59 protein-coding genes and 5 tRNA genes (2 of these 64 only partly in view) are annotated in these 57671 nt (G+C 36.4%); 19 read left to right on the forward strand and 45 right to left on the reverse strand.

The window, feature by feature from the left end:
* Nucleotides 1-1375 carry the 3' portion of a methyl-accepting chemotaxis protein gene (locus tag CLO1100_RS17550; protein WP_014315115.1) on the forward strand. It extends 110 nt beyond the left edge of the window, so only the last 1375 of its 1485 coding nucleotides appear in the window; its start codon lies off the left edge, out of view; its stop codon occupies nt 1373-1375.
* A gap of 78 nt (nt 1376-1453) precedes the next feature.
* Here CLO1100_RS17550 and CLO1100_RS17555 read toward each other — a convergent pair whose 3' ends face one another.
* Nucleotides 1454-2452 carry a ketoacyl-ACP synthase III gene (locus CLO1100_RS17555; RefSeq protein ID WP_014315116.1) on the reverse strand — a complete coding sequence of 333 codons (999 nt, stop codon included), beginning with the start codon at nt 2450-2452 and terminating at the stop codon, nt 1454-1456.
* 342 nt (nt 2453-2794) lie between these two features.
* Between CLO1100_RS17555 and CLO1100_RS17560 the strand changes: the two genes are divergently transcribed.
* The gene (locus tag CLO1100_RS17560; protein WP_014315117.1) at nt 2795-4282 is read left to right on the forward strand and encodes a methyl-accepting chemotaxis protein; all 1488 of its coding nucleotides are present in this window, start codon (nt 2795-2797) and stop codon (nt 4280-4282) included.
* Between the two features lie 65 nt (nt 4283-4347).
* Here the strand turns inward: CLO1100_RS17560 and CLO1100_RS17565 are convergent, their stop codons facing one another.
* The 4 genes from CLO1100_RS17565 to CLO1100_RS17580 form a co-directional block, all read right to left on the reverse strand.
* Entirely contained in the window at nt 4348-5139 is a 792-nt protein-coding gene (locus CLO1100_RS17565; RefSeq protein ID WP_014315118.1) for an N-acetylmuramoyl-L-alanine amidase, read from the reverse strand.
* A 278-nt stretch (nt 5140-5417) separates the two neighbouring features.
* On the reverse strand, nt 5418-6281 hold the full coding sequence (locus tag CLO1100_RS17570) for a hypothetical protein (protein ID WP_014315119.1): 864 nt from the start codon (nt 6279-6281) through the stop codon (nt 5418-5420).
* Complete coding sequence (locus CLO1100_RS17575) at nt 6282-6818, reverse strand: hypothetical protein (RefSeq protein ID WP_014315120.1); 537 nt, start codon at nt 6816-6818, stop codon at nt 6282-6284.
* A gap of 76 nt (nt 6819-6894) precedes the next feature.
* The gene (locus tag CLO1100_RS17580) at nt 6895-8658 is read right to left on the reverse strand and encodes a leucine-rich repeat domain-containing protein (protein WP_014315121.1); all 1764 of its coding nucleotides are present in this window, start codon (nt 8656-8658) and stop codon (nt 6895-6897) included.
* Between the two features lie 155 nt (nt 8659-8813).
* Between CLO1100_RS17580 and CLO1100_RS17585 the strand changes: the two genes are divergently transcribed.
* A complete protein-coding gene (locus tag CLO1100_RS17585; RefSeq protein WP_014315122.1) occupies nt 8814-9146 on the forward strand; it encodes a YlbF family regulator in 333 nt (110 codons plus the stop codon).
* A gap of 64 nt (nt 9147-9210) precedes the next feature.
* Here the strand turns inward: CLO1100_RS17585 and CLO1100_RS17590 are convergent, their stop codons facing one another.
* The 16 genes from CLO1100_RS17590 to CLO1100_RS17665 all read right to left on the reverse strand — a co-directional run bounded on the left by CLO1100_RS17590 (nt 9211) and on the right by CLO1100_RS17665 (nt 21387).
* Nucleotides 9211-9660: a hypothetical protein gene (locus CLO1100_RS17590; protein WP_014315123.1), complete on the reverse strand. Its 450-nt coding sequence runs from the start codon at nt 9658-9660 to the stop codon at nt 9211-9213.
* Nucleotides 9661-9836: 176 nt separating this feature from the next.
* Nucleotides 9837-10337, reverse strand: a complete 501-nt coding sequence (locus CLO1100_RS17595; protein ID WP_014315124.1) for a hypothetical protein — start codon at nt 10335-10337, stop codon at nt 9837-9839.
* 62 nt (nt 10338-10399) lie between these two features.
* Nucleotides 10400-10729, reverse strand: a complete 330-nt coding sequence (locus tag CLO1100_RS21325) for a hypothetical protein (protein WP_014315125.1) — start codon at nt 10727-10729, stop codon at nt 10400-10402.
* A gap of 69 nt (nt 10730-10798) precedes the next feature.
* Nucleotides 10799-11224, reverse strand: coding sequence for a hypothetical protein (locus CLO1100_RS17605; RefSeq protein WP_014315126.1), 426 nt, complete (start codon nt 11222-11224; stop codon nt 10799-10801).
* Between the two features lie 77 nt (nt 11225-11301).
* Nucleotides 11302-11673: a hypothetical protein gene (locus CLO1100_RS17610; protein ID WP_014315127.1), complete on the reverse strand. Its 372-nt coding sequence runs from the start codon at nt 11671-11673 to the stop codon at nt 11302-11304.
* Between the two features lie 137 nt (nt 11674-11810).
* Nucleotides 11811-12218: a hemerythrin domain-containing protein gene (locus CLO1100_RS17615; RefSeq protein WP_014315128.1), complete on the reverse strand. Its 408-nt coding sequence runs from the start codon at nt 12216-12218 to the stop codon at nt 11811-11813.
* A 145-nt stretch (nt 12219-12363) separates the two neighbouring features.
* Entirely contained in the window at nt 12364-12921 is a 558-nt protein-coding gene (locus CLO1100_RS17620; RefSeq protein ID WP_014315129.1) for a DUF2812 domain-containing protein, read from the reverse strand.
* A complete protein-coding gene (locus CLO1100_RS17625) occupies nt 12921-13247 on the reverse strand; it encodes a PadR family transcriptional regulator (RefSeq protein ID WP_014315130.1) in 327 nt (108 codons plus the stop codon). Before CLO1100_RS17625 ends, CLO1100_RS17620 begins: the two co-directional genes overlap by 1 nt.
* Before the next feature lie 198 nt (nt 13248-13445).
* Nucleotides 13446-13931 (reverse strand): DinB family protein, encoded by a 486-nt coding sequence (locus tag CLO1100_RS17630; RefSeq protein ID WP_014315131.1) that lies wholly within the window; start codon nt 13929-13931, stop codon nt 13446-13448.
* A 352-nt stretch (nt 13932-14283) separates the two neighbouring features.
* A complete protein-coding gene (locus tag CLO1100_RS17635; protein ID WP_014315132.1) occupies nt 14284-15282 on the reverse strand; it encodes an ATP-binding cassette domain-containing protein in 999 nt (332 codons plus the stop codon).
* A gap of 23 nt (nt 15283-15305) precedes the next feature.
* Nucleotides 15306-16373: a hypothetical protein gene (locus CLO1100_RS17640; protein ID WP_014315133.1), complete on the reverse strand. Its 1068-nt coding sequence runs from the start codon at nt 16371-16373 to the stop codon at nt 15306-15308.
* Between the two features lie 44 nt (nt 16374-16417).
* Nucleotides 16418-17218: an ABC-2 family transporter protein gene (locus CLO1100_RS17645; protein ID WP_014315134.1), complete on the reverse strand. Its 801-nt coding sequence runs from the start codon at nt 17216-17218 to the stop codon at nt 16418-16420.
* 1 nt (nt 17219) lies between these two features.
* Nucleotides 17220-17978: an ABC-2 family transporter protein gene (locus CLO1100_RS17650; RefSeq protein ID WP_014315135.1), complete on the reverse strand. Its 759-nt coding sequence runs from the start codon at nt 17976-17978 to the stop codon at nt 17220-17222.
* A gap of 22 nt (nt 17979-18000) precedes the next feature.
* On the reverse strand, nt 18001-19539 hold the full coding sequence (locus CLO1100_RS17655) for an amino acid adenylation domain-containing protein (protein WP_014315136.1): 1539 nt from the start codon (nt 19537-19539) through the stop codon (nt 18001-18003).
* A 42-nt stretch (nt 19540-19581) separates the two neighbouring features.
* The gene (locus CLO1100_RS17660; RefSeq protein ID WP_014315137.1) at nt 19582-21015 is read right to left on the reverse strand and encodes a PhpK family radical SAM P-methyltransferase; all 1434 of its coding nucleotides are present in this window, start codon (nt 21013-21015) and stop codon (nt 19582-19584) included.
* Nucleotides 21016-21114: 99 nt separating this feature from the next.
* A complete protein-coding gene (locus CLO1100_RS17665; protein WP_014315138.1) occupies nt 21115-21387 on the reverse strand; it encodes a phosphopantetheine-binding protein in 273 nt (90 codons plus the stop codon).
* A gap of 541 nt (nt 21388-21928) precedes the next feature.
* Here CLO1100_RS17665 and CLO1100_RS17670 point away from each other — a divergent pair.
* A complete protein-coding gene (locus CLO1100_RS17670; protein WP_148265086.1) occupies nt 21929-23038 on the forward strand; it encodes a hypothetical protein in 1110 nt (369 codons plus the stop codon).
* A gap of 131 nt (nt 23039-23169) precedes the next feature.
* Here CLO1100_RS17670 and hcp read toward each other — a convergent pair whose 3' ends face one another.
* The 16 genes from hcp to CLO1100_RS17750 form a co-directional block, all read right to left on the reverse strand.
* Entirely contained in the window at nt 23170-24873 is a 1704-nt protein-coding gene (gene hcp, locus CLO1100_RS17675) for a hydroxylamine reductase (protein WP_014315140.1), read from the reverse strand.
* Nucleotides 24874-25138: 265 nt separating this feature from the next.
* A tRNA-Cys gene (locus CLO1100_RS17680) sits at nt 25139-25213 on the reverse strand.
* Between the two features lie 44 nt (nt 25214-25257).
* Nucleotides 25258-25332: transfer RNA gene (locus CLO1100_RS17685), tRNA-Gly, on the reverse strand.
* 39 nt (nt 25333-25371) lie between these two features.
* Nucleotides 25372-25447 (reverse strand) — tRNA-Phe (locus CLO1100_RS17690).
* Between the two features lie 4 nt (nt 25448-25451).
* Nucleotides 25452-25528, reverse strand: a tRNA-Asp gene (locus tag CLO1100_RS17695).
* A gap of 22 nt (nt 25529-25550) precedes the next feature.
* Nucleotides 25551-25626 (reverse strand) — tRNA-Val (locus CLO1100_RS17700).
* A 148-nt stretch (nt 25627-25774) separates the two neighbouring features.
* Nucleotides 25775-26650, reverse strand: a complete 876-nt coding sequence (hslO, locus tag CLO1100_RS17705; RefSeq protein WP_014315141.1) for an Hsp33 family molecular chaperone HslO — start codon at nt 26648-26650, stop codon at nt 25775-25777.
* 148 nt (nt 26651-26798) lie between these two features.
* Nucleotides 26799-26999, reverse strand: coding sequence for a cold-shock protein (locus tag CLO1100_RS17710; RefSeq protein ID WP_014315142.1), 201 nt, complete (start codon nt 26997-26999; stop codon nt 26799-26801).
* 256 nt (nt 27000-27255) lie between these two features.
* Nucleotides 27256-28050 carry a class I SAM-dependent methyltransferase gene (locus CLO1100_RS17715; protein ID WP_083826398.1) on the reverse strand — a complete coding sequence of 265 codons (795 nt, stop codon included), beginning with the start codon at nt 28048-28050 and terminating at the stop codon, nt 27256-27258.
* A gap of 19 nt (nt 28051-28069) precedes the next feature.
* The gene (locus CLO1100_RS17720; RefSeq protein WP_014315144.1) at nt 28070-28237 is read right to left on the reverse strand and encodes a small, acid-soluble spore protein, alpha/beta type; all 168 of its coding nucleotides are present in this window, start codon (nt 28235-28237) and stop codon (nt 28070-28072) included.
* A gap of 61 nt (nt 28238-28298) precedes the next feature.
* Entirely contained in the window at nt 28299-29534 is a 1236-nt protein-coding gene (locus CLO1100_RS17725) for a S41 family peptidase (RefSeq protein WP_014315145.1), read from the reverse strand.
* A gap of 139 nt (nt 29535-29673) precedes the next feature.
* Nucleotides 29674-30801, reverse strand: coding sequence for a peptidoglycan DD-metalloendopeptidase family protein (locus CLO1100_RS17730; RefSeq protein ID WP_014315146.1), 1128 nt, complete (start codon nt 30799-30801; stop codon nt 29674-29676).
* A gap of 53 nt (nt 30802-30854) precedes the next feature.
* The gene (gene ftsX, locus CLO1100_RS17735; protein WP_014315147.1) at nt 30855-31769 is read right to left on the reverse strand and encodes a permease-like cell division protein FtsX; all 915 of its coding nucleotides are present in this window, start codon (nt 31767-31769) and stop codon (nt 30855-30857) included.
* Nucleotides 31738-32445: a cell division ATP-binding protein FtsE gene (gene ftsE / locus CLO1100_RS17740; protein WP_014315148.1), complete on the reverse strand. Its 708-nt coding sequence runs from the start codon at nt 32443-32445 to the stop codon at nt 31738-31740. The genes ftsX and ftsE overlap by 32 nt, the downstream gene beginning before the upstream one ends.
* Nucleotides 32446-32496: 51 nt before the next feature.
* Nucleotides 32497-33576 carry a PucR family transcriptional regulator gene (locus CLO1100_RS17745; protein WP_014315149.1) on the reverse strand — a complete coding sequence of 360 codons (1080 nt, stop codon included), beginning with the start codon at nt 33574-33576 and terminating at the stop codon, nt 32497-32499.
* Nucleotides 33577-33711: 135 nt separating this feature from the next.
* Nucleotides 33712-34959, reverse strand: coding sequence for an MFS transporter (locus CLO1100_RS17750; protein ID WP_014315150.1), 1248 nt, complete (start codon nt 34957-34959; stop codon nt 33712-33714).
* 284 nt (nt 34960-35243) lie between these two features.
* On the opposite strand from CLO1100_RS17750, the gene CLO1100_RS17755 reads away from it, so the two are divergent.
* The 5 genes from CLO1100_RS17755 (at nt 35244) to CLO1100_RS21185 (ending at nt 37603) form a co-directional block, all read left to right on the forward strand.
* Nucleotides 35244-35720: a GyrI-like domain-containing protein gene (locus tag CLO1100_RS17755; protein ID WP_014315151.1), complete on the forward strand. Its 477-nt coding sequence runs from the start codon at nt 35244-35246 to the stop codon at nt 35718-35720.
* A gap of 38 nt (nt 35721-35758) precedes the next feature.
* On the forward strand, nt 35759-36259 hold the full coding sequence (locus CLO1100_RS17760) for a DUF2589 domain-containing protein (protein ID WP_014315152.1): 501 nt from the start codon (nt 35759-35761) through the stop codon (nt 36257-36259).
* Nucleotides 36260-36331: 72 nt separating this feature from the next.
* Nucleotides 36332-36886 (forward strand): DUF2589 domain-containing protein, encoded by a 555-nt coding sequence (locus tag CLO1100_RS17765; protein WP_014315153.1) that lies wholly within the window; start codon nt 36332-36334, stop codon nt 36884-36886.
* A 122-nt stretch (nt 36887-37008) separates the two neighbouring features.
* Entirely contained in the window at nt 37009-37344 is a 336-nt protein-coding gene (locus CLO1100_RS21180) for a hypothetical protein (RefSeq protein ID WP_014315154.1), read from the forward strand.
* Nucleotides 37334-37603: a hypothetical protein gene (locus CLO1100_RS21185; RefSeq protein WP_242836618.1), complete on the forward strand. Its 270-nt coding sequence runs from the start codon at nt 37334-37336 to the stop codon at nt 37601-37603. Before CLO1100_RS21180 ends, CLO1100_RS21185 begins: the two co-directional genes overlap by 11 nt.
* Nucleotides 37604-37728: 125 nt before the next feature.
* On the opposite strand, the gene ugpC is transcribed toward CLO1100_RS21185, so the two are convergent.
* Nucleotides 37729-38847, reverse strand: coding sequence for a sn-glycerol-3-phosphate ABC transporter ATP-binding protein UgpC (gene ugpC, locus CLO1100_RS17775; RefSeq protein ID WP_014315155.1), 1119 nt, complete (start codon nt 38845-38847; stop codon nt 37729-37731).
* Nucleotides 38848-39184: 337 nt separating this feature from the next.
* Here ugpC and argC point away from each other — a divergent pair, with 337 nt between their 5' ends.
* The 7 genes from argC to CLO1100_RS17810 all read left to right on the forward strand — a co-directional run bounded on the left by argC (nt 39185) and on the right by CLO1100_RS17810 (nt 48311).
* Nucleotides 39185-40126 carry an N-acetyl-gamma-glutamyl-phosphate reductase gene (gene argC, locus CLO1100_RS17780; RefSeq protein ID WP_014315156.1) on the forward strand — a complete coding sequence of 314 codons (942 nt, stop codon included), beginning with the start codon at nt 39185-39187 and terminating at the stop codon, nt 40124-40126.
* A 51-nt stretch (nt 40127-40177) separates the two neighbouring features.
* The gene (argB, locus tag CLO1100_RS17785; RefSeq protein ID WP_014315157.1) at nt 40178-41089 is read left to right on the forward strand and encodes an acetylglutamate kinase; all 912 of its coding nucleotides are present in this window, start codon (nt 40178-40180) and stop codon (nt 41087-41089) included.
* A 196-nt stretch (nt 41090-41285) separates the two neighbouring features.
* Nucleotides 41286-42488 carry an aspartate aminotransferase family protein gene (locus CLO1100_RS17790; protein WP_014315158.1) on the forward strand — a complete coding sequence of 401 codons (1203 nt, stop codon included), beginning with the start codon at nt 41286-41288 and terminating at the stop codon, nt 42486-42488.
* Between the two features lie 44 nt (nt 42489-42532).
* Nucleotides 42533-43588 (forward strand): glutamine-hydrolyzing carbamoyl-phosphate synthase small subunit, encoded by a 1056-nt coding sequence (gene carA, locus CLO1100_RS17795; protein ID WP_014315159.1) that lies wholly within the window; start codon nt 42533-42535, stop codon nt 43586-43588.
* Nucleotides 43589-43656: 68 nt separating this feature from the next.
* Complete coding sequence (gene carB, locus CLO1100_RS17800) at nt 43657-46869, forward strand: carbamoyl-phosphate synthase (glutamine-hydrolyzing) large subunit (RefSeq protein WP_014315160.1); 3213 nt, start codon at nt 43657-43659, stop codon at nt 46867-46869.
* Between the two features lie 27 nt (nt 46870-46896).
* Nucleotides 46897-47814, forward strand: a complete 918-nt coding sequence (gene argF / locus CLO1100_RS17805) for an ornithine carbamoyltransferase (protein WP_014315161.1) — start codon at nt 46897-46899, stop codon at nt 47812-47814.
* A gap of 20 nt (nt 47815-47834) precedes the next feature.
* Nucleotides 47835-48311: a GNAT family N-acetyltransferase gene (locus CLO1100_RS17810; protein ID WP_014315162.1), complete on the forward strand. Its 477-nt coding sequence runs from the start codon at nt 47835-47837 to the stop codon at nt 48309-48311.
* Nucleotides 48312-48398: 87 nt separating this feature from the next.
* Here CLO1100_RS17810 and CLO1100_RS17815 read toward each other — a convergent pair whose 3' ends face one another.
* Nucleotides 48399-49001: a DUF3794 domain-containing protein gene (locus CLO1100_RS17815; protein WP_014315163.1), complete on the reverse strand. Its 603-nt coding sequence runs from the start codon at nt 48999-49001 to the stop codon at nt 48399-48401.
* A gap of 190 nt (nt 49002-49191) precedes the next feature.
* Between CLO1100_RS17815 and cooS the strand changes: the two genes are divergently transcribed.
* Together cooS and CLO1100_RS17825 are read left to right on the forward strand one after the other, a co-directional pair.
* Nucleotides 49192-51324, forward strand: a complete 2133-nt coding sequence (gene cooS / locus CLO1100_RS17820; RefSeq protein ID WP_014315164.1) for an anaerobic carbon-monoxide dehydrogenase catalytic subunit — start codon at nt 49192-49194, stop codon at nt 51322-51324.
* Nucleotides 51325-51356: 32 nt separating this feature from the next.
* Nucleotides 51357-51701 (forward strand): cupin domain-containing protein, encoded by a 345-nt coding sequence (locus CLO1100_RS17825; RefSeq protein WP_014315165.1) that lies wholly within the window; start codon nt 51357-51359, stop codon nt 51699-51701.
* Nucleotides 51702-51764: 63 nt separating this feature from the next.
* Here the strand turns inward: CLO1100_RS17825 and CLO1100_RS17830 are convergent, their stop codons facing one another.
* Nucleotides 51765-52667: a YitT family protein gene (locus CLO1100_RS17830; RefSeq protein WP_041700516.1), complete on the reverse strand. Its 903-nt coding sequence runs from the start codon at nt 52665-52667 to the stop codon at nt 51765-51767.
* Nucleotides 52668-52874: 207 nt separating this feature from the next.
* On the opposite strand from CLO1100_RS17830, the gene CLO1100_RS17835 reads away from it, so the two are divergent.
* On the forward strand, nt 52875-53618 hold the full coding sequence (locus CLO1100_RS17835; protein ID WP_014315167.1) for a WecB/TagA/CpsF family glycosyltransferase: 744 nt from the start codon (nt 52875-52877) through the stop codon (nt 53616-53618).
* A 289-nt stretch (nt 53619-53907) separates the two neighbouring features.
* On the opposite strand, the gene CLO1100_RS17840 is transcribed toward CLO1100_RS17835, so the two are convergent.
* The 5 genes from CLO1100_RS17840 to alr all read right to left on the reverse strand — a co-directional run.
* Nucleotides 53908-55785, reverse strand: a complete 1878-nt coding sequence (locus CLO1100_RS17840) for an FAD-dependent oxidoreductase (RefSeq protein WP_014315168.1) — start codon at nt 55783-55785, stop codon at nt 53908-53910.
* A gap of 140 nt (nt 55786-55925) precedes the next feature.
* Nucleotides 55926-56456, reverse strand: coding sequence for a hypothetical protein (locus CLO1100_RS17845; protein WP_014315169.1), 531 nt, complete (start codon nt 56454-56456; stop codon nt 55926-55928).
* Nucleotides 56457-56484: 28 nt separating this feature from the next.
* Entirely contained in the window at nt 56485-56835 is a 351-nt protein-coding gene (locus tag CLO1100_RS17850; RefSeq protein ID WP_004621433.1) for a type II toxin-antitoxin system PemK/MazF family toxin, read from the reverse strand.
* The gene (locus tag CLO1100_RS17855; RefSeq protein WP_014315170.1) at nt 56829-57113 is read right to left on the reverse strand and encodes a ribbon-helix-helix protein, CopG family; all 285 of its coding nucleotides are present in this window, start codon (nt 57111-57113) and stop codon (nt 56829-56831) included. Before CLO1100_RS17855 ends, CLO1100_RS17850 begins: the two co-directional genes overlap by 7 nt.
* A gap of 152 nt (nt 57114-57265) precedes the next feature.
* A protein-coding gene (gene alr / locus CLO1100_RS17860) for an alanine racemase (protein WP_014315171.1) crosses the window boundary here: on the reverse strand, nt 57266-57671 show its 3' end. 764 nt of this gene lie beyond the right edge of the window; the window shows 406 of its 1170 coding nt (coding positions 765-1170); the start codon falls outside the window, past its right edge; its stop codon occupies nt 57266-57268.

Raw genomic sequence — 57671 nt, forward strand, 5'->3', positions numbered from 1 at the left:
TAAAATGCCTCTTGATGATATCCTGATTTTAGCCATTGTAGGATATGCCTTATGTGCAATTGGCGCTGTGTTCTCGTTTAAGAAGTTATATCCGAAAGCAATTATGTATTACTTTACAATTACTATGGGAACCATCAGTTTTATCATGATCAGCAATAATCCAAGTCTTACTACATACCTTACAGTTTTTCTAGCCATTGTCATCGTAAGTATTTATAGCGATATCAGGCCTGTTCTCGTTTGTTCCGTAATCGGTTGTTTTCTTACTACTTATTCCTTCTATAACTATAAGCCGGAAATATTTGCAAAAAACACATTTATCGATATGATCTTTTTTAATTTATACATATTTGTATCAGCATTTGTTCTATTTTTCCTGAGTTATCTTACAAAGAAATTATATATTCAGTTGGAGAATACTGCCGTAAACGCAATTTCTTCCAAGGAGAAGGCCGAAGGTCTGTATAACGAGATAAAAGCGGCCAGCCAAAGTCTAGCCGTGATAAGTGGGGACATAAAGGACAGTATAATTTCCACACAGGAAATATCTGATGGTATTGGTCAGGCTATCACCGTTGTAGCGGAAGAAGCCCAAATGGAAGTAACAAGTATCCATAAAATAAAAGAATTATTTGAAAGCGGTAAAAACAAAATGGTTGTCTCCATGGAAGCGTCCAATGACATGGATTCTGCAGTGAAAAGTGCTGTATCTAACATTGAGAGCGGCAGTGATTATGTAGATAATTTATCAAAAGAAATGAAAGAAGCTTTAAATACAATGACCTTGGTAGAAAAGCTTGCTACAGACTTAATCGGAAAAAATAAAATTATAAATAATATATTAACCTCTGTTAATAATATTTCAAAGCAAACAAACCTGCTTTCGCTAAATGCTTCTATAGAGGCGGCCAGAGCCGGTGATGCCGGAAAAGGTTTTTCAATTGTAGCTCAGGACGTTAGGAAGCTGGCTGAAGAATCAAATATTCTGACCCATAGAATAGAAAGCATCTTGAAAGAAATGGAAGAAAATGCACTTAATGTATCGAAAGAGATTGTTAAGGAAAAAAATTACATTGATAACAGTAACTCCATTACTGAGGCAACAAAAGAAATCTTTAACAAAATCAAAGATGAAATCCACTGCATAGAGGAAAAAACCAATAATATTAAAGTGACTTCGTTAAATTTGTACCAGTCCTTTGAATCAACTGACGATGAGGTAAATGCAATAAGCGATAATACCGAGAAAAATGCTGCCACAGCAGAAGAAGTTACAGCATGTATCAGCGAACAGAATAGCCGTATGAATATTATTGAGGAAAACTATATAAAGCTCAATTCATTAATAGACGAGTTGAACAATTTCAACGGTTAGGAAAAAATAATAAAAACTAAATGCCGGATTTTATGATAAAACATCATAAAATCCGGCATTTGATTTATGTAATTTAATTTAAAACTTATAGAGAAGTGCTCCCATGGTATACCCCGAACCCACAGAACACATTACTGCATATGAGCCTTCAACTATTTTGTTGTTTTCCTTAGCCTCATTAAGGGCCAAAATCGGACTCGTGGGTCCGGTATATCCATATTTATTTCCAACAAAAATCACCTTTTCCTCCCTTACCTGTAAATTAGCAATAGTGGATAATATATCTGCCCTTGAAAATTGTGAAAACAAGTACAAAGACACATCTTCAGGTTTAAGGCTATTGGTTTCAAGGAGACTGCTTATCAATTTAGTCCAATTTTCGGATAAAAAGCTAAAATCAAATTGATTCCATTCCATCATTCTCATTCTTGCTTCAACGGAAGTGTCGGTAATCCGAGAAAATCCGCATGCAGGCATCTTTATAGTCCAATTGTAGCTAGAATCAGTAAAGAATTTTGAATCAATAACACCGCTTCTTTTTTCATCCTGGATTTTTTGAAGAACTACCGCCGCAGATGCGTCTGCCGTAGATGGGTAAACAACTATATCGTCTTCTTTTGCAAAAGGGGTTATCATACAACTTGAAACCAATAGAGCATTTTTAATACTTTTGTTTTGAATATATGAATTTATGATGTCCAGAGCTGAAATCATGCTTATACAATTAGAATTCATATCAAAAACAATATTAGCTTTTGATTTTAGCATACTACTAATCATTAATGCATTGGTGGGGGATACATACTCGGGGAAATCAGATGCATATACAATCATGTCAAGGTCTTCAGCACAAATTCCTGCATCCGATATGGCTTTTTGGGATGCTTCAAAAGCCATTGTTAACGAATTCTCATTTCCGAACTTTTTTGCTTTAAATCTCTTTTCCCTTCCTAAATGGTTCATTAATGCACTTGGATCCTGATCCATTTTCTTAAAATGATCTACAAAGTATCCATTATCAATCTCTTCTTCCGGGTGGTAAGTCCCCACTCCAATAATTTTAAGATTGCTGAACATTAGCAAATACCTCCTTAAATAGTATATCGAGTTACAATTTAACTAGGATGTAATAATTATGCTAATCATATACTAATAAACAATTTGTCATAAATCAATATGAATTTCTTATAAATTTCGTCAGATAATCCTATTAATCTTTATTATGTGATATATTTTTACGAAAAAATTTGTATATTTTTGTAATGTTTGTGTTGTATTACTAAAGTTGAAAGGATATAATATGAATTGTAAATTTTATATTTTTTCTTAAAATATTGGATTTACATTTTCTCAAAATTCCACTCTTCTTGTACAACTTCATAATTATTTTATTTTTTTTATTCTAGGGGGTAAGTGCTAATGAATATGTTCAGTCATTTGGTCGAAGAACAGCTTTATCAAAAAAATAAGATTGTGCTGCTTTGCTTACTTGCTTCAATATCTTTACGAGTTGCAGTTGATTCTATTTTTAAAATGCCTTTAAAGGGTATTCTTCTTCTGGGATTAATAGGATATCCCTTGTGTGCTGTAGGTGGTTTTCTTATATTAAAAAAATTATTCCCGAAAGCCACTATGTATTACTTTACCTGTACTATGGGGATTATTAGTTTTATTATGATAACCAGTAATCCGAGTCTCACAACGTATCTCACCGTTTTTCTTGCTATAGTTATTGTCAGTATTTACAGCGATATCAGACCTGTCCTCGTTTGTTCACTTATAGGTTGTTTCCTTACTACTTACTCATTTTTCAATTTTAAAACAGAAATTTTTCAAGATAATAACATTGTTGATCTGGTCTTTTTCAATATGTACATATTTGTATCTGCTTTTGTATTGTTTTTCCTTAGCTATTTAACAAAGAAATTGTACATCAAGTTGGAAAACACTGCTGTAAATGCAATATCCTCAAAAGAAAAGGTCGAAAATCTCTATAAAGAGATTAGAGTAACAAGCCAAAGTCTTTCAAAAATAAGTTCAGACATAAAAGTGAGCATAAATTCTACAAAAGAAATCGCCGAAGAAATCGGAAAGGCTTTTAATATTGTAGCCGAAGAAGCTGAAAAGGAAGTAGAAAGTATCCATAAAATAAAAGATTTGTTCCAGACCGGTAAAACAAAAATGGAACTATCAATAGAGGCTTCAAATGCCATGAATTCAGCTGTAGAAAGTGCAGTATTAAACATCGGAAACGGAAGCGATTGTGTAGATAATTTATCCGAAGAGATGATAGGTGCCTTCAATACAATTAATTTAGTGGAAAAATTAGCTACTGACTTGATTGGCAAAAATAAAATGATACATAATATTTTAATCTCAGTTAACAATATCTCTACTCAAACCAACCTATTGTCTCTGAATGCTTCCATAGAAGCCGCAAGAGCAGGCGAGGCCGGTAAGGGGTTCTCAGTTGTAGCTGAAGAAGTAAGAAAACTGGCTGAAGAGTCAAATAACCTTACTCATCAGATAGAGGCTATACTAAAGGAGATGGAAAAAAATGCGCTGGATGTAACCAAGGAGATTATAAAAGAAAAAAAATACATAGATAACAGTAAGTCTGTAACTGAAAAAACCAAGGACATATTTAATCAAATAAAGGGTGAAATTCACACTATCGAAATGAAAAACAATCATATTAAGGATACTTCTTACGATTTGTATAAATCCTTTGAACTTACTGATGATGAGGTAATGCTTATCAGTAATAACACTGAAAAGAATGCAGCCACGGCGGAAGAAGTAACTGCAAGCGTTAATGAGCAAAATAACAGAATGGATGTAATTGAGGATAACTATTTGAAGCTGGATAAACTTATTGAAGAACTTAACAGCTTTAAGGGCTTATAACTAAGATTTTAGACAAAATAATTGCATGGCTTTGCCACTAAGCCATGCAATTATTTTAATATATTTTAGTCAGAGCTTCCGGCACTGCTCTGGTTCTTCTGGATATCGTTAGCGCCTTTCTTGTAATAGCTGTCTATTCCCTGCTTAATTGCAGATGCCAGCTTATTCTGATAATCCTCCGTAGCGAGCTTTTTTTCCTCGTCTGCATTTGAAAGGAACCCACATTCAACAACAACTGTAGTTGTTTTCAGGTTTTTAAGAATTATTATAGGATCCTTTTTTACAAGAGCAACCCTGTCGTTGGCGTTATCAACATTAAGCCTGATTGCATTTTGAATTTCATCTGCCAGTTTTTTGCTTGCATCGGATTTTGGTGGAAAGAAAACCTGCGCCCCGTGGTACTGCGCCTGTGGAAATTTATTAAGATGAACGCTTACTACCAGATCAGCACCGGAATCATCCATTATTCCTTTTCTCCTTGTTAAATCCTCTTTTCTTTTCTGGATTATGTTATTACTCTCAGTAGTATAAATAAGACGGTCTGAATCCCTTGTCAGGATAACCTTATAATTGTCCTTTTCCATCATGCTCTTTAACAGCATAATTATATTAAGGTTTATATCCTTTTCTTTTAGTCCGGTGTAATCACTTACTGCCCCCGGATCCTCTCCTCCGTGGCCTGCATCCAGTATAACTGTTCTTACGGCAGGTGCTGTACCTTCTCCGGGAGCCTGATTACCATCTGCTGTTACTGGTTTTGAGTAATTAACTGTCAATCCGATGCTTAAAACTGTTATGGACATAAGTAATAGTAAAACAACAAATAATATATTCTTTTTGCTTATTAATACAATCATGGGTATCCTTCCTTCAATCATTTTTGAGTATCTTATTATTATGGATATTCAACTTAGTCCCACTTATGCATAAAAGCAAAACAAATTGTCCTCAAAGCAAAAAGGGAGTGTCTCAAAACAGAAAGTTTTTCTATTTTAACACCGGTACTCCCGTATAAAATTATATCAATGATTGCTTCCAAGCTTCCATTGATACAATTTATACTCTAAGTACAGGTTAAAAAAGATAGAAATTAATTTTGCGACAACCCCATCTCTAAACCGATTTATATATTAACTTATTTAGTGTAAACCAGATCTTCTATTTCTCCACCCAACTTTTTAATTATTGCTCTCATCTGATTAAAGATAGCAGCATCAATTTTATCGATATTTTTTAGAACATAACCCCTTAATAACGGAATTGCCCTACCATCCCCATAATCACCAAGTATTTCTACTATGAGATTGAGGTTTGAAACTGAACGGAAGGCGTTTTTCATGAAATAGAAAACCTCGTCGGATTTGTACTTATTTTCATTGCAAATTTCAGCAACACATACCAAAAAGTGTTCCTTTGACGTCTGATCCTGTGTAGTGTCAAAGGCATTTATCACATCGTCCAGAATGCTTACACCATATGCAACTATTGCAGCACAAATTGCTTCTGAAATCATTTCATACTGTTTGTTTTCAATTAACAAATTAATGAGCTTTTGCTTATACTCTTCCTCTTGGAGGCATCCAATTGCATACACTGATTGAGAAACAGCAGGGTAAAAATCATCCTGATTCTTATCCTTAGATGAAAGTGAATTATCTACATAGTCGAATAACCTGTCAGAAGCAGCTTTCCCACCATAAGATTTAAACCTTTCAATCAGAATATCAGGAACTCCGACATCTGAAGCATTTGCAATGCTCAAGAAAAATTCAAACAATTCATCCAAAGAGGACAGTGAATTTATAAATTCTCCCGGTGTTATTCCATCCAGCTCCTGTAAACCCGTTACAAGCCATTTTCCTTCTATATCTGCAATCAACGCTTCTTCGTCTATTTTTATTTCGCTGTTTTCAGCAGCGGCTTTTTCTTCAAGGTATTGATTAAAACCCTCTTCTATTGCCTTATTGTAGCTATTTGAAATAATCAAATTTTTATCCATTTAAAAAAACCTTCTATTCCTTTTTGGTTTTGGCTTCCTTGGCTGTAACCCAAGCATCTTTCTTACATATTCAGTAATGTCAAACTTCTTGTAGCCTGCAAAATAACCTAAAAACGAAATCAATATAACTGTGAACCATGCCACAATATAACCTGCTACTGAATAATGTATGGATTTTTCAATAAATAGCATTGGTGCGGCAAGTCCCTTAATAAGATTAGCCTTTAGTACCGGGAAATTAACTCCCTCAATTGAAAAATTAAGAAACGATATTATTATCTGAATAATTGCAAAGGGTATTACGGCAAAAATTCCGTATATTAATCCGTCGTAATACTTTACAGAACCATGCCGACGCTTGTCCACACCTGTTAAATGATGAAGTTCCGCATAAATAAACGCAATCATTATTACAAATACAAAAACTGAAAACAAGCTCAGTCTTTTATAAAACCCTAGAAAAAATATGTAGAAAATAAGCATGGAAATTAAATATGATTTTATAACTGCCCAGCTTCCGTATAAATACTTTTTCATAATTCTCCTTTCAAAACCACAAATAAATCAGCTTCAATATTATATCATTATGACAAAACAAAGTAACTATTTCAAGTTAAAAATCACATTCAATCAGGCCTTTTTTTATTGTTTGAAGCTTAGTATAGTTTGTCAATTTATTGCCCTTAAGATACAGTATATTTAAATTTTTTAGCTTTGCTACAGGTGAATAATCAGTTATGATATTTTCCCTGATATAAAGCTCTGTAAGATTAGTCAACCCTGCTAAAGCACTTATATTAGAAACCTTATTCCCATTTATCGAAAGTACTTCCAGCTTTGTCAGCCCTTTAAGCGGAGAAATATCTTTTATACTGTTTTTATACAAATAAAGTACTCTAAGGTTTTTTAACGAAACCAAAGAAGAAACACTTGTAAGCTTTGTATTGCTTAAATCCAGGTACTCCAGATTTGTAAGCAGCTTTAAATCATTTAAGGTCTTGTACCCTGTCGGAATCTTTAATCTGTACACTTTCGCCAAATCCAACTTATATAACGTGCCGGAAGGTTTGGATATTTTTGTTCTTACAGCTTTTTCAACAACTTTATCTGTAAAGGTTACTTTTGTCTGTGATACCGGAGCTGTTGCCGGAAGGGATTTAATAATTGTATCCCAAACATCAAGACCATAAGTCTTTGCAGTTTTATCAGTATAGTCAGGAACATTCGAAAGGCTCCACAGGGATATTCCGCCTATGCCGTACTGTTTTGAAATATCTATCTTAGCCTTTACGCTTCTGCTGTTTTCATAAAGACAAATGTTTTGTGTATTATTGCTTGTATTGAAATATTGCATAACAGGACTTTCAAGTTCATTATTATAACCATATGTAATCGACTTACCATTGCCGTCCTTATTTATAATCCTGTCATATAGCATCTTATACGTCGGAGGGGGAAGAACTTCCAAGCTCAAAGCCTTTTTCCCCACCTTTTTCCATGTAGAGCCCTTTGGAACCTGAAATCTCCATTGTGCAGCATCAAAGCTTATCTGAAGCATTATTTTATTCAAATTAGTCTTACTGACGTATTTTTTCACATCCTCCATTACACGCTGAATTTCTTTTATAGGAGCAAGACTGTCTATCGGATTTAGGCTATCATAGCCGGAATACTGCATCACCTGTTCTTTTGTGAGTTTTGTCAAAGGCTCATAGTCATGGGCCATTATTATCATTCTGTCAGCTATCTGAGATATTGTAGAATAATCGTATCCGGAATAATAACGTAAAGGATTAACTGCAACATACAATTTTTTATTTATTTGAGTGAGCTTTGGTTTAAGTTCTTTCAGGAATTGGTTAAAGAAGCTGCTCATTTTCTGCCCGTTGAGCCCTTCTATGTCAATAACAACTCCGTCAAAATAAATATTGCTCCCATGTGATATATCTCTTTTCATTAAATCTACTATGGATTGAATGGCTTTATCCCTCTGCTCCTTGTAAGGAAGGAATTTTTCAGCGTTTGCACTATCAGAGAAAATTCCCATTTGAATTGACTTGTTCTTACTTTTTGCGTATTTAAGAACCTCAATATAATCATTGGGATAATAAAAATCAGTATTTCCATTCTTTCCATAGGTAGTATTTATACCGTCTGTCAGGTCACCGTATAGTCTGCCCCACAAAAAGCTGGCAGAGTCAATAGAATCTATGTATTTTTTTAAATTATCGGAAAAAGTTGCCCTTGCAGGATAAAAAGCATGTAGTTCCAGCTTTTTTACGGCTGCAGCCTGTGCCGCAGGTGCTATCGGCCAAACAAAACCAAAAGCCATAGCCAGTATAAGTATAACGCAGATAAGTGTTCTATATATTTTCATTTTTCTGTTACCACCTCTTTTAATTATATACTGATTCTATCACATCAGGCTTAGTCCATATGTTAAAAATTAGTTACAGAGCAAAGAACAAATACATGCCTGTCATCATACAATACACTATGCAATCAAAAGCCGTTTATAAAGGAGTGTTTGCAATGAATATAGGTGATAAGGCAAAAGAACTTACAAATGCAGTAATGGGTACAAAGGAATATACAGAGCTTAAACAGGCTAAATCCGTTATTGATAAAAATAAGGAATTACGTTCTAAAATTGAGGATTTCAAGAAAAAAGAGGATGCCTTATACAAAGGTAAGCTTTCCTCCAGTGAAGCCCAAAAAAGAGCAACAGAGTTGAACAAAATCTTTGAAAATCTGAATAGTATACCTGAGGTTAACAGGTTTGTTAATGCAGAGAAGTCCTTCAATGATATGCTTCAAAAAGTTTATAGACAAGTCAACGATACTCTTGAAGCATCCTTAAAATAATTAATTTTTTTTAATTCCGCTAAAAAGCCGGATTTCATTTTCCGGCCTTTTTAGCTTTTAATTATTATACTGCATTATGAACAAAGGAAACTATCGATGCTACCGGTATATCAGTTACCGAACCTACTGTATAAACAGGTAAAGAGTCCCAACCGCCTGCAGTTGCAGCTCCGTTTATACTTGCCGGTAAAACTGGTCCCATGCCATATGCTCCGGCTGAATATCCTCCGGAACAGCCGCATGATCCGCCGCCCATACCAGCTCCACCGCCGTGACCATATCCTGTATTAAATCCGGTACATGCATTACCTAATGAACATCCCGGTGGTGGACCAATTCTAGTTATCAGTCTTACAAAGACAGGGTTTACAGCTAATAAAACTCCGGTAAAACCAGAGCCGGATTGACCACCGCTGCTTGTGAAAATTGTTACGGTCTGACCTATATGACTTGCAAGCAGTGCGTCCCAATTACCTACTAGCGATGCTCCAGCAAATCCACATCCTTCTCCCATTTGAAAAACTCCTTTCAAGATACATTTATCGAGTAACCACTCTAGTTCATATTATGTTGACACTATACATAATGTTACTTTTATATAATTTAATCCTTTAAAAAGCTCCCAAAAATATAGAGACTGGTAAAAACCCAGTCTCAAAAAAATTGTAGCCATTCATCCTATTCCATTTCTTAAACTGCATTATGGACAAAGGAAACTATTGATGCTACAGGTATATCTGTTACTGAACCCACAGTATATACCGGAATCGAATCCCAGCCTCCCGCTGTTACAGCACCGCTTACACTCCCCGGAACTATCGGACCCGACATTCCGGTACCAAAAGCGCCGTAGCCGGAACCGCCCCAATTTCCTGAACCGTAACCACCGCCGCAACCACCTCCGCAACTTCCTCCGCAACTTCCTCCGTAGCCTTCTCCTACTGAAAAGTTCGAACAAGAATTCCCAAGCGAACATCCCGGAGGAGGGCCTATTCTGGTGAGAAGTCTTACAAATACAGAATTAACAGTCATTAGTACACCTGTGAAACCTGATCCGGACTCGCCGCCGCTGCTTGTAAAAATGGTTACAGTCTGACCTATATATTTTGCGAGCAAAGCTTCCCAGTTCACAACGGGTGAACACGCTGCTGCCTTTGTCACTCCACGTTCAAATTCAAATTCTTCTGACATTCCACTTCCTCCTTAAATACTTAAATCTAATTTATCTTATGTGAACTTAAGAATAAATGTGACTAATTGAAATTAAAAACAACAACCTGGCGGTGTCCCGTCAGGTTGTTGTTTTTAACTAAATCAGGCTCAATAACCGTAGTTATTGTAACCATAATCGTTATATCCTTCGTAATTGTTGCCATAGCCAAAGCCGTAGTCATTATCTCTGCCAAAGCCGAAATTCCCATAATTACCGAAAGGGGAACCATAGTTATTTCCACAGCACAGGTTTCCATATCCACCGAATGACCCGAATCCGCCGAAACCCATGTTTCCGTAGAGTCCAAACGGGGATCCATAATTATAACCGCTGTAAAGTGAATAAAGATAGGGCTGCATGGATCCTCCATAGAGTCCTCCGTAAAAAGGTAAATATCTTGTATCCGCAGTACTCACCTCCTAGCGAAAATTGCTTTTTATTAAACTGCATTGTGTACAAAAGAAACAATTGCTGCAATAGGTATATCAACTACAGAACCAACAGTATAAACGGGCAGATTGCTCCAGCCGCCTGCATTAACAGCTCCAACCTGTCCTGCCGGGCCACCCGCTCCATAACCTGAACAACATCCTGAGCCAAAGCCTGCTCCGAATCCTCCACCATAGCCTCCCTGTGAAAATCCACTGCATGAATTACCCAGAGAACATCCGGGAGGTGGGCCAATTCTGGATATTAATCTTACAAAAACAGGATTTACCGTTAGAATTACTCCTGTAAAACCTGAACCTGACTGACCACCGCTACTTGTAAAAATTGTTACTGTCTCTCCAACATAGTTTGCAAGTAAGGCACCCCAATTTGCTACATGGGATATACCTCCGCCACATCCACAACCATCTGACATAGTACGCTATCTCCTTTCATTATTCTATACTCTACTTTATGTCTACCAATTAACCTGTGTTACTTTTGAAATATCTTTTAGTCTTGTGTATCCTTGGATATTTCTATCCTGACTTTTTCGTAAGGTTCTTCGTCCCTGCCTTTTGATTGTGAAAAAACATGGATATCCATACATGTGTTTTGCATGTTTTCATAACCGGTACCATCATTTGATATCACATCATAGTTTGTTATATTATGGAAATTGAATGGTATTATGTTGCCGGAATCATCCATATAGTTGATTTCCAGTTTTTCAATCTTTGAATCCACAGGACTGGTCCAATACGGCTTAAAACCAACTCCTATAATTCTTCCGTTAATACCATGGGAAGGTATATTCAGCCTGCACCCTTGCCTGGCAAGATTCAAGAGTGCAAACTTTAGATTTTCGATCCGTTTATAATTCATTAACGTCACTTCCGTAAACCTACCACCAATAATCAGCTACTACATCTTATGTTTACTGGGCTGTTTAGGTTACATAAATTATTTACCAGGTCAGAGAATGTCGATATTCTCCCTAATTTTTGAAATGAAAAGGTATGCTATATCTGTTGGTATAGATTAGAATTTTCTTTTGCTATTCTTTGTTCAAGAAGGGCAAAAATTCTTTGTGATTCACTTACAAACAAATCTATGTCATTAGTTATTTTAGTTCTTGTATTAAACCGATCTTTATACGCCATAAATTCTGTACTTATAGTTCCCATTTCATCTATGTAAGCCTGCGCTGTTGTCCGCACTTCAGAATTACTGCTTTTAAGGAGCTGCGGATACATGTACTGGTCTTCTGTACTAAGGTGAACTTTAAGTTTACCGGCAAGATTGCTTATTTTTGATGAAATCTCAAGAGCCTCTTTGGCAATATCCTTATCACTTATATAGAATTTAATATCTGATAGAATTTCAGCAATCTCCTCATGCTGTCTTTTTAAGGTTTCTAAATATAACATTATTCGTCCCTCCTGCAATTTTATATTCCTTATATACCCCATGTTATAGCTCTATAACATACTACACTGTAGTATAAACAAAAAAACCTACAAAACACTTAAATTCTGTAGGTTTTTGATGCATCCCTCTAAAAATTATCTTTTGTTACTCATGAAGTTGTTTTTCCTTCTTTAACTTGCTAACCTTCCTTAAATACCCTATTACCAACCAAGTAAGGCATACACCGAATATTCCATTAACACAAACCAGAGGGGAAATATAAGTCAGATAGCTGCTGTTATATTTAAGAATTGAAACTATTCCGTTAACAATATTAACTAAAAATACAAACAGGTTTAATAATCCTATTGTACCCAAAAAGGTACTTACCCTACTATAATGATTAATCTTTGACTCTATATCTGAATATATGTCAAAGGGACCTTCTGATGATTTCTTTCGCAGAAAAATCCAGCGATAGTATGTAGCGACACATTCAATACCACTTTCCTCTAAAAACCTTATATATGCCACACTTTCAGCGTGGGAGGGGGTATGCTCCAGAAGTTCAAGTCTGTAAATATAATCATTGTTCGGTGTTTCAGTAAAAACGTACCTGCACCATGAGTAATCTGTTAATGCCATTCCCTTGGATGACATTTCATTAAGCCATTTTTCCTCTTTTTCAAAATCCCAATATGCTTTCCATACAACATGTTTCATTAAAACTCCCCCCCTGTAATCTTCTTGCCGTTTTCAACTAACTCTTCCAATCTAACTATCTCGCCACTGATAATCTCTTTACCCAAGTCAGTTATTTCATATTCCTTTTTCCTTGAGTCCTTTTCTACACTAATAGATTTAATCCAATTTTTATCTAACAATGTATTAATTGCTCCATACAAAGTACCTGCTCCTAGATTAACTCTTTGCTTGCTTAAATCCTTTACATTTTGCATTATCCCATATCCATGCAGCGGTCTATACAGTGAGAGGAGAATATAAAATACGGCTTCTGTTAAAGCACCTCGTTCTTGACTTTCAGGCATCTAAATCACTCCTTGCTTTGGCAATTCTATCGGCGACTGTTATATCGTCTCCCGTTATATCTGATTACATTATATCGGCTTCCGTTACATATGTCAATAATTTGGTAAAAAAAAGAAGCTTAAATGTAATTTTCTAAAAAGTTACATTCAGACTTCCTTAATGCTGCTATTTTCCCTGTAGCATAACAAATTTAATTATTATTTGGGAAAAGCTGATTTAAACAGTTCAATATTTCTATCAATTAGCTTTTTGTGAAAGTCAACATGCTCTATATATTGATTAAGTGCCTCTTCCAAATTCACTTTGCCTTTCTTATCATGTATATAGGCATACTTGGTCCAATCAGAATCAATAATTGTTTTTAGATGGTTTACCATGTAGCTTCTCACTAATTTCATTAGCTCCATAGACATTTTTAGATCTGAAAGCTGGTAGTCTAAATTTCTTGTCCAGATTTGATCAAATGAAAGGACAGGAGTATCAGGTTGTGCAATTGCCTTCCTATAACGATGGAAATTGGCAATATCAACCTCCATGCAATGAATTATCTGCTCCTTTATAGACCAAGCATCTTCTAATGGCCTATATAGTATAAGCTCATCAGATAGTTCAAGTACATAATCAAAATCATGTGATAGAAGTTCAAATTGTTGTAAAAGACTGATCTTTTCCTCTTTTGTCATTTCACCAGTTCCTCACTTTTTTTGGAATGTAAACTATTTTTATATATAATTGTAATATTTTACAATATTACCGTCAAATAATAGGTTCATTTCCATAGGCATATATCGGCACTTAATGGCTATCCTTAACATAAAAATATTAGGCGGATGTGGAAAAACACCCGCCTAATATTTTTATGTTTTTATTGAAAATTAAACTGATAAATTACCTACCATGTAGCTCCCCCCTTTTCAAAATAATTATTGTTTCCGGAACAATATATATGTACTTCGAAGTACCACAAATTAAACACTTGCCTTGATATAAAACATGTTCGTCATTCTATGTTTATCCAAACTACGACTTCCTTTTTCATTGATCAATCAAAATCTTTGAGTCATTATTCAGGTAGATATCGTGAATTATATCTTCTATTGCTTTTTCCTTTATTTCAATATCCGCTATTTCAGCAATCTTTGATATTTCAAAGAGCAAATGACCGGCTGAGGATACGGTTTTATCAACAACAAAGCTCCATTTTAATCCGTTTAATTCAGGCACACCCTTTACGCCGGGAATATCAAATTCATTTACCGGCGACAGAAGGTTTACCGTTACGACGCTTGTTTTATTATAGCTATCTCTAAGATTAGTCATAGGACAATCAACAACGATGACTCCCTTATCAATTAAAATAATCCTCTCACAAATTTCTTCTATATCCTTCATATCATGAGAAGTGAGAATTACTGTGGTTTTGTACTCTCGGTTAAGCTTCAGAATAAACTCACGTATTTGACGTTTCGCCACGATATCCAAGCCTATCGTAGGTTCATCAAGAAAAAGCAATTCCGGATTGTGCAATATGGAAGCAGCAATTTCCGCCCGCATACGCTGTCCGAGACTGAGTTGGCGAACAGGCTGGTTCCATATACTTTCAAGATCAAGGTACTCCTTGAAAAGATCCAGATTTTTTTCATAAACACTATCCTGAATCCTATATATCTTCTTCAAAAGCTTAAAAGTATCATTTATGGGTAAATCCCACCACAGCTGACTTCGTTGTCCAAATACAACACCTATATGATAAGCATTTTGTTTTCTCTTTTTAAAAGGGTCATTCCCCATAACGGTTATATTCCCTGATGTAGGAGCAAGAATTCCACTAAGCATTTTTATGGTAGTAGACTTTCCTGCTCCGTTAGGGCCCACAAATCCCACAAGACTGCCTTTTGAGATTGAAAAATTAATATCTTTAACAGCATTTATCATCTCAAACTTTCTGGAAAACATAAATTTTAAAATGCCACCTTCACGCTTTGCTATTTTATAATCACGAGTCAATCCTTTAACATTTATAAGTTGTTCCATATATATTCCTCCCGTAACCGATATCATGAAAAGTCTTCAGTAGTGTATTGATAATACTTCAATTCAATCAGCAATTCGTTCAGGAACTGTTTAAAGAGTTCTTTGCTGTCCATTATCATATTACTTACCCTGTCTCTGGAGGTCATTGCAAGCTCTTTATTTGGGGATATAGTTACTTTCGTAAATAAGTTTAATGCAGTCTGAAGAGTTGTAACTATATTTTGAATTTTACCTTGGAGTAAATCTTGTTTGCGTAAAATGTATTTATTATCAATTAAATATTTTAGACGCCTTAGCCATAATGTTGACATATCCTTAATAAGTCCAAGGGGTCTGAATCTGTTAAATTCAATATCTTTAATTTGCTTTGCAATCAAATCAAAGCTATCTGCACCAAAGAAAAAATCTCCCTTTTCTTTAATGCTAATTGAATTAAAATTGAAATTAATATTTTCGCCTGCCATATTCCTAAATATATTTTCACATGACATGAATTGTTCAATCGAATGTATCAGTTCAGCTATACTGACAACAAAAGTATATTCCTCTCTATACCTCAATAACATGACATTTGAATTTTTACGGAATCCTTCAAATTCGTGAACTCCGTAGAACCCATTATGCATTTCCTCATATGAGCAAACATAGCATCCGAATTTACCTCCGGGCATATCCTTATAAGGGAAAAAATCGCCCAGATAGAACTCTCTTTTTTCACTGTCATAACCATAAACAATCAGATTGTGTGTCTCAGCATTATACCCCTTATAAGCATTCATATCCTGTCTGTTTACTGCTATATAAATATAAAAATCATTATTTAAAGCGAATTCAAGGTATTCAACAATATCATACTTCATATTGTCAATATAATCATAAGTTACTCCTGATATAGTAAGAAACGGGCAATTAAAAAACTCGGTGGTTCTTGCAAACCCATCCAATACCAAGGATTTAGCTATATAAATGTTAACCATATTGTTTACCATCCAAGGAGTTGCTTGTGGATAGCTATCTAGAATTGCCATTAAATATGTGTCCGCCGGTAAGTGAGATATATCCGGCTTCGTAAATGGTAATATTTTATTCATCTTTATCCTCTTTCTTTTTGAACTCAGTTTTCAATTCCCGTAAATTAACTGCCACTGCCTGAATAACGCCTCAACCCTCGGTTAAAAACAAGTATGGACAGCCCAAAAATCATAACCCCTATAAGTGGTGACAATAATCCTATTATTAAATCCGAACATGTCTGGACTTTCATTAATATTATAAGACTTGGATAGTAATTGATAATGGCATAGGGCAGTACAAAAGTTAATATAAATCCTATATACTGCGGAAATATTGTTAGCGGATATTGAATCATGGAGCGTATGTCATAATACAAAGTCATAGACAGAGAATCTGTCCGTAACAGCCAGAAGCTTAAACTTCCCAGAATAATCATAGCACCTGCCTGAAAGAAAATACCTCCGATTATGGCAAAAACCAAATAAATATATGAAAAAAATGTCATCCTATAATTGATTTTATATATTGCAAGAATCATAAATATTATTGTTACAAGAATTTGTCCGAGAAATGTATCTCCAAAGCGGCGACACATCATTTGCTTTATAACTCCCATTGGTCGTATGAGATAGCTGTCGAGGTTTCCCGAAGTTATCTCATTTTCAAGATGGTACACTGTATACCAAAAAAATATGCCTGCGATTGCGTAGGTTACTACATTTAAGCCGTATAACAATGTCATTTCTTCAAAACTCCAGCCTTCAATACTATTGAACCGCTGTACTAATGCCCAAAACGTTATATAGGAAATAAAGTATCTGTAAAAATTTACGGTCAGGCCAGTAAAAAAACTTATGCGATATTCCATTCTAGACTTTAAAAATATCTTTACATAACTGCCATATATACTTAAAAACTCCATATTACCCTCCCTGTACAACCGCTTTCCTTAATGCCATCTTATATACGATAAAATTGAGAACGATAAAAACGCAAATCCATGCAAGCAGGATTAAGTAATTTATAAGAATGCTATTTCCTTGTACCTTTGCAAACAAAAGCTCTAGGGGAAAAGAATATAAAAATCTAAACGGTAAAACTGTTGCTATAGATTTCAGAAAGCCGGGCAGAATAGCAATGGGTAAAAAAGATCCGGCAAAGAGTCTTATTGTATCTTCTATTAATAATTTCAGTGGCCAGATCTCAATTATTGCAAATGCCAGAAAACCAATCAAGGCATAAATCAGCACCAATAATATATGACCTAATATTAATGCTAAAAGAACCAATAAAATATTACTGTATACACCGCGATAAAGCAGCGGTATGAAAATAATTGCTACAGGCAGACCCTGGACAATGAATTTTGAGACGGTTTTTGCCAGTTCCGTTTGCCACGACATGGCAAAGATATTTATCGGCCTCAGCAGGTCAATAACAAACGCACCGGAGGATACTTTACCTCCTATACTATCCGATATACCCGGAGTATAAATCATTGCTATAATATTTGACATTATCGTATACCGGATCATATATTGGATCATCTCTGTATTTTCTTTGTACAAGGATTTCCACAGCAGTATATTAATATAAATTACCAGTATGGAGCCTAAGCAAGAAAAAAACATAGAATAACGGTATACAAAAGAATTCTTTAAAGAAATATAAAATAAATACATGTTTTATTCTTCCTCTATTTAATTATGGTATTACATATTCTGCCTTCAGTTTAGCCATATCAATTTTCCCATTATCAGTAAGTTCAAAATTATCTTTTTGTATTAAAGTTGTTGGCAGCATATATTGAGGGAGACTTAGCCTTAAATCGTTAAGTATCCTCTGTTTTATTTGTGTAACGTCAATGAACTTTTCGGATGTTTTATAAAAAGCAATAATTATGTCCGCATTTATCTTATTCTTCGCAACCAAAACTGCGGACATTTCTATATACTGTAACCTGTTTAGTTGATTCCTTATCTCGCCCAATTCAACCCTGTTTCCATTTATTTTGACAAACTGGTCGTCTCTACCCAGATATACCAGCTCACCGTTTACATATTTAGCCTTATCCCCTGTTTTATAAAGAACCGGCGACTCATCCAAGTGATTCTGTAAAAAGGCTTCTCTGGTTTGCTCAGGTAGGTTTAAATAACCTTTTCCTACACATATACCCGAAATATATATTTCTCCTTCTACATCATTTGCAGTTATAACACGTTTATTGGAATCTAATAAATAAACCCTCACATTGTCAACAGGCTCACCCAAGGACACATATTCGTCGCCATATGATATATCAAATTCTTTTGCTGTAACACAAATAGACGTCTCTGTTGGCCCGTAAAAATTGTATAGTTTACACTCCGGCAGTACCTTCACAAATTTCTTAATACAAGTGGGAGTCAATTCCTCACCACTACTTACTACTCTACGCAGTGAGCTTAGTGAAATATTTGGCATACTGCTGATTTTTTCAATAAAAATACTAAGAAGTGAAGGAACAAATTGGACTACTGAAACTTTCTTTTGTATAATCAAGCTGGTTATAAATGATATATTTTTATATGAAGTATCCTTGGTAACAATTAATCTGGCTCCTGAAACCAAGGGCAGAAAAATCTCCCATAAGGATATATCAAAGCCAATAGGTGCTTTAAACAAGCAACATTGCTCCTCATCCATCTGAAAGTAATTTTTTTGCCACATTATTCGGTTAGAGAATCCGGCCTGATGAATCAATACCCCTTTGGGAGAGCCACTTGAGCCGGATGTATACAATAAATAAGCCAAATCATCCTCAGTACCTTGATACTTCGGAAAATCGACAACTTCAGATTCCTCAGCCGGTAAAGAAATTATTTTGACATTGCTTTGGAAAGGGTTTGCATTCGGCTCATCTGTTAATACAAAACTAATTTTTGCATCATCAACAATAAATTGAACCCTTTTTTCTGGATACTCCCGTGAAATTGGAACGTACACTCCTCCCAGTTTTAAAATTGCCAATAATGCATAAATGTAGTAATCGGATTTTTTTGCAAATAACCCGATAAAGTCCCCTTTTCTTGCACCATTTAAATATAGTTGGCAGGCTACCTGGTTAGCTTTATTATTTATGTCAGAGTATGTAAACTGCAGGTCATTAAACTCCAGACAAACTCGTTCTGGAAATGCCTGTACAGCGTTTTCAAACATATCTACAACCGTAGTAAAACCTTTTTGTGCTGGAGACGTTAGCATTGACAATTCCCACTTTCCATCTATGTCTATAATATTACACTATTATTTTTTTCTCAGATTCTTACCCAACCTGACTTCGTTACCTATATTTTTCAAAATTGATTTAACTTCGTCCAATTCAAACCCCTGTGCCAGCATTTCAAATACATGATGAGTCTGTATCGTTTTAATCGTTGAATTTGTAATACGTTTAGGGAACTCATTACACAATTCTTCTGCCTTACTGTAATCCATTGTAGCATGGGACCATTGGTAATTATTTCCAACAAGGTTATAGGCTTCCTTTTGTTTTGAAATTGGTGTAGTAATGTCGTAATACCAAGGTACAACAGCATAGAAGTCAGGAGCAGCGTTATTTATGAAATTAATTGTATCGTTCACGCTTTCCTCAGTCTCTCCCGGAAAGCCCACAAAGAAGAATCCCATTGTAGCAATACCATGTTTTTTTAGAATTGATATTCCTCTGGTCAGATCCTCGACAGTGGTTTTTTTGTTCATCCTGTTAAGCATCTCCTGATTACCGGATTCCAACCCCAATATTACAGCGACACATCCTGTTTCCTTCATCAGCTGTGCCAGTTCATCAGTAATAAACTGACAGCGTACATATGAAAACCATTTAAAGTTATATTGATTTCTTTTCATCATAAGCAACATATCTTTAAACCGCTCTGTTGGTACATTGAGATTATCATCAATAAAATGTACAATCTGCGTCTTTCCCATTTCATAGATCTGGTTTAATTCCTGCTCCACGTTATCAATTGTTCTGATTTGATGTTTTCCGCTATGAATTGGATAAGCACAGAAAGTACAGGAGTATGGACATGATATGGACGCTCTGATTGGAACTATCTTTAAATTTTGATCACCAAACAGCTTCCAATCCAAATTACAATCTTCTAAAGATTCATATTCAGTTTCGTTTTCATTCTTAATAAACTGGTTACCACTACGGAAAGTGATATTTTTTATATCTGATAATTCCCTTTTGCCATTTAATGCCTCAAGGATTTCTATAAGCTTGTCTGCACCTGCATAAGAATTGAAATATATATCCGCACCAATTTTTTTATAAAGGAGCTGCAGTTCTCTCAGTGTAAACTGTTTGGTTTTTGCAACAATAAAAGGACCTCCAACAAATATAGTAGCCGAAGGTTTATACTTTTTAACAAATGCTGCTATTTTTTCAAGAGATTCAAAATCAGTAATATGCGTAGTTGAAATACCAACATACTTGTAATCATTAGTTGTTAATTTTTCTTTGAGTTCATCTTTAAAATCTTCAAATGAAGACAGGTAATCACATGTGTATCCGTTTCTTATAAGTTTTGTACCCAAATGTGCCAAAGCACCCGGGAATGAAACATTTAATTCAACCTCTTTTTCATCATATACTCTTCCTATTCTTTCCAACTCTTTAGATACGTTGGAGCCTGTAAAGCTGATTAACAGAACATCATACATCTTATCCATTGTCACACCCACCCCTAACTTATTTTTAACTGTCTGGAAAAAGGCCATTCCCTTATCAGTGTCTTTTATTTTGGTATTATATTTTGTAGTTGAAACTACTTATATTTGCGCCCGGGATTTTACATAGGATATAAAGTCCTCTAGAGTTTTAAATGAAGATATAGCTAACATTTCATCATCAAATATAAAATTAAATGTCGTCTCCAGAGATGCACATATTTTAATAAAACTCATTGAGTCAATATTGATACTGCTTAAATCAAGGTCAGGTCTTATATCGCTGTAAAGCATATCTAAATTTGCTTCAATTGCCTTCTTGACCTCATTCTCTACAACATCCAATTTCTCATTTTTTTCAATTTGTTCATTCATTATATCTCCCCCTATTATCAATTTTAAAAAATATATTTATAATTCAGCTCAGATTCTTTACCGGATATTCTTTTTATACAATATAAGTAAAGAATCGCTTCCATTTTACTAGTCAATATTCCATAACTTCCAAAATCCTACATAATGTAACTAATAACATTCTACACAAAAGAACAATTACTACCTTATTTTTTTATATTATACATATTATTTCTATTTGTCAATATTTTACCAGAATATGCAATTATTTGGTACTATCTTGCCATGACATACCGAATACCTCAATTATGGTATTTACTATTTTATGTACTTTTTGTAAACTGTTGACATTATAAAATGGTTTGGATTATAATTAGGGCAAATTTGTTTTTTACCATTAGGAATTAATATTACGCCTTACCATTCCGGCTTGAATTTGTAAATAACCTCAACTACCGTTATCAATTTCAAATTCATCCAGGTATCTGATTGCTCGTAGGGTAATCCTCGGAACACCGAAGTATCGGATTTTAAAAGATTGAGAATGGAGATGAAATGACAGGTGGAAATTGATGATTTGCCAAGGTTTAAAAAATATAGTTCTTCTAATAAAGAATTAAATGTTAAATTACAAAAAGAAATCACTACCTACCTAAATTACAGCTTGCCGTTATGCGCAATTCTTTGGGATAGAAAAAAGGAAAATTGGGCTTATGAGCATTTTACACAGCTCTATTGTATGAAGGATAAAAGTGGTTACTTATGGCTTGACTATCTGGAAGAGCTTCTATTTCCCCAAGATGTTTCCAACTACATATTTATCCCTTCAGATGATTTAAAAAATGTAAATGATATTATTTTCTTCATAAAGGAAAAAGTAAGCCTCGGCAATTGTCTGATGATTTTTTTAGATAAATATTATATCAGCAATTCAAGAAATTACCTAAAAAAACATGATATATTTCAAGCTTTTATATATGGGTACGATGATGTGTCAAATGAGCTCCTGGGAATCGGATTTCTGGATAATAACACATTTGATTATTTGCGTTATTCTTATTCAGATGTGTTAGAAGCTTACACTTCATGTAGAAACGAATATGAGTCCTCTCCATTATGGGTCCGGTTATATGCGTGCGTTCTTATAAAAGTAAAAAACTTAGGTGAAGAACATAAGTGCAATTTTACTAAAATAATATCCGATATGAAAAATTATGTATCCTCCATTGGATGTGAATCCGACTTAAGATATGAAATAAAAATATGCCGAGGAACAAATGCTACATATGGAATAAATGTAATTAATGAAGTCATTGATCATTTGAAGCGATTATTAGATGATACTTGGACTATAGATTATCGACAAATACATTTACTATATGAACATAAAAGGCTCATGAAAAAACGAATTGAGTTCCTTGGTCAAATATATGGTTTCAAGGATGAAAAATTTTGTAAGTCCCTATCAATATATACAAGTATAGAAAAAAGCTTTGAAACCGCTAAAGCAATTTATATGAAAAGCATTTTGGCTCAAACCAATTACAAAAGCATTTATGGTTGTCTCAAAGACACTGATACCATTAAAAAGATTATAAGTATATATGAAAACGAAATACCCCGAGAAGGGGAAATATTAAACTATATTATATATCGCTGTACAAACGGGTAATAGTAGGTTAATCAAATAAACACATTATTACATACAAATATAAAGAAAAAGCATTGACTTTAACAGCCAGTCAATACTTTTCTTTACATGTCTATTATTACCTAATTCTGAGGAATTTTAAATCCTTCATATTATGCTAAGAACATTTTAATATCTTCATCTACAGTTCCTATTCCTGCTATTCCAAAATTCTCTACTAATACTTTAGCTACATTTGGTGATAAGAAGGCCGGAAGTGTTGGCCCCAGGTGAATATTCTTAACTCCAAGATATAATAAGGATAATAATACTATTACAGCCTTTTGCTCATACCATGCAATATTATAGGATATTGGAAGCTTATTAACATCATCCAATCCAAATACTTCTTGAAGCTTTAATGCAATTACAACTAATGAGTATGAATCATTACATTGCCCGGCGTCAAGTACTCTTGGAATTCCACCAATATCTCCAAGATTCAATTTATTATATTTATATTTTGCGCAACCAGCAGTTAATATAACTGTATCCTTTGGAAGCTTTTCTGCAAATTCAGTATAGTAGTTTCTTGATTTAGCTCTGCCATCGCAGCCAGCCATTACAAAGAATCTCTTTATAGCCCCCGTCTTAACAGCATCTACTACCTTGTCAGCCAAAGCTAATACTTGGTTGTGAGCAAAGCCTCCTATGATTTCTCCCTTTTCAATTTCAGTTGGCGCCTTACACTTTTTAGCCATAGCAATTAATTCTGAGAAATCCTTATTTCCATTTTCATCTGCAACAATGTGTTTGCAGCCTGGTACACCAGTTGCTCCTGTTGTAAATAATCTATTCTTATATGAATCCTTCGGAGGAACAATACAGTTTGTAGTCATTAGAACTACTCCGTTGAATTTTTCAAATTCTTCTCCTTGCTTCCACCATGCATTACCGTAATTTCCTGCAAAGTGTGAATATTTCTTAAAAGCCGGATAATATTGTCCTGCCAGCATTTCACTGTGCGTATAAACATCTACTCCTGTTCCTTCTGTTTGCTCTAATAACATTTGAAGGTCTCTTAAATCATGTCCGGAAATTAATATTCCGGGGTTATTTCTAACTCCAATATTAACTTTTGTAATCTCAGGATTTCCATAAGTTTCTGTGTTTGCTTTATCAAGTAATGCCATTGCAGAAACTCCATATTTTCCTGCTTCTAATGCAAGCGCCACTAAATCCTCTGCAGATAATGAATTATCTAATGTTGCAGCCAAAGCTTTCGCCATAAATCCATGAACCTCTATATCATTGTATCCTAAGTTCATAGCGTGCTTCATATATGCTGATAAACCTTTCAGTCCATAGATTATAAGCTCTCTTAAGCTCCTTACATCTTCATTTTCAGTCGCCAATACTCCTACTTTTTCAGCTTTTGCATCAAATTCACTTACATTATTAGCTGACCATACTGCTGCATCTGGAATAACTATTTCATTTGATGCCATTCCAAATAATTTTTTAAAGAAATTGCTTATACCTTTAGTTTCTCCTATTTGTCCGCCGGCCTTTACAACCTTACTTTTTAAATCTTCTCTTAAATTCAAAGTTTCCTTAACTCTTTCTATAAGTGCTTCTCTATCAAAGTTAGCATTTGTAATTGTTGAGAATAAGCTTTCAGTAATATATTTGTCTACATTGCCATCAACTACACCAACTTTTCTTCCTTCATTGCTTACTACTGCTAAGCCTTTAGTTACAAAAACTAATAAGTCCTGAGCTTTTGCTACGTCCGCAGTTTTACCGCAGACACCATTTACAGTACACCCCTTACCACCCGCAGCTTCTTGACATTGATAACAAAACATATTTGACATAACATCCTCCTTATAATAACGTTCATTTATTCATATATAATATTTATAATTTTTTATTACTGCTTGCATTTTTCCATGAGTTAATTATATTAGTTTACAAAGATAAATTCGGTATCTGAGGATACAAAAAGTAGACCTTTTTGGAGAAATGTGTTCTTCAACAAAAGATATGGCGGGTAATGGTGATGGCATACATTGATTTTAATTGTGAAAAGTTATTGTGAATAAAAAAATAAAAAGCCCTTTTATCAAGGACTTTTTAATTTGGAGGCGCCACCCAGATTTGAACTGGGGAATAAAGGTTTTGCAGACCTCTGCCTTACCACTTGGCTATGGCGCCATCAATATTGAGACAGACCACGTAAGCAATCTGCCTCATTTGTTTGGAGCGGGTTACGAGATTTGAACTCGCGACTTTCACCTTGGCAAGGTGACACTCTACCGCTGAGTTAAACCCGCATGTTAAACTGAAAAGCTTTTTGACTTATCAATTTAATTTGGTGCCCAGAGCCGGAATCGAACCAGCGACACGGGGATTTTCAGTCCCCTGCTCTACCGACTGAGCTATCTGGGCAAATTGGCGACCCGGAACGGGCTCGAACCGTCGACCTCCAGCGTGACAGGCTGGCATTCTAACCAACTGAACTACCGGGCCAATTTGTATCTCTCACGGAAAATGGTGGGAACTATAGGGCTCGAACCTATGACCCTCTGCTTGTAAGGCAGATGCTCTCCCAGCTGAGCTAAGCTCCCAAGGTTATTTCCGTGAGCGACAATTGATAGTATACATTGCTTGCTTATTAAAGTCAACAAGTTTTTTGTCTTTTTTTTAAAAATATTTTAAATACACTTTAAAATACTCTATAAAGCTTAAAATATCAAGCTTTTATTAATTATATCATTAAACATTTTCCTTTATAATATCCTCAATGTCCTGATGAGAAAAATTGTATTTTGTATTGCAGAAATGGCATTGCAGCTCAGCACCTTTGCCATCTTCAAGTATCTCAAGCAAATCATTTTTACCGATACTTATTAGATTTCTCTCCATTCTTTCTCTTGAACAATTACACTTGAAACTACAAGGAACTGTTTCAACTATCTTGGGGTCCATGCCTTCTAAAAGCATATTCAATATCTCCTCAGGGGTTGTCCCTTCCGATATGAGTTTTGAAATAGGAGGAAAACCTATAAGGCGTTTTTCCAAGGCTGCAACTGTTTCTTCCTCTGCCCCGGGCATCATTTGTATTATAAATCCCCCTGAACTCGTTACTCCTGAAGAATCAATTAAAACGCCTAATGCTACCGTAGAAGGTACTTGTTCAGATGTTGCGAAGTAATATGTCAGGTCATCGGCTATTTCTCCTGAAACAAGCTGTGAAAGGCCAACATAAGGTTCCTTAAGACCCATATCCTTTATAACGTTAATATAACCTTCGCCCATTGCAGTTCTTATATCAAGCTTACCTCGTTCGTTAAGTGGAAGATAAACATTTGGATTATGCACATAACCTCTGACATTTGCCTTGGAATCAGATGCTACAACTACTCCTCCCAACGGCCCGTCCCCTTTTATCTGTATGGTAAGCTTATCTTTTTCCCCTTTAAGCATCCTGGACATCATGCCCGCCGCTGTCAGTGTCCTCCCTAAAGCAGCTGTTGCTATGGGGGACAGTCCGTGTATATCAGAAGCCTGTCCAACCATTTCGGTAGTCATGGCCGCAAAAGCTCTCACCGTTCCCTGGGCAGCAGTTACCCTTACTATATAATCACCCATATATCCTCCGTACTCTGTAGCTGTATTGTTACAGATTCCATAATATTTATTAAATGTGTGAACATAAATGGCCCATATATATTGAAAGCCCCGATATCTATAATATCGGGGCGTTAATGGCTACTTCAGTATATAGTTAAAGCAATAATTATGCTCTCTGAACGTTTGCAGCCTGAGGACCCTTAGCTCCTTCAACAACGTCAAATATTACTTCTGAGCCTTCCTCAAGTGTTTTGTATCCATCCATAGTGATTGCTGAAAAATGAACAAATACGTCATTTCCGCCATCTCTTTCGATAAATCCAAATCCTTTTTCAGCGTTGAACCACTTAACTCTACCTTTTTCCATTATTAAATTCCTCCTGAATATAACTAAACTGTGCGGCGAGCAATGTCGCCACTTTTTGATAACATATAGAAGTTTAACACATAAGACTTAAACTGTCAAATTATATTTAACTTATAATATGCCATTTATAAATCTATTCACCCGATGAATTTGATTCAAGCTTATTTTTTCACTATTATCAGCATTTATTCTTCTTCTTCTTTGGAATCTCTTTCAAATTGAGAACGTAAATTCCAAACAATTTATGTAACACATTTTATTTCCTACAAACATAAAAATTTCTTTGGCTGATGGGAGAAGGTTTTCTCAAAGTTAATTCTCCAAAACGGGATACAAACTCCATACCTGAATTTTTGATAAAATCCATTATTTCACTATCGGAGTAAGCCTTTTCATAGTGGGTCTCATCAAACCTTTCATATAATCCATCCTTCATTACAAAAAAAGTAAGATCAAATCTTGCTTTTCTTGTCTTTGGGTTATAAGCATTCTCCCATATATATGTAACCTCATCGTTAATTTCATAAAAAAGATTGTCGGCAATTGTGTTTTCAAATTTGTACTGGGTATTTATATCAAAAATAAATAATCCTCCGGGATTGAGGTAATTCTTTACCAACTTGAACATTTTATTTATTTGTGACGGATTAGTCAGATAATTAAAACTGTCCAAAAGACATACGATTGCATCCACTGTTCCGTAAAGTTCAAAGCTGCACATATTCTGATTTAAGAAAAGTATATCCAGACCCTCTTTTTCAGCCTTTTCAGCTGCACAGTCCAACATATCAGAGGATAAATCAAGGCATATCATATCGTAACCCCTGCGGGCCATTTCAACTCCGAAGCTGCCTGTACCACAACCAAGCTCAAGTATCATAGAAGCATTCAGATTATTCTTTTTTAAGATACTTTCAACATAATCCGCCCATTTTTTATAATCAATATCCAGAGTTAATTTATCGTAAACATATGCAAAATTATTATAAATAATTAAACACACCCTTCTGATTTTTATATTATTGAAATAGTACCATATTATACTTAACATATACAAGAAAGCCAGCAAATTATATCTGCTGACTTTCCTGAACTTGCATTTTTTTTCTTTTTGTAACCAATCCTCCAATGCGTCCTGTTTCTTTTGGAGTAAGGCTTTTCCAACCGTTTTTCATAACCTTTTCTATTAAGCCCAGTTCCCGAGCAATTTCATACTTTAATTTTTCATTATCATCCACTTTATCAACACCTCCTATTGGTATTATGTGGATAATAATAGATATTTATACCTATTTTGTATTATTTTTGACTAATAACCTCTATGGCTTTTTGAAGCTGTAAGTCATCTTCTCTTGGAATTGCCGCAACATCTGTATCTTTATACTTCTCAGGTAACTTAATTTCAATATCAGGCTTTATACCCTGTCCCTGGATACAAACACCTGACGGTGTATAATATCTTGCTATTGTTACCTTTAATCCCGTACCGTCCTTAAAGGAATAAGTTGTTTGAACCAGCCCTTTTCCAAAGGTTTTTGTTCCTATTAGTGTTCCTTTTTTAAAGTCCTTAAGAGCACCGGCAAGAATTTCAGAGGCACTTGCACTGTTGCCGTTTGTAAGTACTGCTATTGGCATATTTAATTCTGTTGCATCTGATGGCTGTACATGTTTTTTGCCACTTTTGTCCTTTGTGAATACTATAGTTCCCTTGGGCAAAAGTCGGTCTGCCAGTGACACTACTTCATCGTATAATCCTCCCGGATTATCTCTTACATCTATTATTAACCCTTTAGCCCCCTGCTTTACTAAGGTATTTAATTGACTTATAAAGTTCTTGCTTATATTTTTATCGAACATTTTCAGCTTGATATATGCAATATTACCATTGAGCATTTCACTTCGAATATTTACCAAAGCTTTAATCTTTTTTCGCATAACAGGGATATCTTTAGTACTACTTTCCGATTCTCTGAGTATAGTGAGAACAGTTTCTGTATTTTCAGGACCCTTTATCATGCTTGCTATTAGTGTTTCATCCTTGATACCCGTAATGTCTTTACCGTCAATTTTAAGAATCTTGTCCCCTTGCTTTATTCCTGCGGCTTTTGCCGGAGAATTATCATATGGCTCCAAAACGGTTACTACTCCATTTTTATCAAGCATTATAGGCAAGCCAACACCTACGTACTCATTCTCCGTATTGTTCTGAAGGCCAGTAAACCATTTCATTTGCTGCTTATTGTAATATACTGTATAGGGGTCGTTCAGTGAATCTGCCATACCGCTTATTGCACCTTCTACAAGCTTGTTTGTATCTACATTTTCATAGTAGGCTTTCTGTAGTATGCTCCTTGCTTCGTTAAATTTTAGTATAGTGCTCCTGTCTACACTTTTTTTATTAAAAGTAAGGGAGTAACTTCCATTAAAATACATTAAACCGCCGTACACCAGAATTGATATTGTAAAACATACTATTGCTGTCATTGTTATGACTGAAAACAAACGTTTTGTTTCTTGGTCTTTCATATTCAGCATTGAGAACACCTCTTATTTGATTTTTTCTTAGTAATATTCTTCCATATTTTCCGACTTTTAAGTATACAATAATAGATATGTCTAAAAATATAATATTAAACCCGCATTTATATTATGCGGGTTTGTCTGAATATATATTTTATTTATAGTAAGCAAGCGGGTCTTTTGTCTCTCCACTTTTTCTGACTTCAAAATGCAAATGCGGCCCGGTAGACAAGCCCGTACTTCCAACCTTTCCTACGGTATCACCTTTTTTCAGATAATCTCCCTCCTGTACCAGTATCTTGCTCTGGTGAGCATACAGTGTTGCAAGGCCTCCACCATGGTCTATTATGACACAATTACCGTAACCGCCGTTCCAACCCGCCATAATTACCTTGCCGCTATTGGCAGCAACAATTGTTGCACCTGATGGAGCATCTATATCGATACCTGTATGGAACTTTCTGACTTTATATATAGGATGTATTCTATATCCAAATGGAGATGAAATTCTGGTATACCCCGGTGTAGGCCAGGATAGTACTCCTCCCGCATATTTCGCTGTGGTACTGCTCAGCTGGGTTATCTTTTTTGCCAATTGCTTAGATAAGGCTATCATTTCATCTTCTTTTTTTTCAAGGTCTTTCAGCTTTGATTTTGATGCCTCTATTTCAGATTGAACCTTTTTACTTGTGCTTTTAATATCTGCAACCTTATTAGTCAAAGTTTTTAACTGTTCATTTTTTTCCTGAAGTTCTCTCAGCTTATCCTGCTTTTGAAGTTCAGTGCTCTCTCTTCCTGTTATAATTTCCTGTATAAGCTTGCTGTCATTTTCCTTTACCAGTGAAATTATCTCCAATCTGGAAAAAAATTCGCTCAGGCTCTTTGATTCTACAAAAACCTCAAAGGGAGATTGATTCATATTCTGATACATAATTCTCATTCTAGTCTTAAAAAGCTCTGTTTTAGCCTTATAATCCCTATCTATCTGCTCAATCTCATTTGTAATACGTTCAATATCCGACTTTACATCAGAAATCTCCACTGACTTTTTATTCAAATTGCTCTGAGCCTTCTGAGCCTGGGAATCCAGATTATCCTTGTCTTCTTTACCCTGCTCAATCTGATTTGACAAGGCCTTCTTTTCACCGGCTATCTGACTAAGCTCACCTTTGACATTTTTCTGCTGCTCTTTCGCTTTATCCAAAGTGGATGCACTGGTAGGTATAACTACACTTGAAAATATGTACAATATAACCATTAACAAAGTTAACCGTTTTTTCATTTTACCCCCCTATTTATCATACGTATAAAATTAACTAAAAATCATAAATCATACTAAACATGGAGGTGCTTACGGATTGACATTACACTTCCGGATGCACCTATCAAAGCACTAACCCCCAGGTAGAAGAAAACAAGCGTACTCCATACATACTTGTAATCCATTATTTCAAATCCATCACCCAATGTAGCAAGATTGCTGGTTACTCTTGGCTGAGTAAACCCGTAAAGATATGAAATAATTATAAACGCAAATAAAGCCCCGGTTAACCCTATGAGAATTCCCTCAAATATAAACGGCCATCTTATAAACCAATCGGTAGCACCTATGTATTTCATAATATTTATTTCCTTACGCCTTGCAAAGACTGTAAGCTTTATTGTGTTTGAAATTATAAACAGCGAAACAATTAATAATACTCCAATCAGAACAAGGCTTACTATTCTCACCCATCTTGAAATAGTAGCAATCAGGTCTATAGTTTGTTGAGAATATTTCACATTTTCCATCCCTGCCAAAGCACGGAGTTGGCTCGCTACGAGCTTGCTGTTCTGAGGGTCTTTCACCTTTATTATAAAAGATACGTTCATGGAGCTTTCGTCGTATCCTTCAAGTATATTTGCTCCACCCTCGTTCGACTTGTCATTGGCAAGAAATTTTTTAAATTGCTCAAAAGCTTCTTTTTTTGTTACTATAGAATAGTTCTCAATATATTTGTTATTTTTTATCTCAGTCTCTATTCCGGAAATCTGCTGGTCTGTCAGTGTAGGTAAACAGTATGCCTGCATCTGGGGCTGAGCGTACAATATATCAAGATTATGATTTAGATTGACAAGTATCAGGTAAAACCCTCCAAAAAGAATCAAAGCCGCACTTATTATACTGATTGAAGCCAGTGACATAAGTTTGTTTCTATATGCATTTTTAAAACTCTCTTTAAGAATATATTTTAAACTCCGTATCTTCATCCACGTAAAGCCCTTTCTGCTGATCCCTTATTATCTTGCCTTTCTCAATGGCTATTACCCTTTTCTTCATTGCATCGACTATGCTTCTTTCATGAGTAGCTACCACAACAGTAGTTCCTCTCTGATTTACCTCCGTCAGAAGCTTTACAATCTCCCATGAATTTTCAGGGTCAAGATTTCCTGTAGGTTCGTCCGCAATAAGCAGGGCAGGATTATTTACCAAAGACCTTGCAATAGCCACTCGCTGCTGCTCTCCACCAGACAACTGGTGAGGGTATGCATTCGCTTTTCGGCTCAAACCCACAAGTGCAAGGGACATAGGTACCTGTCTGCGTATTTCACGAGGGAGACACTCTGTTATTTCCATTGCAAATGCAATATTTTCATATACAGTTTTGTTGGGCAGAAGTCTGAAATCCTGAAACACCATACCTATACCCCGGCGCAAATATGGCACCTGTCGTGTATGCAGTTTTGAGAGCTGGTACCCGTTTACAATGACCTCGCCCTGAGTTACGGATTCTTCCTTCATTAAAAGTTTAAGTAAAGTAGATTTACCTGAACCGCTGGAGCCGATTATAAAAGCAAAATCCCCCTTATTTATTTTAAGGTTAATTCCTTTTAATGCTACAGTACCGTTCGGGTATTTTTTATACACGTCAATAAATTCTACCACCTGCAATTAACTCCCTTGTTTGGATTTTGTGACAGTGCCTCACAGCTTTTGCTAACCATTAATGTTAGCCAGATACTTTTTGACAAGTATTGCAACTTTAAATATTACTGCATCATCAAAGCTTGTAAGTTCAAGGCCTGTGAGTCTCTTAATTTTTTCCAGTCTATATACAAGAGTATTTCTGTGAATATAGAGCTGTCTTGCAGTTTCGCTGACATTCAAATTATTCTCAAAGAATTTCTGTATTGTCAGCATTGTCTCATTGTCCAGAGAATCTGCAGAGTTGTCCTTGAAAACCTCGTCAAGGAAAAGCTGGCACAAGGTGGTTGGAATATGATATATCAGACGTCCCATACCCAAATTATTATAATCATATATATTTTTATCTCCACTGAATATATTTCCGATTATCATGGACATCTGTGCTTCTTTATAAGATTTTGTAATATCTTTAAGGTTATCTATAATAGTACCTATTCCTATATAGGCTTTTACCATAAGTTCGGAATTAAGTGTATCTACAAGCACTCTTGCGAGTTTATATACTTCCTTGTAGTCATCCTTATTCTTGACCTCTTTTACAAGAACTACGTTGTCATCGTCAATAACCACAACGAAGTCCTTTCCTTTATTCGGGAAAAGACTTTCTATAACCTCATGGACATGAACATCCTTGTCACTGGTGGCATTTATCAGATATACAACTCTCATTGCATTATAATCAATATGAAGTTCTTTTGACTTTACAAGAATGTCACCGGGTAAGATATTTTCAACTACAATATTTTTGACAAAAGTATTTTTATCATACTTTTCATCATAATAGCTTTTAAGGTTAAGTATATTTAAAGTAAATAATTCAAGAAATTTTGAATCCTGCGGATCAGCCGCCTGTATAAATGTAATAAACTCTATCTTATTCTTCAAGATAACCTTATTATATAATTTCCCGTCTATAAGCGATTGTTGTGCCCTTTCCAGTACAAAAGAAGCAGCTTGCTGGTCTTGTTGTCCTATCATCTGAAAGTTCGAATGGGCTATAACAACACCACTGTCGTCTGTTACCCCAACCTCTTTGCCGAGTATTTCACTATATTTGTCAGACAGCGTCTGAAATAATTTTACAGACATCATAAACCTCCCTGCTTAAAATGAGCATAGTAAATTGCCGTAAATGTATCACAATTAATTAGAATTATACACTATATCATTTTTTTTTACTACAACGCATATTGTAAATTTATTTTTAATGGCCTTCAAATATCACTATCTGTTGATAATTGCAGGCTTATTCTTATTCTTAAATAAGCTTAGTCCCATAATCATTAAAAGCGGAAATACAGTTGCAGCAAATATCCCTGTCTTTAAACCGACTTGTTGAGCATCCAATCCATAAATAGCTCCAAACTCAACAAGTTTAGCTGATTTTTGGGAATAGTCCGATATTAGTCCGGCAACCCATGGTCCCACAGAACAGCCCAGATCCCCAAAGATTGCAAGTATCCCAAACATTGCGGTACCTCCACCGGGATATTTTTCAGAAGTAAGGCTGAAAATGCCCGGCCACATGAGACTCACTGACAAACCACACAATGCACAGCTAAGCAAAGATATAATCGGTATCTGTACAAAAACAGCAGTTGTATAGCAGATTACGCACAAGACACTACTTGCCAACAAAGCCTTTTTAAGGTTAATCTTATGTCCATATATACCATAGAGAATCCTCACCAGTCCCATTAAAACTGCAAACAAACACGGCCCCAGCAAATCTCCCATAATTTTTGACACCTTTAGACCTTTTTGAGCAAATAGTGATGACCATTGGGACATCGCCAATTCAGAGGCACCTGCACATACCATAAGTAACATGGCAATCAAAAAGAGCCTTGACTTCAGCAGCCGTTTTACCGGAACCCTTTCGTGCTCAGGCATGGCAGGAACCAGTGGTACTCCCATAAATTTGAAAAAGTTGTATGCAGGAACAGCCGCCCAGATTATGGGCAATATATACCAGAATCCTTCCCCGGCTATTTTAATAAATAATGTAGATATTAATACTACAGCAACCTGTCCCCAGCAGTAAAAAGAATGGAGGAGGCTCATAGCAGAAGCCTTTGCATCACCGGGAATAGAATCTACAATGGGACTAACCAACACCTCAATCAAGCCCCCGCCTATTGCATACAGCACTACAGCCATGACCAGACCGATATATGGCGTTGGCAATAATCCCGGCAATGTACCAAGACCTACTAGCCCTGCAGCGCAAAAGAAATGTGCGGTTACAACAGATATTCTATACCCTATCTTATCCACAAATCTCACCGCTAAAGCATCTACGACAAGTTGTGTCCCAAAATTTATCAATATCAATCTTCCTATCATTTCGAATGAAATATTATATTGATTTTGAAAGATAATAAAAAGAAGCGGTGCAAGATTATTTACAATTGCTTGTGAAATGTACCCGAGATAGCAGGCGTGTAGAGTATTTTTATATGTCTTGGTCATTTATGCTCCCCTTAATTTTTAGTTTTCTTTATACAAACTTAGTTTTAAATTGATTATAGCATCTTAAATTAAAAAATTCAGTTGTTAATAACATATTAGAGGTTACAAAATAAATTTGTCTCTTGTTTGTAACTTGTCTATGTATCAAGTTAACTATACCCTTAAAGCTTAAATCTTTTAGTAATATCGTACATTTTCAAGAATATAATTGTTTAATATACCTATATTTATTCTATAGTTAGCCCAGCTGAATAATATTACAAATGGAAAAGGAGAGAATTTTAATGGTACAGATTGAAAGAGAAAAAAGCTTTAAAGCAGAGAATGTTTTATCCTTACGCAGAAAAATCACGCAGTCCCAAGCAAATGAAGAGATGAATAAAATAGCCAAGTATTTAGGCGAAAATAATCTAAAGCAAACCGGTCCAATTATCACGGCTACGTTTGCCGTTGATTCGGGATTGAGTGAACCTTTAATGGACATGGAGATACTTGTTCCAATAGACAAAAAAATAACCTCACCGGCAGAATATAAATTTAAAGATATTTTTCATATCAAACATGCTGTCCATGCTAAACACGTAGGCACCCCTGCAACATTACATAAAACCTATAATGATCTTTTTACCTATTTAAAGGAAAACAACCTCCAGCAGATTACAACCGCATATAATGTTTATATTAAAAATATTGAGTCAAGGCAGCCTGCTGATAATCTGAATATAGATGTATATATCGGAGTTAACCCGTCTGTTTTATAGCCATAATCATATACATTTTTACAATGGAGGAAAATATCATGATATTTGATAAAAACAAAGAAAAGAACGTTAATGCTACTCTCTCCGACATAGTGAGAGGAATGCTGCATTCTGTCAATTGTAGTCAGGAAATTCTGGATCAACATTTTAATAAGATCATTGAGAAATATTTTAATTCAGACGGAACTCCGATAACTAAGTCATTTAATGTAGATTCTGAAAGATGCGTTGAAATACCTTTAATTACATTAATAAATCCCTCTGCACTGGCACTTAAGGAAATAGATCTGGAAATGTCTCTTCATATTGACCAGGTCAATGTTAAAAAGCATATATGCTCCAACTTGGCTGATATTCTCGACAGGGGAAGTTTTAACGTTTCTGTAGTTCCATCAAATAAGTCCAACGACAAACAATCAGATATGGTGGATATTTCAATGAAATTCAGAGCAATAGAGCCGTCAGAGGGAGTATCAAGGTTTTTGGATGAATTCATTAAAAAGATTAGTCCAAGACATTGTGAACCTAACAAAGATTAAATATCCTGTTTTCAAAGTTTCTACTACGGTAGAAGATAAAAATATATATCACAAAATAGGAGGTATTTTTCTATGGCTATAGGAGATAATTTCAAAGATTTGCCAATGGCGGAATTGATAGGTGCTCCTCTTCAGGCAGTTTGCCAGTCACAGGTTCAGCTTGCATCAGCATCCTGGCAGTTTATGCAAACCATAGCCTTTCAAGAAGACGGCACACCAAGGTTATTAAATTTCGAACTGGAACGTCCTGTTGAGAGCGAAGCCGGAATAGTGGTAAATAAGGTAAATGTACAGGCACCCTTTATCGGTCTTGTACCCATTCCGTCACTTCTAATCGATAATGTTACAATCGATTTCCAAATGGAAGTTACTGATGTAGTATCCAGCAAGGACACCTCCCAAAGCGAAGGTAGTATAGATGCCAGTTATAAGAGTTTCTGGGGGCTTTCCGTACAAATACACGGCAAAGTATCATCCAGTAGAGAGAATACCAGAAGTACCAATCAAACTGCAAAATATCAAGTTCATGTTGGAGCAAGTCAGCAGCCTCCTACGGAAGGTTTAAGCAAGCTTATGGATATCATGGCAAGCTGTACAGCACCACTTTCCGTCACAAAAGGTTCATAATAAATAATTCATACCCTTGGGATTTTGATGGATATTTATACTCTGGATTAAGCTTATATATCTATACCCTTTATATTAAAAATTACTAAAAGGTGTATTAAAGGCCGAGATAAGGAGGAAAAATGGGGTACATATTTTATGCGTTAAACAACTCCGCCAATTGTGCCGGCATGGCACCTCCTGCCCTTGCAGGAGGTGCCTTTGGGGTCGCTGCACTTCCTCCTGCCATGAACATGGCAGGAACATACATAATTGTTAATACCATGACTAATAACAGATACATAGGTATTGCGGCAAATATTCAAAATCGATTTCAAACACGACTTGCTACTGTTACCGAGATGGGGTTCGGTCCCGCTGTATTAGCTAATATCGGAGTAACCTGGGGGGGTCGCTCATTGTCGAAATACTTTACCTGTACCTCCTCTAGTTCCTGCAGCAGCGCCGGTGCCCGGTAGTATTCCGATTGCACCCGCTGCCGGGGCCCCATATACTGCAATTATAGACGGCGCAGTCATAAATCTGGAGCATTTGTTGATTCGTTTCATATTAACACGGCTCGGTGCCGGAGGTACGGTATCAAACAATCTAATGGTAGGCCCTTATGTTAACCCTACACCGTATCCCATTACCGTTGCATTACAATGGGGTGCCATGGGAGGACTTTTTGTAGCAAATACCATGCAAGCTATCTGGGGGGCCGGTGTAGCTTGGTAAGAACAGCTAAACATTATAAGACCAACAAATAAACAAGCCTGACACCTCTTTTAAAGGTGTCAGGCCGCTATTTTTCAATATAACTTATTCTTTTTAGTCCAAACCATACGGCTCATTAACTAATATTAGTTAATAATTGTACGCTCAGTTTCCTTGTCAAATATATGAAGCTTGTTAGCGTCTATTGCAACCTTAATAACATCACCAGACTGAGTCTTTGTTCTAGCATTAACTCTTGCAGTAACAGTTCCAGTTGCACCTTCAATTATCATATAGAGATAAGTTTCAGCACCCAGCATTTCAACCAAGTCAACTTTAGCTTCTACCATACTGTCTGGCATTGATTCAATGTACATTGCCTCATCATGAAGATGTTCAGGTCTAACACCAACAACAACTTCCTTACCGATGTAATCAGTTCCTTCCAATTTCTTAGCCTTACCTTCAGGAATCTTAATATCATTCTTACCGAATACGAGATGTAAGTCATTTCCTCTCTTAGTAAGAACAGCATTCATAAAGTTCATTTGAGGGCTTCCTATGAAACCTCCAACGAATATGTTGCATGGTCTGTCATACAGAGCTGTTGGTGAATCAACCTGTTGGATGTATCCATCCTTCATAACAACGATTCTTGTACCCATTGTCATAGCTTCTGTCTGGTCATGTGTTACATATATAAATGTTGTGTTAAGTCTGTTGTGTAGTCTTCCTATCTCAGTTCTCATCTGAACTCTGAGCTTAGCATCCAAGTTTGAGAGAGGTTCGTCCATTAAGAATACTTTAGGTTCACGAACGATAGCACGTCCTAACGCAACTCTCTGTCTCTGACCACCTGATAAAGCCTTTGGCTTTCTGTCAAGCAAATGTTCGATATCGAGGATTTTTGCTGCTTCCTGAACACGCTTCTTTATTTCTTCCTTTGGAGTCTTTCTCAATTTTAAACCAAAAGCCATGTTATCAAATACTGTCATGTGAGGATACAATGCATAGTTCTGGAAAACCATCGCTATATCTCTATCCTTTGGAGCAACATCGTTTACTAATTTATCACCAATGTACAATTCGCCTTCTGAAATTTCTTCCAAACCAGCTATCATTCTAAGTGTAGTAGTCTTACCACATCCTGAAGGACCAACCAGAACAAGGAATTCATTGTGTTCGATATCAAGATTAAAATCATTAACAGCAGTAACCCCACCTGCATATCTTTTGTAAATATTCTTTAGCTTTAAACTAGCCATTTTTATACCTCCCTGAAACATCCTTATAAATTTAAGTTATCAACGTATCACGATTTATATATATTATGATACACTGCTGACCTTTTACAAACCATATTGTTTTTTAACAAAATTAAATTTTTGCTTTTAGTACTTTTGTATAGTATTAAAAATATAATTCTTATATTGCATAAAATTTGCATAAATAAAATAAAAATCCTCTGTTATATTGAATTTTTATGCATCGCATTGTATAATTATAAAATAATATTAATTTTATGCATAAATTTTCAATATCCGAAATTTTATTGTGAATATATCTATCTGCTATCTATTATATAGAAAGGATTGAATCTATATGAAATATAAAATTTATGTAGACGGAAGTGAAGGTACTACAGGATTAAAGATAAATGAAAGATTGGAAAAAAGAAACGACATTGAAATTCTAAGGATAGACCCTGATAAACGTAAAGATATTAATGAAAGAAAAAAATACATAAATAGTGCAGATATAGTTTTTCTTTGTCTGCCGGATTCCGCTGCTAAGGAAGCAGTATCACTTACAGAAAATCCTTCTACTAAAATTATTGATGCAAGTACGGCTCACAGGATTGACCCTGACTGGGCTTATGGTTTGCCTGAATTAAGCAGTGGTCACCGTGAGAAGATACAAAATTCAAAAAGGGTTGCTGTTCCGGGCTGTTATGCAACAGGATTTATCAGTATAGTCCATCCACTTGTTGCAGGCAACATTCTTCCAAAGGATTACCCTGTAACCTGCCATGCTCTTTCCGGGTACAGCGGCGGAGGAAAAAAACTCATAGCACAGTACGAATCTCCTGAAGGACACAATTTTGAGAGTCCACAGCTTTATGCCCTAGGCCTGTCACACAAACATATTCCTGAAATGACTGTTATCAGCGGACTTGAACACTCACCTATTTTTTCTCCTATAGTATGTTCATATTTCAAGGGTATGTCGGTATGTGTGCCTTTATACAGAAAACTTCTTTCAGGAACTCCTTCTATTGAAAAGATTCATGAGTACATTACTAATTACTATAGTAATCAAAAATTTATGAAGGTCATGCCACTAGGTACGGAAAAGGAGTTTCCCAACAGTTTTCTTGGTGCTACCCGTGTCAATGATACAAACTACCTTGAAATCTATGTTACAGGAAATGAAGAACAAATCATGCTTGTATCTGTTCTGGATAATTTGGGAAAAGGTTCTTCCGGTGCCGCCATACAAAATATGAATATAATGTTGGGATTTGACGAGGATACCGGACTTTAATAATAATTTAAATATCTGAGCCATATTTCAGATTTAACGGAGGTCAATTTTATGAATTATGATAATTTGATTAAGAAAGCAGAAATATTAATTGAAGCACTTCCTTACATACAGAAACTTTATGGTAAAACCGTTGTAATAAAATACGGCGGCAATGCAATGATTAATGATGAACTTAAAAATTCGGTAATGGAAGATATTACGCTTTTAAAATATATCGGAATGAACCCTGTGTTGGTACACGGTGGCGGGCCCGACATAAACAAGGCACTTCAGAATTACAACGTAAAGAGTGAGTTTGTAAACGGTTTAAGAGTTACGGACGCACAGACTATAGAAGTTGCTCAGATGGTTCTGGTTGGAAAAACCAACAAGCAGATTGTATCAATGCTCAACCACAAAGGCGGAAAAGCCATAGGCTTGTGTGGTATCGACGGAAAGCTCATTGAATGTGAACAGTATAAAACGGAAATCGACGGAGAGCTAAAGGACATAGGATATGTCGGAACAATTACAAAAATTAATTCAAAGGTTCTTGAGCTTATCTCAAAAGATGAATACATACCGGTTGTAGCTCCAATAGGTGTGGGCCCCGACGGTGAGAGCTACAATATAAACGCAGATACCGTAGCAGGTGAAATTGCGGCTGCACTGAAAGCGGAAAAGCTCATGCTTCTCACAGATGTAGAAGGTGTCAAGCCTTCAAAGGACAGCGAATCAATAATTCCCGCCCTTACTATTGACGAGGTTTATGACCTTATTGATAAAAAGGTAATTGCCGGAGGTATGATACCAAAAGTTTTAGGTTGTGTTGAAGCACTTGAAAAGGGCGTTGGCAGAACACACATAATTGACGGACGTATTCCCCACTGTATTCTTCTTGAAATTTTCACTTACAAGGGAATCGGTACAATGATTATGAAAGATAAGCATCTTTACCACGAAAACGAGGCTTTGTATTAATATTAATTATTAAAACCCGGTCTAAAGTAATTTTATAAGGCATTTGACACTTCCTGTACTGGCTTAGCATAGGAAGTGTATTAATTTATAAAGAAAATCACATACATAAATTGGTTGCATTTTTATGCATATTAATGTATAATTATAAATTATAAATAACGCAATAATATATTTTAGGCATGAAGGAGTGATTATCATGGGTTTTGAAAAAATACAGGAATATGATGATAAATATTACATGAATACATTTGGTAAAAGGATACCTGTTGCCTTTAAAAGAGGTAAGGGTATACACTTATGGAGTACAGAAGGAGAAAAGTACACAGACTTTTTCTCAGGAATTGCAGTGAATTCCATAGGTTACGGCCATCCGATTTTTACTGAAATGGTCAGTGAGCAGTTGAATAATCTTGTACACTGTTCGAATCTTTACTACATAGAGCCACAGGCTCAGCTTGCTAAAGAGCTGGTAGAAAACTCCTGTGCAGATAAGATATTTTTTGCCAACAGCGGCGCTGAAGCCAACGAAGGTGCAATCAAGCTTGCAAGAATTTACTTTAAAAAACAAGGTATGCCGGAAAAATACGAGATTATAACCCTTAATAAGTCCTTTCATGGAAGAACCATAACAACTCTTAGCGCTACAGGTCAGGAAAAGTATGCAAAGCCCTTTGAGCCACTTACACAAGGTTTTAAAAAAGTTCCTCAAAACGATATAGCTGCTTTGGAAGCTGCCATTACTGAAAATACGTGTGCAATTATGTTGGAACCCATTCAAGGAGAAAGCGGAGTTTACCCGTGTGATTGCGAGTATATGAAAAAAGTCAGGAATTTGTGCAATGACAAAAACCTGCTGCTTATATTCGATGAAGTTCAGACCGGCATGGGAAGAACCGGCAAACTCTTCGGATACCAAAACTTTGACATCGAGCCTGATATATTTACTCTTGCAAAGGCTTTGGGAGGAGGAATTCCTATAGCTGCGGTATGTGCTAAAGAATCGGTTGCAGAGGCATTTGCCCCCGGCGACCACGGTTCAACTTTCGGAGGAAATCCTTTAGCCTGCACAGCGGGTCTTGCAGTTATGAAAATAATGAAGGACGAGAAGCTTCCTGAAAATGCTGAGAAAATCGGCAGCTACATTAAGAGCGAACTGGAAAAAATGGCATCCGCTTCCTACCCCATAATTTCTGAAGTGAGGGCGGCAGGCCTTATGATTGGCATAGAGCTTAACAAGGCTATCGCTCCTAATGTCAAAAACAAAATGTTTGAAAAGAAATACCTTATTGCCAATATAGGTCAAAATATTTTGAGAATACTTCCGCCTCTTATTATTACGCAGGAAGACGCAGATGATTTTATTAAAACATTAAAAGAATCATTGGAAGAATTAAATTAAACAAATTAGCGAGTCGCTTTCAGGCTCACGGAGGTTTATATATAATGAAAGCAGTTCTATTACTTGAAGACGGTACATATTTCTCAGGAGAAGGTTTTGGAAAAAGCGGAGAAACAGCCGGAGAAATTGTTTTTAATACTTGTATGACAGGGTATCAGGAAATAACTACTGACCCTTCCTATAACGGGCAGATTGTAACCATGACATACCCCCTTGTCGGGAACTACGGATTCAATTCTATCGACAATGAATCCTACAAGCCTCATGTTCAGGGCTTTATAGTTAAGGAACTTTGCTCTACTCCCAGCAACTGGAGAAATGATATGGACCCGGATCAATATTTTGCAAAACACAATATTGTAGGTATTAAAAGTATTGATACCAGAGCGTTAACCCAGCATATACGTAAGCATGGGAGCATGTACGGAATCATATCTACAGAATGTGGGAATCTGGATACCCTACGCAAAAACCTTGAAAACTATAAAAGTGTCCCAAGAAACCTTGTAATGGAGGTTACGTCAAAAACTCCGACTCATCTTCCCGGCTCTGGTAAAAAGGTGGTACTACTGGATTTCGGTGTAAAAAGCAACATAATACGTTCTCTTGAAAGCAGAGACTGCGATATACACATTCTCCCTGCTTTCAGTACCTTTGATGAGATTATGGAATTAAATCCTGACGGTATTCTTCTTTCCAACGGACCCGGTGACCCAAGGGATTTAACTGTTGCTAAAAAAACAGTTCAAAAGCTTCTGGGAATAAAACCAATCATGGGAATTTGCCTTGGACATCAACTTTTGGGACTCTCATTGGGATGCAATGTTAAAAAACTCAAATTTGGCCACCACGGCGGCAACCATCCTGTTAAGGATTACATTACAGGAAGATGTTATATTACTTCTCAGAATCACAATTATGCAATAGACAGCAGTTCCAACGATGATATCGTAATAACACACAGGAATGTAAATGATGATACAATTGAAGGCTTCAGACACAAAACGCTTCCATTGATAAGCGTACAGTACCATCCTGAAGCAGCACCGGGTCCACAGGATTCCGCATACATTTTTGATGACTTTGTAAAAATGCTTTAGTTTTTAAAATTTTTAACAAGCAGTTAATACATCATATTACCGCATTGCGGCTCATGGAGGCGAATGGTATGCCAAGGAATATAAATATAAAAAAAGTTTTGGTAATAGGTTCAGGGCCGATCGTAATAGGCCAGGCTGCAGAGTTTGACTATTCCGGTACTCAAGCCTGCAAGTCCTTACGGGAAGAAGGTATTGAGGTTGTTCTGATTAACAGTAACCCAGCCACAATTATGACTGATACCCAATCAGCAGATAAGGTATATATTGAACCCATTACTCTTGAATTTGTTAAGAAAATCATATATAAGGAAAAGCCTGATGGAATTCTCGCATCACTCGGCGGTCAAACCGGCCTTAACATGGCTGTTGAACTTGCTGAAGACGGAATTCTTGACGAGCTTAACATAGAACTTCTGGGAACTTCCCTCTCCTCTATAAAAAAAGCAGAGGACAGAGAGCTTTTCAAGGAGACAATGCAAGAAATTGATGAAAAGGTTGCACCAAGTAAAATTGTAACAACCATGCAGGATGCTATTGAATTTGCAAAAGAAATCGGATTCCCTATTATTATCAGACCTGCTTACACACTGGGAGGTTCCGGCGGTGGAATAGCAAATAATATGGAAGAATTTAAATATATTTGCGGAAAAGGCCTCAAGCTTAGTATGATTAGTCAGGTTCTACTTGAGCAAAGTGTTGCAGGCTGGAAAGAAATTGAATATGAAGTAATGCGTGATAGCAATGACAACTGCATTATTATATGTAATATGGAAAACTTTGACCCGGTTGGAGTACATACCGGGGACAGTATAGTTGTTGCTCCCAGCCAGACCCTGTCTGACGTTGAGTACCAGATGCTGAGAACCGCTTCCATAAAGATAATAAGGGCTTTGGATATAAAGGGTGGCTGCAACATACAGTTTGCTTTAAATCCCGACAGCTTTGAGTATGTAGTTATTGAGGTGAATCCAAGAGTCAGCCGTTCAAGTGCATTGGCATCAAAAGCGACTGGATATCCTATTGCAAGAGTTACGGCAAAAATAGCTATAGGAATGACACTTGACGAAATAAAGAACTCTGTTACAAAAACCACCAGTGCGTGCTTTGAGCCGTCATTGGACTATGTTGTAACAAAGGTTCCCCGTTGGCCTTTTGACAAGTTCGCCAATGCTGACAGAAGCCTTGGAACACAGATGAAAGCTACCGGTGAGGTTATGGCCATCGGACGTACATTTGAGGAATCCTTGCTTAAAGCAATTGACTCTCTTGATATTAAATTTAATTATCAGCTGGGTCTCAGCCTGTTTGACAGTATGAGCCGAGAAGACCTTGTTGAGTATATAAAGCACCCTAATGATCAACGAATATTCGCAATTTGCAAAGCTATACAAAAGGGTGTTTCAGCAGGTGAAATAGTCAGAATTACAAAAATTGACGACTTCTTTATAAGAAAACTTAAAAAGATTGTAAGACTGGGAGAAGAAATAACAAATGCAGGTATTGCATGGCTTGATTATGATTTATATGCAAGGGCAAAGAAAATAGGGTTTGGTGATTCCTATATAGCCAATCTTGCCAACGTACCTCTTGAAAAAATACTTGAATTGAGACAAAAGTATCCTATCAACCCTGTTTACAAGATTGTTGATACCTGTGCAGGTGAATTCGAAGCCGCTACTCCGTACTATTATTCAACATATGAAGAAAAAGACGATGTTGAGGTTACCACAGGTGATAAGGTTCTGGTTATAGGCTCAGGCCCCATAAGAATCGGTCAGGGTATAGAATTCGATTATTGCAGCGTACATTCCGTTGAAACCCTTAAAGAAATGGGAATTGAATCAATTATTATAAATAATAATCCCGAAACTGTTAGCACGGACTTCGATACCTCCGACAAGCTGTATTTTGAACCTCTTACAAAGGAATGTGTTCTGGATATTATAGAAAAGGAAAAACCACTTGGGGTTATTGTTCAATTTGGCGGTCAGACTGCAATAAATCTGGCTGAAACCCTGCATCAAGAAGGTGTAAAGATTCTCGGAACATCAGTCCGCAGTATAGACGTTGCAGAGGACAGGGATAAATTCTTAAAGCTTCTGGAGTCTTTGGATATTCCTATTCCGGAAGGTAATACAGCCTATTCCTTCCAACATGCAAAGGAGATTGCCAATAAAATCGGTTATCCCGTTCTGGTAAGGCCATCTTATGTACTTGGGGGCCGTGCCATGGAAATTGTATATAACGACAAGACTCTTGAAGAATACATCACTATGGCTTCTGAAATTTCTACAGAACACCCTATTCTAATTGACAAATATGTAGTTGGTAAAGAAATGGAAGTTGACGGAATATGTGATGAAAATGAGGTCCTTATTCCGGGAATCATGGAACATATAGAACGTGCGGGAGTTCATTCCGGAGACAGTATTGCCGTTTATCCTCCGAGAAATCTTTCTCAAAAGGTAAAAGATACTATTGAGGACTATACTATCCGTCTTGCCAAGGCTCTAAAAGTAAAAGGTTTGTTTAATATACAATTCGTTATGGATAGCAATGAAAAAGTCTATGTAATTGAGGTTAATCCCCGTGCCAGCAGAACTGTCCCTATAATGAGCAAGATAACGGGAATTCCTATGGTAGGCGTAGCCACTAAGTTGATTATGGGCAAAACCCTTAAAGAATTGGGTTATAAAAATGGCCTTGCTAAAGAAACCGATTTTTACGCAGTAAAAGCACCTGTCTTTTCATTTGCAAAGCTGACTACAGTTGATACATTCCTAGGGCCTGAAATGAAATCTACAGGCGAGGTTATGGGTGTTGACAGAGATTACTACAATGCGTTGTACAAGGCAGTAGCTGCTTCCGGTACTAAGATACCATCCGGCGGAAATGTTCTTTTGTCGGTTGCTGACAGGGATAAAAATGAATGCAGAGATATAGCCAATAAATTACTGGAGCTTGGATTCAGACTATCGGCTACAAAAGGAACATATGAAGCATTAAAGTATGCAAACCTTCCTGTTGAATTTATTGAAGATGAAAAAGTTCTTGATTTGATAAAGGAAGATAAAATTACACTGGTTATTAATACTCCAACAAGAGGTAAAATGCCTGAAAGAAAAGGTTTTGTCCTCAGAAGAACCGCAATGGAATACAATATTCCGTGCATAACTTCTCTGGATACAACCAATGCGGTTTTAAGTATTTTGGAACGTCTCATAGCAGACAATAAGGCCGACGTTTATGCCCTTGATGAATATTCAGTATATAGAGGTTAAAATCTATTTAATGGAGGTAATATTGTTATGAAACATTTATTAAGTCTTAATGATTTAAGCACTGATGAGATACATGATTTATTAAAGCTTTCTGGAAAGCTCAAGAGGCAGACCAAGGAAGGAGTGCAGCACCATCTTCTAAAGGGTAAGACACTTGGAATGATTTTTACAAAGTCATCCACCAGAACCAGGGTTTCCTTTGAAGTTGGTATGTATCAACTGGGTGGGTATTCCCTCTTTCTAAGCTCAAACGATATACAGCTTGGCCGGGGTGAGTCTATTTTTGATACTGCTAATGTTCTGTCCCGTTACATAGACGGAATTATGATAAGAACCTTCAAGCAGAGCGACGTTGAAGACCTTGCAAAGTACGGAACTATCCCGGTAATAAACGGTTTAACTGATGAAATGCATCCGTGTCAGATACTTGCAGATCTGCTGACTGTTTATGAACACAAAGGGAAACTTGAGGGTCTGAAGCTTGCATATATAGGTGACGGGAATAATGTTGCCCACTCCCTGCTACATGGCTGTGCCAAAACGGGAATGGACATTGCAATAGCTTCTCCTAAAGGCTATGAATGTGACAGCAGATATGTGGATGAAGCAAAAGAAGCTGCAAAGTCCAGCGGTTCCAAGGTAGTACTAACTCAAGACCCTGTTGAGGCAATTGCTAATGCGGACGTTGTTTATGCAGATACATGGATAAGCATGGGTCAGGAAGACCAAAAGAAAGAAAAGCTTAATATATTCATGCCCTATCAGATTAATTCCCAGTTGTTTGCTAAAGCAAAGGAGGACGCAATATTCCTCCACTGCCTGCCGGCATACAGAGGCTACGAAGTAACCGATGACGTTATTGACGGAGCTCAATCAGTTATTTTTGACGAAGCAGAAAATCGTCTGCACGCTCAGAAGGCAGTGATGGCAACCCTAATAGGTTAAAATCAGAATGAGGGATTAACATGAATTATTCATTTATTATCAGAAAAGCTACTATAGAAGATGCCCCTGCTATTGCAACTATTATACAGGAAGCTTTTAAGAAATATATGCAGGATGCAGGTTTATCTGTAATGATGGATGCTTTGACAGAAAGTATCGATACTATAGAAGCCGATATTGCTGAAAAAGAAGTTTACATAGCCCTTATTGACAATAATCCGGTAGGTACTATCAGGATTAAGATATTGCCGGATAAATCAGCGTATATAAGCCGTTTTGGAGTCATGCTTGATTACCACAATATAGGTATTGGAAAATCCCTTATGAACCTTGCAGATAAGATTTTAAAACATCATGGGGTAAAAAAGGTAAGCCTCCATACTGCCTCAAAATACCGTGACCTTATTCGCTTTTATTACGGCAGAGGCTTTTATGTAGAATCTATCAGTACAGACAGGGGCTACATAAGAGCATTACTGGTAAAAGAATATAATTAGGATGTATATAAATTTAGGGGGTATGAAAGTCCACAATAACTTTCATACCCCCTCTTTTGTTTATTCAGTTATTTTAATCTTATTTTTTTATGGGCATATATTACATTTTTCAGGTTTTACAGTTATTTGTATATGCCTTAGTACTTTAAGGTCAATCTTTACGATAACCTTTTCTCTTAATTTCTTATACTGCTTAACTGAACCTTTTTCCCAAATTGGATCTTCCAGAATATCTATCTCGCAGGAATCTTCTACGTCAGCATATTCTATTTCAAAGTCATCACCGGGGCGAGCTCCGGGAACTTCTATAAAACATGCAAATGGTATATTAACTGCAACATGCCTTACGTCTCCGTAATAGCTATCGTATTTCTGATAACCGCAATAAAAATCACATTTACCTTCATAAGTTTTGTAGTTGATATTCTTATGCAAAATACCGTTAATAAGAACCTTGTTTTTACATACGTGTACTATGAGGTCCCTTACCTCCTTGTGAATATCCTTAATTTCAACAGCCGGATACTGCTCAGGAAAAGGAATAACACACTCCACTAATGTCTGGCAATTGTTTCTACCAATGACCTCTGGTACTTTAATGCACTTTTCACCAATTTTTTTTCCTCCGTCATAATCAAATTCTTCGCCACCACAACACTGGCTTTTCTGATTAATTTCAAATTGTGACATTTTATTAATCCTTTCTAAAAATTTTGTTCCTAATATATACTATTTTTCATAATATAAAAAGTTGCATTATGTTAACTGATTTTTTTACAAATTTTTTATATTTTATATAAAGTCATATGTATAACTCATGCATACAGAAATCCATAATTGTACAACATATATATGAAATTACAATTTAGGAGGCTTTTTAATGTCAGATAAGGATATAAAAAACTCTTTTGAAAAAAGTGCTGAAACTATGAGGGGAGATAACACAACCTTCGGTTCAAAGCTTACAAAAGAAGACTCAAATGATCCCAACACTCACTCGGATATTCATAATCGTATCAAGATTGATTATGACAAGATTGAAAAATCTCCGTCAATGGAGGAAGTTCACAAGTGGCAAAGAGAGCATATTAAGAAAAATGACCAGTCCAAGGAAGGTTATCCTCTTAATGTTATTATCGACCCTGCTATGAGAGAAATGTACCAGGTTGTCCACGACTCGGGAATGACCAATGTATTTGACAGGTTCAGTCAACAGCAGCCAATTCAATGTAAATTCTGTATTGAAGGCCTTTCCTGTCAGCTTTGCGCAAACGGCCCTTGCCGTATTAATGACAAAGTACCTAGAGGAACCTGTGGTGTTGACGCACACACAATGGTAGCCAGAAACTTTATGTATCGTCATGTAACAATAGGTACTTCCGCAAATATATTTCACTGCCATCAAGCAGCAAGAGCTTTGAAGGCTGCCGGAGAACACCCTGATAGCGGACTTAAAATAAGAGACCCTGAAAAGTTAAAGAAATATGCCGATATGGCAGGTCTAAACGCTAATCAGCCAATTGAAAAACTGGCTATAGAGTTTGCCACATGGGTTATGGATGATATCCACGCTCCGTTCCATGTTCCGTCAAAAGCTGTAGAGGCCTTTGCTCCGACTCAGCGTAAGGAACTTTGGAACAAGCTGGGTTTGTTCCCCGGAGGCGGTTACAGCGAAGTTGCCTATGCACAGACACGTTGTATGACAAACTTTACTTCAGATCCGGTTGAATTTCTCTTAAACAGTGTACGTCTTGGTGTTGCAAATGAATATCAGGGACTGTTCCTCTTGGATATTTTACAAGAAATCCTCATGGGAACTCAGGAAATTGCCCAAAAGAAGCAGAACATGGGACTGCTAAAGGAAAATATGATAAATGTTGTTACAAACGGACATATGCCATTGCTTGCCCATGTTGCAATCGATCTGGCATCAACTGATGAGTGGCAACAAAAAGCCAAGGCCGCAGGTGCAGACGGAATTCAGATACTGGGCCATGTATGTGAAGGCCAGCAATTGATGAACTATCAGGGAACACACAACCAGAAGGGTTATGGAGGGCAGGAAGGTGAATGGCTTTCGCAAGAATATCTCCTTGCAACCGGGGTTGTTGACCTTTTCATGTTCGACTATAACTGTACGGTAGCTACCATGCCTTTGTTTGCAAAAAGATTTGGTACAAAACTTTTAAGTACCCACCCTGTTATACAGCTTCAGGGAACAGAAACATTGGACTTTGTTCCCGAAAAAATGAACCAGCAGGCTTCAAAAGCATTGGATATGGCAATCGATGCCTTCAAGCAGCGTAAATCAGAAAACAGGAAAACCTATATTCCACCTCATGTATCCGATTGTACTGTCGGTTTCAGTACTGAACCTATAAGAAATGCTCTTGGAGGAAGCTTTGACCCTCTTATTGAACAGATAGCAAACGGTAATATCAGAGGTATTGCGACCATAGTTGGATGTACCACAGCCCGCTTTGGTCAGGGAGGAAGCAATATATTCAAGATAACGAAAGGGCTTATTGCCAATAACATTCTGGTTCTTTCAGGGGGATGTACTTCTTCTGTAATGGAATACACCGGGTTAACAGACCCAAAGGCTGCCGACGAATGCGGCGAGGGTTTGAAGGCAGTCTGCAAACAGCTTGGAATCCCTCCGGTACTTTCATATGGTGCTTGTGTGGATATCGGAAAAATGACTCATACCGCAAAAGAGCTTGCAGATGCCCTCAAAGTGGATACAGACAAGCTGCCGCTGGTAATCGGAGCCCCTGAATACCTTGAACAAAAGGCTGTGGCAGACGCATGTACCGCAGTAGCTCTTGGCTGGCTTGTGCATATCGCTCCTGTACCTTCTATTACTGGTAGCGATGTAGTTGTAAAAACCCTTACCGAGACAACAGAAACTCTTGGTTTAGGTAAGGTAGTAGTAGAACTGGATGCCGAGAAAACTGTTCAAATTTATGTTGACCACATTGAAAAGAAACGTAAAGAACTGGGCTTGAATTAATACCATTTGCAACATTGGAAAGGAGAACCGGAATGGAATTGAAAAATATTCAAGATAGTATGGTTTTTAATGAAAAAAATCTGACCAAGAGAATACTATTTGCCAACCCGAAAGTACTGGCTTTTGTACTGAATTTAAAGGCGGGACAAACCCTCCCAGTTCACAAGCATGAAAATTCAGAACTCATTTATTATGTTCTCACAGGCAGTGGTGAAGTCAGGATCAATGATGATGTTTCTGAAATCTCTTTCGGTTCGGTAGGCACTGCCAGTGGTCAGGACGATTTCAGTGTTCCTTTAGTAAAAGAGGATTTAAGTCTTTATGTTACCATCAGTCCTAATCCGACAAATGAAATGTACTCAAAAGGAATAGAGTAATACTGCAAAGAATAATAACCGTTTATCTTCATTTTGAATTTAAACGGTTATTATTTTTTTCATTTACTTTGAAACAGTTCCTGTAAACCCTTCTCCCAGAACCTCCCTTACATCGGTAAGTATCATAAAAGCGTTTTTATCAATCTCATGTACGATCTCTTTCAGCTGTTGAACCTGCGTCCTTGCTGCTACACACAGCAGTACATTTTTGTCTTTTCCCGAATAAACTCCTCTACCCTTTAATTCAGTAACTCCTCTGTCAAGTTCTACAAGTAGTCTTCGTGATATTTCATTCTGCTTTTCCGAAATTATAAAAATAGCTCTGGCGTAGTCTACACCCTCAACAATAGCATCAATTACTTTAATAGTGATAAAAAGGCTTACAAGCGAATATAACCCTATTAGAATACTGTTAAAGACAATAATAGCAAACATAATTATTATTGCATCTATGGCAAGCAGCATTTGTCCTATTGTCAGACTGTGAAACAGCCTGTTCAAAAGTTTTGCAGCAAGTTCAGTTCCTCCAGTGGTAGCATCCATTTTTAGAACAATGCCAAGTCCGATTCCACTTAAAAAACCTCCGATTATACTATATAACAGTATATCGGGAGCCACAGAACTCGATGTTCCGTCAAGCAGAAGTTTTTGTGCAATATTTCCGATATATTTTTCAGTTGCATCGATGATTACTGATAAAATAACCGTTCCGTACACAGTTCTTATAAAAAATTTTCTTCCTATAAACTTGTAACCCATGAGAAAAAGGGGCACATTAATTGCAAGCATTGTAATTCCTATACTTAGTTTCCCGTTTGTCAGATAATAGAGAACCGTTGCAAGTCCGCTGAGTCCTCCGGGTGCTATCTTGTAAGGAACAAGAAATATATTTATTGCTAAAGCGGTTATTACTGCCCCAAATGTTATCAGCAAATAGCTTTTAAGCGTAGATAGTACTTTTCCCATATTCAACAACTAACTCCCATCTGAATAAAGATAAAAAAACATATATACATAATATATGTTTTTTTAGATTATATAAACAGTTATTTTATTTACAAGAATATTCTGCCACAAGTTTTTTTAAGGGGATTTGCACAACATTGACAAATAAATATAGATAATCTAAACTTTAAAGTGTTTTTAACAAACAATGGAGGTTATTTATTTTTTATGAGGAAGCTGGTTAATATAGCAGGAATTAATATAGATAATATAACTATGGAACAGGCGGTTGAAAGAGTTTACGAATTTATACAATCAGGCCAAAACCATTCAATATATACACCCAATGCAGAAATCATGATGGACGGAATTACAAACAAAGAACTTAAAGAAATTCTTAATACTGCAGACATGTTGGTTGCAGATGGTGCTGGGGTAGTTCTTGCCTCAAAAATATTGGGAAAAAGTGTTGCAGAAAAGGTGTCCGGCTTTGATCTGGCTAAAAATCTCCTTATAGCTTCATCAAAAAGACCTATAAAGTTTTTCCTGTTCGGCGGAAAACCGGGTATACCTGAAAGAGCCAATGCCAATGTCATATGTGATTATCCTGGAGCTGAAATCGTAGGTACCAGAAACGGCTACTTTTCAAAGGAAGATGAAAGCGAAATAATTAACCAGATAAACAATTCAGGAGCCGATGTCCTTTTTGTCTGCCTTGGAGCTCCGAAACAGGAGGAGTGGATTCATCAACACAAGGAACAGCTTAAGGTTAAGGTATGCATGGGGTTAGGCGGTACAATTGATATTCTGGCCGAAAATGTAAAGCTCGCACCTGATTTTTTCAGAAACCATGGTTTAGAATGGCTATATAGGCTTTACAAAGAACCATGGCGTTTCAAAAGAATGTTGAGACTTCCAAAATTCATATTTTATATTTTAGGTGTAAAATTGGGATTTATTAAGATTAAATAACTAACTCCCGTATAAAATTATATCAATGATTGCTTCCAAGATATTTGCAAGAGTTTATAGCGGCTCATCTTTGGATATTTTACCGTCGCTCACATTCATCGTCCATGATTCGTTGTGTCGCTAAAACCTACATCGTGATAGGTTTTCCGGTAAAATATCCGTGTTCGTCGGTAAACATCTTCAAATATCTTTAACCAAGCTTCCATTGATACATTTTATACTCCTTAGTATAGGTTAAGAAAGATAAAAATTAATTTTGCAACATCCTCATTTAGTTCCTTCACATAACTTATTTCAAGGCCTTTCCCGTTATCTTCTCTATAGCCTTTACAGCAGCATAATACATTTCTGAGTATTCTACATCTGATTTATTTCTAAGCTTCTGTATAAGAGTATCGTCAATAAGTCCCTGTTTGCAGGCTTCATCATAATATTTTTTATCTGCAACCTTCTTTCCTGACACATCCAAAAGTATTTGTGCCAGCTTATCCTTGGTTAAAGGTTCATCCTTTAAATACACTCTGAGGGTAGCATCAAAATCATAGTTATACTTATCCGGTGCGGTTCTAACCACTCCATTTAATATTACGTATGCAAAGTCCTGACTTTTAGCCTTCTTGTTGAATTTAAGATCATTTGTAATTCCTCCGCTGAGCAAACCTATATTAAGTAGCTTTTCAGCATACTGATAACTCCAGTTTGCAGTAAGACTTGTTAAGTCCTCTTTTACATCTGACATAAATATTCCCTTTTTCCGTAACACCTTTTCTATTTCAGCCTGAGTATCCAGATTATAATCCTCAACTATATGAGGAATATCTATTTTCTTTGAAATGCTGTAGGCGGAGATTATTCCTGCGGCATACCCAGAACCCGATTTACTGGAATTTGAATTTATAGCACTCTGGACCAAAGACGAGCAGGAAATTTTATCACCTGTCATAAGAACATTGGTTAAACCTTGAGGAATCATTGAGCGCAGCGGAATATAAAATATCTTTGGACTGCAGATGATATACCCGTTTCCGTCCTCCATAGTCATTGTGACGGGTCTCGACGCAGTGCTGATTCTGTCGCTGAATCTCTTACCGGTAAGTATATCTCCAAGTGTTAAATTATAAAGTCCTTTGAAGTGATATGCCGAAGGCCTGATAAATTGTGCTGCAATGCTTAATCCTCCGGCATTTTTAAACGGCTCCAGATTTAGCTTTAGAAATTGAAACAAGTCCATACATTCTTTTGAAGCAATATTATAATACTCCTGAATCTTCTTTTCATTTTGTAAATCAACATTTTTAACGGTAATTCCTTCAATAAGAACCTTTTTGTCTCCTTGATCTGATACATTAAACCCTGACACGGACACATTTGAATTACTTGTATTATATTGTTTCAATAGGCTGCTAATAAGCATTTTCTGCTCATCCATTAATTTTTCAATCTGTTTGTAATCAACTCCCGATATCATGAAATTAAGATATACAGGGGGGAACAAATTTTCAACGCCAATATCGCTATATCCTGTGCTATACGGCACATTGCCCTGTTTAAGTATTTCTCCCTCTTTTGTAGCGTCAATGTACTGTTTAGCGGTTATTGTTCTTTTTCCCTTGGAAGTATTAAACTCTATTTTCTGAATCCGGCCATTTTGAATTGCCATTTCAGTAATCTGGGAATCATACATTACATCAAGGTTTTTTTCCTCTGAGACCATTTCCTTGACTGTTTTTAGATAATTACCTATGTTTATAGCTTCTCCTGCTTTGTACCTGATTTCTTTAAATATGTCTGAGCTTACGTTGTTTCCTGTTGGAGTAACATCCGGTGACCAGCTTGTGTCATAGGAACCTCCCATCTGACTCCCAAGTTCCTTATCAGAGCATACCAGAAGGGTTTTAGCTCCCACATCCGCTGCTCCCAGCGCTGCACTGATTCCATCAATACCGTCGCCGATAACTGCTATATCATAATTATCCGAACCTTTGTCACTTCCCAAATTTTCAAGAGTAACATCATTGCCGGTTTCAAAATAATAGTCTTTTTTAAATATCATTGGCCGGATTGCGAAGAAAAAGACTATTATGGCAATTGTCAGAACTAACACGACCCTGACCAGAATATCAATCCTTTTATCCAGTTTGGTTGATGGCTTGGTTTTCTTTTTCATTTCGTCATTATCCTCTTTAATATTTTTATTTTTATATATACGGTTATCTTGTTTTTAAACAAACAAAAAAAGAAGCTATTTATAATATCGACTATAAGCTTCTTTTTCTTAATAATTGTATTTTATATGTAAGTTTAACACTATTTGATTGTATATGTACCTTTTATCATTATATCTGCAGGTGCATTTGCCTTAATACCTCTTCCGTCAGCTTTGGGTATGAGAAGAAGCTGATTGTCGGGTATCGTCTCGCCGTTTTTAATATCTCTTCCTGATATCAGATTTGAAACTCCACCTGTTGCTGTGGAAGATACATAAGCAACAACTTTGTTTTTAGTCCTGACAATAATTTCACAACTTTCACTGCCAATAAGGGTCTGTCCTGCCTGAAGCTTGATTATTTTGAAAATCATACTAGCTTTCAGATCAGCAATCTCTTTTTCAAGCTCCACTACCTTTTTTTGTGCATCGCTTGTCTGTATAAGAGTTTTTAATTCGTTCTCCAAAGCATCTATGTAGGTTTTGTCATACAAAACTGGGGAACTGCTTGTTGAAGTTGGCGTTGTAGCAGCCATAACAGCAGGAGCAATATGTAGCAATGCGAATCCGCCAATCAGTATTAGAGCTGTAATTATATACTCTTTTTTTATTCTCTTAAACAATCCTCTCATAAAATACCTCTCTTTCGTATATTAATGTCTATATTTCAGAAAGTCCGAAGCTAACCTCCAGAGCATTGTTGACTTTTGTCATAAGGTCATCATCAAGGTGCCCTATTTTTTCCCTTAGTCTCTTCTTGTCAATAGTTCTTATCTGTTCAAGAAGAATAACAGAATCTTTTGCAAGACCGTATTCCAGAGCACCGATTTCAATATGAGTCGGCAACTTAGCTTTATTAATTTGAGAAGTAATTGCAGCAGCAATTACTGTAGGGCTGTATTTATTGCCAACATCGTTCTGTACAATTAAAACCGGCCTTACGCCGCCCTGTTCTGAGCCAATAACCGGGCTCAGATCAGCGTAATAAATGTCTCCTCTTTTAATTACCACGTTTCCTCCATCTCCCCAAGCCGTTCCTCATACTTGCACTGCTGCTCGTTGTCGGCTGCAAGGCAAACCTCCGCCAGCTTAAGATTTATTTCAGCCATTTCTTCGTAGCCAAGCTTCATTTCTTCCCTCAAACGAATTTTACGTCTTTCCCTCAAATAAAGTATCATCGCTTCTCTGACGAGTTCACTTCTATTGGTTTTTTCGACGGTAACCATGTTATCTATTTCCTCAAGTAAATTATCCGGAATACTGACCATTATCTTTTTATATTGAGACAATTTAAACCCCCACTCTCTACTTTAACCCTTTATATTATTTTATGCGGTTCAAAGAAGATAATTATAGTTTATGTTATCATATAGTAGTATTATAATATTCCGACATATGCGAGGTCAAATTAAGTTTTTATTACCAAATCCTCCAAATCCGCTTATATCAAATAATTCAGGATTTTCGATATCTTTCCATCTTTGACAAAAGCCCTTGGAATTCTTTTACCAACTATACAAACCAATTCATAATTAATCATACCGATTGTGTGGGCAACATCCTCTGCTGTAATATTATTTTGTCCCTGAGAACCAATTAATACAATCTCATCTCCTACTTCAACGTTACATCCAATATCAGTTATATCCACCATACACTGGTCCATACATATCCTTCCGACTACAGGTGCAAACTCACCGTGAATAAGTACCTTCCCCTTATTGCTTAGCATACGGTTGAATCCGTCAGCGTAACCGATGGGTATTGTAGCAATCTTTGAAGTTCTGCCGGTTGTAAATATCCTGCCGTAGCTTATGGAGGTGTTTTTTTCGACTTCCTTTACCATA

It is taken from the genome of Clostridium sp. BNL1100, assembly GCF_000244875.1.
Lineage (GTDB): Bacteria > Bacillota > Clostridia > Acetivibrionales > DSM-1351 > Ruminiclostridium.

Excerpts from the sequence above, each read along its gene's own strand:
- CLO1100_RS17555 (WP_014315116.1), bottom strand. The coding sequence starts at position 2,452 with ATGTTCAGCAATCTTAAAATTATTGGAGTGGGGACTTACCACCCGGAA.
- CLO1100_RS17560 (WP_014315117.1), top strand. The coding sequence starts at position 2,795 with ATGAATATGTTCAGTCATTTGGTCGAAGAACAGCTTTATCAAAAAAAT.
- CLO1100_RS17565 (WP_014315118.1), bottom strand. The coding sequence starts at position 5,139 with ATGATTGTATTAATAAGCAAAAAGAATATATTATTTGTTGTTTTACTA.
- CLO1100_RS17570 (WP_014315119.1), bottom strand. The coding sequence starts at position 6,281 with ATGGATAAAAATTTGATTATTTCAAATAGCTACAATAAGGCAATAGAA.
- CLO1100_RS17575 (WP_014315120.1), bottom strand. The coding sequence starts at position 6,818 with ATGAAAAAGTATTTATACGGAAGCTGGGCAGTTATAAAATCATATTTA.
- CLO1100_RS17580 (WP_014315121.1), bottom strand. The coding sequence starts at position 8,658 with ATGAAAATATATAGAACACTTATCTGCGTTATACTTATACTGGCTATG.
- CLO1100_RS17585 (WP_014315122.1), top strand. The coding sequence starts at position 8,814 with ATGAATATAGGTGATAAGGCAAAAGAACTTACAAATGCAGTAATGGGT.
- CLO1100_RS17590 (WP_014315123.1), bottom strand. The coding sequence starts at position 9,660 with ATGGGAGAAGGATGTGGATTTGCTGGAGCATCGCTAGTAGGTAATTGG.
- CLO1100_RS17595 (WP_014315124.1), bottom strand. The coding sequence starts at position 10,337 with ATGTCAGAAGAATTTGAATTTGAACGTGGAGTGACAAAGGCAGCAGCG.
- CLO1100_RS21325 (WP_014315125.1), bottom strand. The coding sequence starts at position 10,729 with ATGGAGGATCCATGCAGCCCTATCTTTATTCACTTTACAGCGGTTATA.
- CLO1100_RS17605 (WP_014315126.1), bottom strand. The coding sequence starts at position 11,224 with ATGTCAGATGGTTGTGGATGTGGCGGAGGTATATCCCATGTAGCAAAT.
- CLO1100_RS17610 (WP_014315127.1), bottom strand. The coding sequence starts at position 11,673 with ATGAATTATAAACGGATCGAAAATCTAAAGTTTGCACTCTTGAATCTT.
- CLO1100_RS17615 (WP_014315128.1), bottom strand. The coding sequence starts at position 12,218 with ATGTTATATTTAGAAACCTTAAAAAGACAGCATGAGGAGATTGCTGAA.
- CLO1100_RS17620 (WP_014315129.1), bottom strand. The coding sequence starts at position 12,921 with ATGAAACATGTTGTATGGAAAGCATATTGGGATTTTGAAAAAGAGGAA.
- CLO1100_RS17625 (WP_014315130.1), bottom strand. The coding sequence starts at position 13,247 with ATGCCTGAAAGTCAAGAACGAGGTGCTTTAACAGAAGCCGTATTTTAT.
- CLO1100_RS17630 (WP_014315131.1), bottom strand. The coding sequence starts at position 13,931 with ATGACAAAAGAGGAAAAGATCAGTCTTTTACAACAATTTGAACTTCTA.
- CLO1100_RS17635 (WP_014315132.1), bottom strand. The coding sequence starts at position 15,282 with ATGGAACAACTTATAAATGTTAAAGGATTGACTCGTGATTATAAAATA.
- CLO1100_RS17640 (WP_014315133.1), bottom strand. The coding sequence starts at position 16,373 with ATGAATAAAATATTACCATTTACGAAGCCGGATATATCTCACTTACCG.
- CLO1100_RS17645 (WP_014315134.1), bottom strand. The coding sequence starts at position 17,218 with ATGGAGTTTTTAAGTATATATGGCAGTTATGTAAAGATATTTTTAAAG.
- CLO1100_RS17650 (WP_014315135.1), bottom strand. The coding sequence starts at position 17,978 with ATGTATTTATTTTATATTTCTTTAAAGAATTCTTTTGTATACCGTTAT.
- CLO1100_RS17655 (WP_014315136.1), bottom strand. The coding sequence starts at position 19,539 with ATGCTAACGTCTCCAGCACAAAAAGGTTTTACTACGGTTGTAGATATG.
- CLO1100_RS17660 (WP_014315137.1), bottom strand. The coding sequence starts at position 21,015 with ATGGATAAGATGTATGATGTTCTGTTAATCAGCTTTACAGGCTCCAAC.
- CLO1100_RS17665 (WP_014315138.1), bottom strand. The coding sequence starts at position 21,387 with ATGAATGAACAAATTGAAAAAAATGAGAAATTGGATGTTGTAGAGAAT.
- hcp (WP_014315140.1), bottom strand. The coding sequence starts at position 24,873 with ATGTCAAATATGTTTTGTTATCAATGTCAAGAAGCTGCGGGTGGTAAG.
- hslO (WP_014315141.1), bottom strand. The coding sequence starts at position 26,650 with ATGGGTGATTATATAGTAAGGGTAACTGCTGCCCAGGGAACGGTGAGA.
- CLO1100_RS17710 (WP_014315142.1), bottom strand. The coding sequence starts at position 26,999 with ATGGAAAAAGGTAGAGTTAAGTGGTTCAACGCTGAAAAAGGATTTGGA.
- CLO1100_RS17715 (WP_083826398.1), bottom strand. The coding sequence starts at position 28,050 with ATGTTAAGTATAATATGGTACTATTTCAATAATATAAAAATCAGAAGG.
- CLO1100_RS17725 (WP_014315145.1), bottom strand. The coding sequence starts at position 29,534 with ATGCTGAATATGAAAGACCAAGAAACAAAACGTTTGTTTTCAGTCATA.
- CLO1100_RS17730 (WP_014315146.1), bottom strand. The coding sequence starts at position 30,801 with ATGAAAAAACGGTTAACTTTGTTAATGGTTATATTGTACATATTTTCA.
- ftsX (WP_014315147.1), bottom strand. The coding sequence starts at position 31,769 with ATGAAGATACGGAGTTTAAAATATATTCTTAAAGAGAGTTTTAAAAAT.
- CLO1100_RS17745 (WP_014315149.1), bottom strand. The coding sequence starts at position 33,576 with ATGTCTGTAAAATTATTTCAGACGCTGTCTGACAAATATAGTGAAATA.
- CLO1100_RS17750 (WP_014315150.1), bottom strand. The coding sequence starts at position 34,959 with ATGACCAAGACATATAAAAATACTCTACACGCCTGCTATCTCGGGTAC.
- CLO1100_RS17755 (WP_014315151.1), top strand. The coding sequence starts at position 35,244 with ATGGTACAGATTGAAAGAGAAAAAAGCTTTAAAGCAGAGAATGTTTTA.
- CLO1100_RS17760 (WP_014315152.1), top strand. The coding sequence starts at position 35,759 with ATGATATTTGATAAAAACAAAGAAAAGAACGTTAATGCTACTCTCTCC.
- CLO1100_RS17765 (WP_014315153.1), top strand. The coding sequence starts at position 36,332 with ATGGCTATAGGAGATAATTTCAAAGATTTGCCAATGGCGGAATTGATA.
- CLO1100_RS21180 (WP_014315154.1), top strand. The coding sequence starts at position 37,009 with ATGGGGTACATATTTTATGCGTTAAACAACTCCGCCAATTGTGCCGGC.
- ugpC (WP_014315155.1), bottom strand. The coding sequence starts at position 38,847 with ATGGCTAGTTTAAAGCTAAAGAATATTTACAAAAGATATGCAGGTGGG.
- argC (WP_014315156.1), top strand. The coding sequence starts at position 39,185 with ATGAAATATAAAATTTATGTAGACGGAAGTGAAGGTACTACAGGATTA.
- argB (WP_014315157.1), top strand. The coding sequence starts at position 40,178 with ATGAATTATGATAATTTGATTAAGAAAGCAGAAATATTAATTGAAGCA.
- CLO1100_RS17790 (WP_014315158.1), top strand. The coding sequence starts at position 41,286 with ATGGGTTTTGAAAAAATACAGGAATATGATGATAAATATTACATGAAT.
- carA (WP_014315159.1), top strand. The coding sequence starts at position 42,533 with ATGAAAGCAGTTCTATTACTTGAAGACGGTACATATTTCTCAGGAGAA.
- carB (WP_014315160.1), top strand. The coding sequence starts at position 43,657 with ATGCCAAGGAATATAAATATAAAAAAAGTTTTGGTAATAGGTTCAGGG.
- argF (WP_014315161.1), top strand. The coding sequence starts at position 46,897 with ATGAAACATTTATTAAGTCTTAATGATTTAAGCACTGATGAGATACAT.
- CLO1100_RS17810 (WP_014315162.1), top strand. The coding sequence starts at position 47,835 with ATGAATTATTCATTTATTATCAGAAAAGCTACTATAGAAGATGCCCCT.
- CLO1100_RS17815 (WP_014315163.1), bottom strand. The coding sequence starts at position 49,001 with ATGTCACAATTTGAAATTAATCAGAAAAGCCAGTGTTGTGGTGGCGAA.
- cooS (WP_014315164.1), top strand. The coding sequence starts at position 49,192 with ATGTCAGATAAGGATATAAAAAACTCTTTTGAAAAAAGTGCTGAAACT.
- CLO1100_RS17825 (WP_014315165.1), top strand. The coding sequence starts at position 51,357 with ATGGAATTGAAAAATATTCAAGATAGTATGGTTTTTAATGAAAAAAAT.
- CLO1100_RS17830 (WP_041700516.1), bottom strand. The coding sequence starts at position 52,667 with ATGGGAAAAGTACTATCTACGCTTAAAAGCTATTTGCTGATAACATTT.
- CLO1100_RS17835 (WP_014315167.1), top strand. The coding sequence starts at position 52,875 with ATGAGGAAGCTGGTTAATATAGCAGGAATTAATATAGATAATATAACT.
- CLO1100_RS17840 (WP_014315168.1), bottom strand. The coding sequence starts at position 55,785 with ATGAAAAAGAAAACCAAGCCATCAACCAAACTGGATAAAAGGATTGAT.
- CLO1100_RS17845 (WP_014315169.1), bottom strand. The coding sequence starts at position 56,456 with ATGAGAGGATTGTTTAAGAGAATAAAAAAAGAGTATATAATTACAGCT.